Here is a 53,995-nt window from a genome sequence, read left to right on the forward strand (position 1 = left end):
GGTCGCCCTGGCCTTCGGGCTCGCCGCCGCGTCCTTCTTCCCGATCCTCTTCCTCGGGATCTTCTGGAAGAAGGCCACCGCCACGGCGGCCGCGACCGGCATGGCCGTCGGTCTGAGCGTGACCCTCCTCTACCAGTTGTGGACCTTGCCGACCTTCTTCGGCAACGAGCCGATCTGGGGCATCCCGGCGACCGGGGTCGGCACCATCGGCATGGTCCTCAACCTCATCACCATCGTCGTGGTCTCGCAGTTCACCAAGGAGCCGAGCGAGCTCATGCAGCAGGTGGTCGAGGACGTGCGCTACCCCGGCCGCTCTGAGCTGGTCGCGGCCCACGCCGAGGGCCACCTGGAGGAGTACGCCGAGGAGCACGACGGGCCGACCGACGACCAGCGCGACAGCACCAGTTGACGACCGGCCGCACGATATGTCGTCACTGGCCGCGCGATATGCGGTGAGCGACCGCGCGGTATGCCGTGACCGACCGCGCGGTATGCCGTGACCGGCCGCGCGGTATGCCGTAACCGACCGCGCGATATGCCGTAACCGACCGCGCGATATGCCGTGACCGGCCGCGCGGTATGCCGTGACCGACCGCGCGGTATGCCGTGACCGGCCGCGCGGTATGCCGTGACCGACCGCGCGGTATGCCGTGACCGCCGCATATCGCGCGGCCAGACCGGGCATATCGCGCGGCCAGTCCGGGCATATCGCGCGGCCAGTCCGGGCATATCGCGCGGCCAGTCCGGGCATTTCGCGCGGCCAGTCAGGAGGAGGGGGCGAGGTGGGGGAACCGGGTGGGGTGACGCGGCGTCATACCCGCGGCAGAATCACCACAGCCGCGCTCGGACGCTCCGCCCGGGTGCGGCCCGGACCGACCAGGAGCCCGCCATGACACCGACGTCCGGCCCCCGCCGCAGCGCGACCGCCCGACGGCTCGCCGCACTGCTCGCCGCCCCGCTCGTGCTGGCGGCGTGCACGCCGGCCGACATCGTCGCTCCACCCAGAGCCGGGGCGGCCGAGCTCGCGGAGTTCGGGTCCTGCGAGGAGCTGCTGGGCTACTTCCAGGAGCACGCCCTGGAGCAGGTCGGGCCCTGGGGCTTCGGCGGCGGAGGGTGGTTCACCGAGGAACCCATGAGCATGGAGGACAGCGCCGAGGCAGGCTCCGACGGCGCCATGGCCGCGTCCGGCGGCGACGGGGGCGGTGCGGGCACCGACTTCTCCGGCACCAACAACCAGGAGGAGGGCGTCGAGGAGCCCGACCTGGTGCAGACCGACGGGAAGATCCTCGTGACCGTGCGTGAAGGCTCCCTCGTCGTGGTGGACGTCGCCAGCCGCAGCAGGCTTGGCTCGCTGCGCCTGCCCGGGCAGAGCTCGGACTCCGAGCTGCTGCTCGACCGCGAGCGCGGCCAGGCGCTCGTCCTCTCGCGCGACTGGAGCCAGGGGCCCACCCCGGCGACCACCGAGGACGGCCTGAGCACCTACCCCGCCTTCGGCACGAGTCGCACCGTGCTCACGCTCGTCGACCTCAGCGACCCGGCCAACCCCACCACGACGGGCAGCATGCGTCTCGAGGGCGACTACCGTTCGGCGCGGATGCACGACGGCACCGCCCGTGTCGTGCTCGTCACTCCCCCGCAGGGCCTGGCCTTCGCCTCGCCGCGCAGCGGCTCGATGACCGCCGAGCAGGAGGCCGAGGACGCCAACCGCGCCATCATCGAAGGGTCCACCATCGACGACTGGCTCCCGCACCGGCAGACGATGGGCGGCGACACCAGCGGCACCGAGCTGGCTGTGCCCTGCGACGAGATCTCGCGGCCGCCGGAGTTCTCCGGTCTCTCGACGATGTCGGTGCTCACCTTCGACCTGGGTGGTGCCGGACTCGAGCCCACCTCCTCGACCGGGGTCGTGGCCAGCGGCTCCACGGTGTATGCCTCGACCCACCGCCTGGTCGTCGCGACGAGCCCCTGGGAGGCCTGGAGCTTCGCCGGCGGTGACGTGGTCTGGGACGACGACCGGGAGCTCACCACCGCCCTGCACACCTTCGACCTCACCGACGAGGACTCGACCGACTACCTCGCCTCGGGCTCGGTCGCGGGGCGGATGCTCAACCAGTTCAGCCTCGACGAGGCCGACGGCACCATCCGGGTCGCCACCACCCTCGACAGCTCCGGGAGCTCACCGTCCAGCAGCTCTCTCGTCGTCCTCACCGAGGAGGGCGATCGACTCGTCGAGCAGGGCCGCGTCGACGGCCTCGGCGAGACCGAGCAGATCTACTCGGTGCGCTACCTCGACGCCGACACGGCCGCCGTGGTGACCTTCCGCCAGACCGACCCGCTCTATCTCGTGGACACCTCCGACCCGGCCTCCCCCGAGGTCACCGGCGAGCTCAAGATCCCGGGCTACTCGGCCTACCTCCATCCCATTGGCGAGGACCTCCTGCTCGGCGTCGGCCAGGACGCGACCGACGAGGGGATGACGACCGGACTGCAGGTCTCGCTCTTCGACATCTCCGACCCGGCCGCGCCGGCCCAGGTCGCCAAGCAGACCTGGAAGGACCACTACTCCGAGGTCGAGCACGAGCACCGGGCCTTCACCTACTGGCCGCAGACCGGCCAGCTCTTCCTGCCCGCCAACGCGTGGGACGAGGAGACGAGCAAGGAGTGGGTGGGTGTCGTCTCCGCCTCGGTCGAGGGCCAGAGCCTGAGCCAGGGTCCGGCCGCGCAGCTCGGCGGGTCGGGCGGGCAGACCTGGGACTATGCGCGCCGCACCGTCGTCATCGGCGACAGCCTGTGGATCCTCGGCGAGCAGTCGGTGCGGGTCACCGACCTCGCGACGCTGGAGGAGCAGTCGGTCATCGACCTCTGAGCGCAGGTATGCCGTAGCTCACCGCCCCCGCCTCCTCACCCGGTGCGACACACCCGTTCTGCCGCCGATCTCGGCTTCCGTCCCGGGCCCTTGCGTGAGCCCGGACTGCCGCCTCGGGGCACCTTTGTCGAAGAACGGCGCGAGACTGCGTGCCTGTCCGCAGATGCTGCGGAAAAGGGCAAATCCATGCCGGTCGGGACGCATTGACTTCGCTTCTCAAGCGCTGCTACAACTGTCGTCATGACGACGAGATCGCGCCGAATGCGTCGCTGCTGAGCCCACCCCTCGCAGCCGACGCGCCGACGCACGCATCATCGTCCAGCCTCGTCCTTCCCGCTGCTGAGGCGGGCTCAGCAGAGTGACCACCCACCCTGCACCCCGCTCGAGCGAGAAGAGACTCAGATGGCTACCTACACCGACTTCGCGACCCGGCAGATCCATGCCGGCCAGACCCCTGATTCCCAGACCGGCGCCCGGGCGCTGCCGATCTACCAGACCACGTCCTACGTCTTCCAGGACGCCGACCAGGCGGCCGACCGCTTCGCGCTGGCCGAGCTCGGCCCGATCTACACCCGCATCACCAACCCCACCCAGGAGACGGTGGAGAACCGCATCGCCGACCTCGAGGGCGGTGTCGGCGCGCTGCTCGTCGCCTCCGGCTCCTCGGCGATCACGCTCGCGATCCTCAACCTCGCCGGCGCGGGCGACCACATCGTCTCCTCCCCCAGCCTCTACGGCGGCACCCAGAACCTCTTCGCCCACACGCTGCCCAAGCTGGGCATCGAGGTCACCTTCGTGGACGACCCCGCCGACCCGGAGCAGTGGACGGCAGCCGCGCGGCCGAACACCAAGGCGTTCTTCGGAGAGACCATCGCCAACCCGAGCAGCGACGTGCTCGACATCAAGGCCGTGGCCGACGCCGCGCACCAGGTCGGCGTGCCGCTCATCGTCGACAACACGGTCGCGACGCCCTACCTCTCCCGCCCCATCGAGCACGGTGCCGACATCGTGGTGCACTCCGCGACGAAGTACCTCGGCGGCCACGGCACCTCCATCGCCGGCGTCATCGTCGACGCCGGTCAGTTCGACTACGGCACCGACCGCTTCCCCGGCTTCACGACGCCGGACCCGAGCTACCACGGTCTCGTCTACGCCGAGGCGCTCGGCGAGGGCGGGATCCTCGGTGCCAACGTGTCCTTCATCATCAAGGCCCGCGTGCAGCTGCTGCGCGACCTCGGCCCCGCGGTCTCGCCGTTCAACGCCTTCCTCATCGCCCAGGGGCTGGAGACGCTGTCGCTGCGCATCGAACGGCACGTCGCCAACGCGCAGCGGGTCGCCGAGTGGCTGGCCGAGCACGACCAGGTCGCCTCGGTCGCCTACGCCGGGCTGCCCGGTCACCCGTCCTACGACCGGGCGCAGACCTATCTGCCCGGTGGGGCCGGGGCTGTGCTGGCCTTCGAGATCGAGGGTGGCGCCGACGCCGGTCGGGCCTTCGTCTCGGCGCTGGAGCTGCACAGCCATGTCGCCAACATCGGCGACGTCCGGTCGCTGGTCATCCACCCCGCCTCGACGACCCACAGCCAGCTGTCCGAGGAGGCGCAGCGCGCCGCGGGAGTGAGCCCCGGCCTGGTGCGCCTCGCGGTCGGCATCGAGGGCATCGACGACATCCTGGCCGATCTCGAGAGCGGCTTCCGCGCCGCGGCGCAGGTCACCTCCGACTCCGAGGCGGCCTGACGTGGTCGCCCAGCCGGTCGACGCGGAGCCCGTCACCGAGCCAGTCCTCGGGGCCGTGCCGACGCACGTCCGTGCCCGCCGCCGCACCCAGCCGGTCGGCGACCTCGCGCTGGAGTCGGGCGAGGTGCTGGAGGACGTGCGCGTCACCTACCAGTCCTGGGGGCGGCTCAACGCCGACCGCAGCAACGCCGTCCTGGTCCTGCACGCGCTTACCGGTGACAGCCACGTCGTCGGTGACCGCGGTCCGGGGCAGCCCACGTGCGGGTGGTGGCCGGGCCTCATCGGCCCCGGCTGCCCGCTCGACACCGACGAGTGGTTCGTCATCGCCCCCAACGTCCTCGGCGGCTGCGGCGGCACCACCGGGCCGTCGTCGGCGGCGCCGGACGGCCGCCCCTACGGCAGCTCCTTCCCTCGCCTCACCGTGCGCGACCAGGTCGGCGCCGAGGCGCTGCTCGCGGACGCGCTGGGCATCCACAGCTTCGCCCTCGTGGTCGGCGGCTCCGTCGGAGGTATGCGGTCGCTCGAGTGGGCGACGACCTTCCCCGGGCGGGTGAAGCGCTGCGTCGTGGTCGCCGCGAGCGCGGCCGCGAGTGCCGACCAGATCGCCTGGTCGGTGCCGCAGCAGCACGCGATCCGGCTCGACCCCGCCTTCCACGGCGGCGACTACTACCCCGGCCCCGGGCCGCGGGCGGGCCTGGAGATCGCGCGCCAGATCGCGCACGCGACCTACCGCTCCGCGACCGAGCTGGCGCTGCGCTTCGGCGGCGACGCCCAGGCCGGGGAGGACCCGCTGCGCGGCGGCCGGTATGCCGTGCAGTCCTATCTGGAGCACCATGGCAAGAAGCTGGTGCGCCGCTTCGACGCCAACTCCTACCTGGTGCTCACCGAGGCGATGAACAGCCACGACATCGGCCGCGGCCGGGGTGGGGTCGAGGCGGCGCTGCGCCGGATCACCGCCGAGCTGACGGTGGCCGTGGTGAGCAGCGACCGACTCTTCACGCCCGCCGACGGGAAGCGGGTCGCCGCCTCGCCCGCCTGCCGGGAGCTGGCCGTCGTCGAGAGCCCCTACGGCCACGACGCCTTCCTCATCGAGTTCGAGCAGGTCTTCGCGATCATCGGGCGCGCGCTGGCCGGAGGACGGTCGGCGGACTCGACGGGTGCGGAGGTGGCCGCTCAGGCGCAGGAGGGGGCGCCTGAGGTCGTCGGCACGCCCAGCCCGGTTTTCACGGAGACGCCACGCCTCGTCGGCACCGGCCTCTGGTAGCGAGCAGCGCCACCGAGGCTCCGGGCTCCCGCTCCCGGACCTGGGCAAGGTTGTGCACCGCAGACGCCCTTCTCGACCGTGGATCCGGTGCGTATCCGTGCCCAGGTTCGGGGAGGGCGCGGAGAAGGGTGCATCCGGTGCAGATCCGTGTCCAGGTCCGGCCGCGATGGCGCGCCTCAGAGCCCGGTCGGCTCCGCGAGCCAGTCGATCTCGGCGCACACGGCGCCGGGCACCAGCCCGGCGAGCGCCACGGTGGCGGCCGCCGTGGGGTTGACCACCCGGTAGTCGACGATGGTCACGACCTGACCGTCAGTCTCCTCCACCACGAAGCCGTCCCCCTCCAGTCGCGGCGGCAGCCCGAAGGCGTCGACCCAGCCCACGCTCTCGGTCGTCGGCCAGACCTCGGCCAGCTCCACCCGCACCGCCGCGTCCACCTGCGCCTCGGTGAGGCTCACGTCGTCCTCGTGCACGAGGGTGAGGGTGGCCGCGCGGCCGGTGAACGACATACCCCAGGCCCGCGGTGAGCGCAGGGCGTCGATGTCGGCCACCCCCGCGACCACCTCCTGCTGCTCGACGGTCGCGTCGACCCCGAGCGCGGCCGACCAGGGCAGGCACCCGAGCACGGCGAGCCCGCTCTCGGCGTCGTCGGCCAGCACGGCCACGAGCGCGCCCTGCTCCTCGACGACCGCACCCTCGGTCCCCGCGCCGCGCAGCAGCAGCTGCTGCTCGGTGAGGACCTGCGCCCCGGCCACCCCCTGCACCTCGTCGGCGACCGCCTGCTCCAGCCCCGCGAGGTCGAGGTCGTCGCGCAACCGCAGCGCCAGGCCGCCCGGCTCGTCGTCGGCGGCGTCCTCGCGCACCCAGCGCACCTCCCACAAGGCGTCGTCCTGCGTGACCCCGTGTCGCAGGCGCAGCCGACTGTTCTCCTCCCGCAGCGCCCCGTCGGTCAGCAGCACGGTGCTTGACCCGACCGAGCGCCAGAACTCGATCGTGTCGGTCTGCAGGCTCTCGCTGGTGAGCTCCTCCGCGCCCAGGCGCCGCTTGATCGCGGCCCAGTCCGTCACGGTGAGGTATGCCGTGTCCGCCGGTGCCAGGGCCAGGGCGGCCGCGACCGGGCCCGGGTCGGGCGTGGGGACGGGTGCCGCGGAGGTGGCGGCGGCGCCCTCGTCGGGGGCGGCGGTGCTCGTGGCGGAGGTGTCTTCCGGCGCGGGAGCGGCGGTCGCCGCCACCGCGGGCGTGGTGGACACCGCGGTCTCGTCGGCCCCGCCGGCGCAGGCCCCGAGGACCGGGGCGGAAAGGAGGCCGGTGACGGCGAGGGCAGCGGTGCGCTTCACCGCCCCAGTGTCCCCCACGTCAAGCGGGTGTGGTCAAGGGCTGCCACGCTGCGGCGGGGAACCCCCGGTGGCCCTCGCACGTCTACCGCATAGGATCGACCACTACAGGGAAAGGAGCCCGGATGGACTGGCTACGCGAATCCCAGTGGCTGTGGTGGATCGGGGCGGCCCTGGCGTTCGGCATCATCGAGATGACGACCCTGGACCTGCTCTTCCTCATGCTCGCGCTCGGCGCCGTGGTGACCGCCGTGGTCGCCGGTGTCGGCATCCCCCTCGTCTGGCAGGTGCTGCTCTTCGCCGTCGCCTCCGGCCTCTTCGTCTTCGCGCTGCGACCGGTCGCGCTCAAGCACCTGCGCCTCGAGGGCAAGGGTGGCCCGATGGGCATGGAGGGCAACATCGGTCAGACCGCGACCGTGCTGGAGCCGGTGAGCGACCGGGACGGCCTGGTCAAGCTGCGCGGCGAGAGCTGGACGGCCCGGGCCGAGCTCGAGGGGCAGACCTTCGTCGAGGGCGACCTGGTCACCGTCGTCCGCATCGACGGCGCCACCGCCGTCGTCGGGGCCGCCACCCCGGAGGACAAACCCTTCGACCTCGAACCCCCCACCATGTGATCTCGCCGCGCGCGCAGGGCGCGCGGCACGGCATACCTCAATCCGCACATCCTTAAGGAGAAAAGTCCTATGGACATCTCAGGACTCGTCGTCTGGGCCGTCGTGCTGCTGGTGGCGCTGTTCGTCGTCGTGGCGATCGCGCGAGCCATCCGCATCGTGCCGCAGGCCACCAGCGTCATCGTCGAACGACTGGGCAAGTACGACCGCACGCTCGACGCGGGGTTGCACTTCCTGGTGCCCTTCATCGACCGGCCGCGCTCGGTGGTCGACCTGCGTGAGCAGGTCGTGAGCTTCCCGCCGCAGCCGGTGATCACCAGCGACAACCTGGTCGTCTCGATCGACACGGTCATCTACTTCCAGCCCACCGACCCCAAGGCGGCGACCTACGAGATCGCCAACTACATCCAGGGCATCGAGCAGCTCACCGTCACCACGCTGCGCAACGTCATCGGCTCGCTCGACCTCGAGCAGACGCTGACCAGCCGCGACATGATCAACGGCCAGCTGCGCGGCGTGCTGGACGAGGCGACCGGGCGCTGGGGCATCCGGGTCAACCGGGTGGAGCTCAAGGCCATCGACCCGCCCGCCAGCGTGCAGGACTCGATGGAGAAGCAGATGCGCGCCGAGCGCGACCGTCGCGCGGCCATCCTCAACGCCGAGGGCGTCAAGGGCAGCCAGATCCTCACCGCCGAGGGCGAGAAGCAGGCGCAGATCCTGCGCGCCGAGGGCGCGGCCCAGTCCGCGATCCTGGAGTCCCAGGGTGAGGCCCGCGCGATCCTGCAGGTCTTCGACGCCATCCACAAGGGCAACCCGGACAGCAAGCTGCTGGCCTACCAGTACCTCCAGATGCTGCCCGAGATCGCCAAGGGCGACTCCAACCAGATGTGGGTCGTGCCCACCGAGCTCACCGCCGCGCTCGCCGGGATCGGCAACGCGCTCGGCGGTGGCAAGGGACCGGACTCCGCCGGCCTGGACGCCCCCTCCAGCGGGATCAGTTCCGAGGTCGGCGACATCGACCTCGGGGTGGACGCACCGATGCTGGAGGACCCGCGCGAGGCACTGCGCCGGGCCCGTGAGGAGGCCGAGGGCGCGACCCGCGACGCGGAGATCTCCACCCGCAAGCGCTCCAAGCAGGACGCCGACGCCGCCATCGCCGAGGCGGCGGAGAAGGCCCGTCAGGCCGCCAAGCCGCACGCGGGCGAGGAGCAGGACGACGCCTCTCAGGCCGAGCTCGGCACCCTGGAGCAGCCGGAGCAGGTCGCTCCCGACCTCGGCCAGCAGGCCGGTGCCGACCAGCCCGACGCGCAGGCCCAGCCGCAGCCGGACCACGAGGCGGAGCCGTGGGATCGGCCCGAGGGTCAGGGCCAGCCGTGGAAGCGGGACGACCAGGGCTGAGCTGAGCCCACCCCCCGCCCAGCGGTAGGCATGACCAGTCCCCACCCGAGTTACACCCCGCACCTGCGCCGCCGACCGGCAGGTCAGCGCCCGTAGGACGATGCCATCCAGGCGACCCACTCGGCCTCGAGCTCCTCGAGCGACATGCCGACGGCCTCCTCGACCGCCTGGTCGACATCGGCGCCGCGCCGCCACTCCATCTGGGTCAGATCGGTGCCGAGGTCCTGGGCGGCCTCGTAACCGAAGCGCTCCTCGACGAAGAAGAAGAGCGAGCCCGACAGGCCATACGCCCGGTCGATCTGATCCGAGTCGAACACCCCGTCGTCCGGCAGCTCCTCGGGCGGGCCTCCCGTGGCGACGACGTCCTGGAACCACGGGTCGACGACGTAGTCGCGGCGCAGGCCGTACCACGTGGCGAAGCCTTCGACGACCCACGAGGGCGCCAAGGTGACCTGTGCCCCGGCCTCGACGAGGGCATGGGCGGCCTCGTGGCGCACCGTGACCCACCCGCCGTCCGGCGTGCCCCACGCCAGCTCCGCCTCGAGGTGGTCCAGGTCGACGTTGACCCGCTCGACCCAGCCCCACTGCGAGATCCCGAGGACGGACGGGTTACCGCCCGGCACACCGGGCAGGGCCTGGACGACGCCGGCCGGGCCGGCTCCGTCGGCGCCGCCGCGATCTGCTCGATCTGGCCGGTCTCGACGAGGGCGACGACCAGACGCTCCCCGTCGTCGGCCTCGGCCAGGTCGGGCAGGGCGTTCTGCGCGCCCAGGCTCACGCCCTCCAGCAGCGGCCCGACGTCACGATCCGCCGGGGCGAGCACCACGGCGCCCTCCACCTCGTGCACCTGGATGTCGGCCAGGTCCCACAGCTGCGGATAGCCATCCGTGTCGTTCTGACCGCGCCACCCGACGACCACCGGGTCCTCACCAGGCTCCCGCGCGATGGTCACGCGGTAGGACTCCACCCCCGCCAGGAGGTCGGCGTCCGAGATCTGGTGGACGAACCCCATCCGGACGGCGGTGCCCTCGGAGGTGTCCCGCGCCAGGACGACCTCGGCGACCATAGAGCGGTGCTCCATCGGGACGGCGCGCACGCTGCGGAACCAGCGCCGCACCTCCTCCTCGGTCGCCTCGTCGGCGTCGAAGAGCGCCGCCCACTCCTCCTCGTCGTCCTGCTCCAGGGCCTCGGTGAGGCGCTGCGCCATCGCGACGACGTCGTCGTCGGAGACCGAGGTCGGGTCGGGCTCCTCGGTCGGGGTCGCCGACTCCTGGGCGAGCGCGAGGGCGGTCGTGACCTGGGCGTCGTCGGCGGAGGACGAGGTCGCCGCGGCGTCCTCCCCCGGTGCCGCCGAGGTGGCCGCCGTGACCGGGCTGGGGTCGGCAGTGCTGCCCTGGCACCCGGCGACCAGCGCGAGCGCTGGCACGAGGAGGGCGGCGCGCAGGTGTCGTGCGGACCTCGTCGTCGGCATAGGCGCACATCATGCCCTGCCCCCGCCGCGCCCGCCAGCACCAGGCCGCCGACTACCCTCGCCCGCATGTGGATCCAGGACGTGCGCCCGTGGGGCGGAGCTCCAGCCGACGTGCAGGTCGAGGGTGAGGTGATCACGCAGGTATGCCTCCGTGACAGCAGCGCGGCGGCGTCCCCGTCCTCGGGGCGGGAGCCTGCCGAGGAGGTGGTCGACGGACGCGGGCGGCTGCTGCTGCCGGGCTTCGCCGACGTCCACGTGCACCTGGACTCGACGCGCCTGGGGCTGCCCTTCCGACCGCATACCGGCGGACCTGACGTGTGGACGATGATGCTCAACGACCGCGAGCACTGGCGCGACGCGGAGGTCGGCATCACCGAGCGCGTGGCGCACACGCTGGAGCTGATGATCGCGCGGGGCGTCACCCGCGTGCGCTCCTTCGCCCAGGTCGACGTCGACTGCGGGCTGGAGCGGCTGGAGGCGGTGCTGGCGGCGTGCGAGACGCACCGGGAGCGGGCGGAGGTGCAGGTCATCGCCTTCCCCCAGGCGGGGCTGCTGCGCGAGGAGGGCTCCGTCGAGGTCCTGGAGCAGGCGCTGCAGGCGGGCGCCGACGTGGTCGGCGGCATCGACCCGTGCACCCTGGACCGCGACCCCGTGCGTCACCTCGACGTCGTCTTCGGGCTCGCGGAGCGGTATGCCGTGCCCGTCGACATCCACCTGCACGAGCCGGGCGAGCTGGGTCGCTTCTCGGCCGACCTCGTCCTGGAACGGACGCGGGCGCTGGGGATGCAGGGACAGGTGCTGATCTCCCACGGCTACGGCCTCTGGGACGGGACCGAGTCGCAGACCCGCGACCTGATCGAGCGCTTCGCCGAGGCCGACGTCGCGACCGCGACCGTGGCTCCGGGCGGTCGGCAGACGCTGCCGCTCGCGGCGTTGGCGCAGGCCGGGGTGCGCGTCGGGCTGGGCGAGGACGGGCAGCGCGACTACTGGTCTCCCTACGGCAACGGCGACATGCTGGACCGCACCTGGCAGCTGGCCTTCACCCACGGCTTCCGGGCCGACGAGCTCATCGAGCACGCGCTCGCGGTCGCGACCCGGGGCGGGGCGAGCATCATGGACCGCTCCCTCCCGCGCCTGACCGGTGTCTCCGACCGCCTCGGGCTCGAGGTCGGGGACCGCGCCGACCTGCTGCTCGTCGCCGGTGAGACACCGACCTCGGCCGTGATGGACCGTCCGGACGACCGCACCGTCCTCCACCGCGGCCGCGTGGTCGCCGACGCGCTCGCGCTGGTCTGACCGAGGTGCAAGCACCCACTCGCGACGCCCGGTCAGGGTGAGGGCGCCCGGTCGGTATGACGTCAGTCGAGGTCGAGCTGCGCCAGCACCATCCGGGCGAGCCGGGTCGGGGGGTGGGCCACGTCGAGCACGGCGCCGCGCTCCTCCGCGCCGAGCGGCTCCAGGGTGTCGAGCTGGGACTCCAGCAGCGACGGGGGCATGAAGTGGTCGCGCTCCTCCATCCGCTCCAGCAGCATCCCCTTGTCGCCCGTGAGGTGGACGAAGAACGTGCCCGGGCCACCGCGCCGCAGGATATCGCGGTAGACCCGCCGCAGCGCCGAGCAGGTGAGGACCGTCGGCTCGCCCCGCTCGTCGCGCTCGCGGGTCCAGTCGGCCAGGATCTGCAGCCAAGGCCAGCGGTCCTCGTCGACGAGCGGGCGCCCGCTCGCCATCTTGTCGACGTTGGCCTGGGGGTGGTAGTCGTCGCCCTCGGCGAACTCCCAGCCGAGCCGGTCCCGCAGCGAGTGCGCGACGGTGCTCTTGCCGGTGCCCGACACCCCCATGACCACGAGGTGGACCGGCGCGCCGGCCACCGGCTCGCCCAGCGGCGTCACGGGACCACCACCCAGATGAGGCAGGCCAGGAGGAAGATGGCCAGCCCCAGCGTCGTCTCCATGACGGTCCAGGTCCGCAGCGTCGTCTTGACGTCCATGCCGAAGAACCGGCTCACCAGCCAGAAGCCGGAGTCGTTGACGTGGGACAGGACCGTCGCCCCCGCCGCGATCGCGAGGACCAGACAGGCGATCTTGAGGTCGGACAGGTCGGCGGCGGTGACGCCGGCCGCCATGAGGCCGGCGGTCGTAGTGAGGGCCACCGTGGCCGACCCCTGCGCCACCCGGAGCAGCGTGGAGATGAGGAAGGCGGAGACGATGAGCGGCAGCCCGATGTCGGCGAGGCCCTCCGACAGCGCCGCGCCGATCCCCGAGTATCGCAGCACCCCGCCGAACATCCCGCCGGCGCCGGTGATGAGGATGATCGCGCAGATCGGGCCGAGCGCGTCGTTGAGCAGGCTCTCGACCGTCGCCAGCGAGCGCCCCTTCGTGCCCAGGGTGTAGGTCGCGACCAGCAGCGTGATGAGCAGCGCGACGGGCGTCTGACCGATGAAGACGAGCGCGTCCAGCAGCAGGTTGTCGCCGAGGCTGCCCGCCGCGCGCAGCGCCTCGATGCTGGTGTTGAAGGCGATGAGCACGAAGGGGAGCATGAGCAGGGCCAGCACCGTCCCGAAGGCGGGCGGGGTGACCTCCTCCTCGCCCGCGGCGATCCGCTCGGCGCGGGCGTCGTCGTCGCCGTCGTCCAGGTCCGAGGGCTCGCCCGACACGGTGCCCCGCAGGAGGCTGTCGTTGATCGGCACGTAGACCTTGCCGGCATAGCTCATCGTCACGAGGTGGACGCCGACGTACCACGCCACGAAGGCGACCGGGATGCCGATGAGCATGCTCAGCCCGATCGAGCCGCCCAGCTCGGTCGCGGCGGTCACCGGCCCCGGGTGCGGCGGCACGATCGCGTGCATGGCCGCGAACGCGCCCGCCGCCGGGAAGGCATACAGCAGCACCGACCCGCCGAAGCGGCGCGCCACCGAGAAGATGATCGGCAGGAAGACCATGAGGCCGGCGTCGAAGAAGATGGGTATGCCGAAGAGCAGCGCCGCGACGCCCAACGCCAGCGGGGCGCGCTTCTCCCCGAACCGGTTGATCATCGTGTCGGCGAGGACCTGCGCCCCGCCCGTCACCTCGAGGATGCGACCGATCATCGCCCCGAGTCCCACGAGCAGGGCCACCGAGCCCAGCGTCGACCCGAAGAAGCTCGTGGCCACCCCCGCGAGCTCGCGGAAGGGGATGCCCGCCGCCAGGCCGGTGAGCAGGCTGACCGTGATGAGCGCCACGAAGGCGTGCATCCGCAACCGGATGATGAGGAAGAGCAGCACCGCGACGGCCACCGCCGCGATGGTGAGGAGCACTCCGGCTCCGTAGACCGGATCCATCGGTTCCATGTGCAGACCCCCGAGGTCGACGTTGACGCTGCGTCCGGCCCCCACCCTAGACCTACGCTGCCGCCATGGTCCTCTCCCCCGTGATGCGGCGCGGCGTGCGGGTCGCCGCCGTGGCCGCGCTCCTGACCTGCGGTGCCACCGCCTGCACCGGCGACGTCGAGGCATACCTGGGGTATGTCGCGCCCGAGCTCGCCGAGCAGCAACGCGCCTGGTTCGAGGCGCTGCACGCGGTGCCGACGGAGGTGCGGCGGCTGCGGATCGACGGCGTGGTCTCCCGCAACGACCCGCAGGGCACCGTCGTGCACGTCGGGCTGCGGCACCAGATCACCGGCGCCGACCCCGAGCCGGTGCTGGGGCAGTACCGCTAGGTGCTCGGCTCGGGAGAGCAGGACCGGACGGTGCTCGCCGCGGTGAGCGGGCGCGCCGGCGACTACTACGGCTATCCGCAGGTGTGGGGCAGCGGTGAGCCGGTCGCCGTGCTGGAGGCGAACTCGGCGCTCGTGCTCACCACCGAGGGCGACCGGGAGACCGCCGAGCAGTTGCTCGCCCTGCTCGACCTCGCGGCCGAGCGATCCTTGCGGGAGCTGCCGCGCCTGGGCGAGGACCGGGCGCGGCTCGCCGGGCAGGGAACTGGCCCAGGAGGGCAAGCCGTCGGTCCAGGAGGGTCGCTGAGCGATCAGCCCAGCTCGGCCAGCACCCGGGTGACCAGGGCCGCCTGCGCGTCCACGACGTCGGCGGGGAGCGCGGCACCGGCCTGGTCGGCGAGCACGGACAGCTCGGTGCAGCCCAGCAGCACCGCGTCGGCGTCCGCCTCCTGCTGCAGCCGCGCCACGAGGGCGAGGAAGTCGGCCGTCGACACCTCCACCCCCGCCTTGACGCCGTCGTAGATCACCGACATCACCTCGGCCTGCCCGGCGTCGTCGGGGAGCAGCACCTCGGCCCCCAGGGACCCCAGCGCGTCCTGGTAGAGGCCGCTGCCGCGGGTGCCGTCGGTCGCCAGGAGCAGCACGCGGGGAGTCGCGCCGTCCGGGGGTTGGTCACCCGTGGCGTGGCCGTCGCCGCCCGGGGTGCGGTCACCGTCAACGTCCCTGGTGCCGCCCACAGCATCCGTCGTGCCGCCCCGCGCGGCCGCCACCGCCGCGTCCGCCCCGACCTGGATGAGCGAGAGCAGCCGCACCGGCAGGTCGCCGGGCAGGAAGGCGTGCGCGGTGTTGCAGACGATGACCGCGAGGTCGGCGCCGAGCCGCCCCAGCAGCTCCAGGTCACCCCTCAGGTATGCCGTGGGGTCCGGCGCGTCCGCGTCACGCAGCCGGGCGGTGCGGTCCGGGGTGGTGGCGTGGCTGAGCACGACGGTGTCGAGGTGGTCCTGGTCGCGGCCCGCCGGGGTGGCCCGCTGGAGGGCGTCGAGGAAGGTCACGGTCGCGGCGGGGCCCATGCCGCCGAGCACGCCGAGCACCGGGCGACGCCAGGTGCCCGGCAGCAGCCGCTCCGGCGCGCTCACGAGGTCACCGGACGGCGGTAGTGGGTCGCGAAGTCGCGCACGTAGTGCACGTCGTTCTTCACCTGGGCGAGCCGGCGCTCCCGACCGGGGTCCGCGGCATACCGCAGCGGCCGCAGCACCCTTCCCTCGCGACGGATCCGACGCAGCCGGGCCCGCACCCGGTCGTCGGTGACGTAGCGGCCCAGCAGGGGCACGGGGACGATGGAGTAGAGCCAGTCGTCGGTCTCCGGGCCCATCTCGACCTCGTCCAGCGGGTCCCGGCCCTCGACGTGCTCCCGGACCATGGGCAGCACGAAGGGGTGCCCGGCCGCGCTGAGGTAGGCGTGCGAGCGCCCGAGCCGCGGGTTGAGCTCGAAGACGTGGCCGACTCCGTCGCGGGGGTCGACCTTGACATCGAAGTTGGCGAAACCGGTCCAGCCCACGTGCTCCAGCAGCCGGGTGATCTGGGCGACCGACTCGGCATGCTCGCCGTGGACGACGGCCAGCGGGTTGCCGATCATCATGGGGTCGTGGTCCTCCAGGAGCACCTGACCCATGCGGCTCCACCGCACCCGCCCGGAGGCGTCGGAGTAGGTCGTGAGCACCCGCATCTGGTCGTCGCCGCCGGGGATGCGCTCCTGCACGACGAGACCGCCGGCATACCCTGCCTCGGCCATCTCCTGCCGGAGCGTGGCGAGCTCGGCGAGCGAGTCGACGTAGGCGACCTTCTGCTTGCCCTCGAAGATCAGGCTGCCGAAGGCGACGGAGTCGGCGGCCTTGGCGACGAGCGGCCAGCGCAGGCCCTCGAGCAGCGCGCCAGCCTCCTCCGTGCCGGCCGCGTCGGGCACGACCCGGGTCTGCGGATGCGCGACGCCGAGCTCGGCGCACATCTGGGCGAAGTGCTCCTTGTCGGAGAGCCGTTCCATGAGGTCGACCGGCGGATAGGGCACCGCGAAGCGCTCGTCGAGCCGGTCGGCGAGCGCGGAGATGGTGGTGCACCAGGAGTCGATGATCCCGAGCACGAGCACGCGGTGGCCGGGGTGCTCGTCGGCGATCTCGCGCAGCGTCGCGAGCAGGGTCTCGTCGTCGTCCATGCCCGGGCAGGCGTGGTGGTCGAGGATGGCCGAGTCGCGCACGGCGTAGGGGACCGTGCGGCTCACCACCGTCGCGCGGACCCAGAGGTCCGCGTGGAAGGCCCGCGCCAGGGTGTAGGCCGCGAGCTCGCCACCCAGGATCACAGGGACGAAGGGGACCGACGTCGACGCCGGTAGGGACGAGGGCGCAGCCATGGCGTGGAAGGTATCAGCCGGGCCTGACGTCGTCCTGCACGTCACGCCAGCCCTCGCTCTCCGAGCCACCGACGGGCTCGGCGCTGCCCCCGGTGAGCTCGGCGAGCAGGTCTGGCAGCCCGGCGGCCTCGACGACGGGCACCTGCAGCCGGAGAGTCACCTGCTGGGCGTAGCGCACATCGGCGATGCCGATCCCCCTGGCCCGCAGATCGTGCTCGATCCGTCCCGCCACGTCGTGGCCGACCCGCACGTCGACCTCGCGCACGCGGATCCGCGTCAGCAGCTGTGCCTCGTCCAGGGCGGCGCGCACGGCGCCGGAGTAGGCGCGGGCCAGGCCGCCGGTGCCGAGCAGGGTGCCGCCGAACCAGCGCGAGACGACGGCGACCACGTCGGTCAGGCCCGCGTGCGTGAGCACCTCGAGCATCGGCATACCAGCAGTGCCTGCGGGCTCGCCGTCGTCGTTACTGCGCACGGTCGCCCCGTCAGGCCCGAGCACGAAGGCGGAGCAGTGGTGACCCGCGTCCCAGTCGTCCCGACGGGCCTCGTCGACGACGCCGCGCGCAGCCTCCTCGTCCGCCACGCGGCGCAGCCGGCACACGAAGACGGAGCGCTTCTCCTCGGTCCGCACCTGCACGGGCGCGGCGAGTGTGCGGCAGGTCGTCGGCTCCACCCGGGCAGGGTATGCCGTTCAGCCAGGCTCCCTACACTTCGCACCATGCAGCCTCGCGCCCGTCTCCCGCTCGCTCTCACGCTCGCGGTCGCTCTCGTGACCGCCCCGCTCGCTGCGGTCGCGCACGACGAGCTCACGGGCAGCGACCCGGCCGACGGCGCCGAGGGCGAGGCCCCCGAGGAGCTGACGCTGACCTTCTCCGGCGCCATCTCGGACGTCGGCGTGGCGGTCGAGGTGACCGGGCCAGGCGGGTCCGTGACCGACGGCGAGCCGGAGGTCGACGACACCGAGGTCGTCCAAGAGCTCGCGGACGAGCTGCCGGACGGCGACTACGCGGTCGCCTGGCGGGTGACCAGCGAGGACGGCCACCCCATCGCCGGCGAGTTCGAGTTCACCGTGAGCGGCGGGTCAGAAGGCAGCGCGGACGCCGAGGCGGAGGGCAGCGAGGCGGACGTCGATGATGCCGCCGAGGCGGAGGAACCGACCGACGAGGGGACGGCGGACGAGGCGGGCGAGGAGGCCTCCGACGACGCCGAGGAGCCTGCTGCCGAGGACGCGACGAGCGAGCAGGAGCCCGTCTCGACCCCCGCTACCGGCCTGCCCGGTTGGGCCTGGGCCTTCATCATCCTGAGCGCCGTCGGGCTGCTCGGCGCGCTCATCTACACCGTCCGCCGCAGCCGCACCTGACACAGCACCGATGCGGGAGCTGAGGCCGCTCTCATGTACCGTATCCCTCACGGATTACACACATTCCCGGGCCGGCTCCGCGACCTGCGCGATCAGCCAGCGATGCCGCCCCGGCAGAGTCGACACAAGGGGGTCACGCCATGGGGCGCGGCCGGGCCAAGGCAAAGCAGATCAAGGTGGCACGGAAGCTGAAGTACTCAGCTCCCGACACCGATCTTTCAGCACTCGAGCGGGAGCTCCACTCGACGCGCGGAGAGTTCGACTACTCCCCGCCGACCGACGAGGACGACGAGCCCGACGAGGACGAGGACCCCTACTCCTCCTACGCGGCGGACGACGACGAGGGTGACGACGACTACGGCTCCTGGGCCTCCGGCCAGCGCTGAGCCTCGTCGCCCCTGCCCCCCACCGGGACGACCGGCAGCCTCGTCTGCCCGCTCCAGCAGCCTCGTCTGGTCACTCCGGCAGCCTCGGCTGCACGAGGCTCTGACCAGCCCGTGAATCGCAGAGGAGACAGATGAGCACGCGCAGCCGCCACGAGGCGCGCTGGACCCACGAGACCTCGACCGTCACGGGCCGCAAGAACAAGAACCGCGCCTGGGTGCTGCTCGTGCTCGCGGCAGTGGTGATCGGGCTGGCGACCCTCGGCTACGTGCGCTTCATGGGCTTCGCCCCGGTGAGCTACGAGCTGCGGGAGTGCGCCGAGCCGCTGACCGAGGAGGCCAGCTGGGCCCAGGTGCAGGCGGCGGCCTGCGACCCGGCCGCAGACGTCGGCGCGACGGTCACCCTCATGCGTGGCAGCGAGGCGGTCGCGCCCGACACCGTGGAGGACGCCACCCTCACCTGGGAGAGCTGGCCGGTCAACTCACCCGAGCACGCGATCGAGGTAGACCTGGACGAACCGGCCCAGACGGTCGTCATCGCCGAGCCCGACACCGAGCGCCTCCGGACCGCCCTGAGCCCGGACGCCAGCGACACCCGCTGGGGCGGCTTCATCGGCGGGCGCGGCCCCACCGCCTACTGGGTCCTCATCACTCCCCGCTGACTGGCCGCACGGTATGCCGTGACCGACCGCACGGTATGCCGTGACCGGCCGCGCGGTATGCCGTGACCGGCCGCGCGGTATGCCGTGACCGACCGCGCGGTATGCCGTGACCGACCGCGCGGTATGCCGTGACCGACCGCGCGGTATGCCGTGACCGACCGCACGGTATGCCGTAACTCCGGGTCAGAGCAGGTAGTCACCCACGAGGCGAACGGCTCCGCCGTCGACCCCCTTGGCCCCGTGGACGGCATCGCCGGGCACCTCCGCCGCCGACTCCACCACGCCGACCGGCCACGCCTGGATTCCCTTGTCCCGCAACACCTCCACGGCACGCTCGGCCTCCGCCTGCGCCACGACCGCCACGAACCCCACCCCCACGTTGAGGGTCTGCTCCAGGTCGGCCAGCGGCACCTGCCCCAGCTCCTGCACCAGGCGGAAGATCGGCGGAAGCTCCCAGCTGCGCTCGATCGTGACCAGCGTGCCCGCCGGCAGCACCCGCGCCAGGTTGGCGGCGAGCCCTCCGCCGGTGACGTGCGACAGCGCGTGCACCCCTCCATCGAGCGCGCGGATCAGCGCCAGCAGCTGCAGGGAGTAGATGCGGGTCGGCTCGAGGCACTCCTCACCGAGGGTCCGCCCCAGCTCGGGCACGTCCCGGTCCCAGGCCCAGCCCGCAGCGGCGACGACCCGGCGCACGAGCGAGTAGCCATTGCTGTGCAGCCCGGAGCTCGCCAGCGCGAGCACCACGTCACCCGGCTCGACCCGCTGCGGACCCAGCACGTCGTCGTGCTCGACGACGCCCGTCGCGGCCCCCGCGACGTCATACTCCTCCGGGTCGAGCAGCCCAGGATGCTCCGCCGTCTCACCCCCGACGAGCGCGACACCGGCCATCTCGCAGCCCTTTGCAATGCCGGATACGATCGCCGCAATCCGCTCGGGATCGACTCTGCCACAGGCGATGTAGTCGGTCATGAACAGCGGCTCGGCCCCGCTCACGACGATGTCGTCCACCACCATGCCGACGAGGTCCTGCCCGATCGTGTCGTGGACGTCCATCGCCTGCGCGATCGCCACCTTGGTGCCGACCCCGTCGGTCGAGGTGGCCAGGACCGGCCGACGCATCCCCCGCAGCGCCGCGGCGTCGAACATCCCCGCGAATCCTCCCAGACCGCCCAGCACCTCGGGGCGCTGCGCCCGGCCGACCGACGCCTTCATCAGCTCGACGGCGCGGTCGCCCGCGTGCACGTCGACCCCGGCGCTGGCGTAGGTGATCGGCTGGTCGCTCATCGGGCGTCCCCTCGGGCGTGGCTGCGGGTGGGCAGCACAAGGGTATGCCGCGCCGCCAGGAATCCCGACAGCGACCGGTCCGGCGGCGCTGGGCGTCCGAGGGGCCGGGCATCGCCGGTCGAGGTCAGCCGTGCGCGTGCCGGGAGCCCGCCCGCTCCGCCGTCTCGCCGTCCACGAAGCACTCGTGCGGATCGGCGCCGTAGCCCTCCTCGTCGGGGAGGACGTACGTCATCGTGTCGTGCCAGGCCTTGACCGGGTGGCCCGGCGGGGTCCCGCCACCCTCGACCGGCGCTGCCGAGCCCCAGCCGTGACCGCCGTCGGGGGTCTCTTCGCCGCCATCGTCACCGGCGCCGAGACCCTCGCCGTCGGCCTCGTCACCGCCGTGGCCACCCTCGCCACCGTCGCCCGACTCCGAGGTGCTGCCCGACGCGCCCGCAGCGACCCTGCTCGCCGTCGGCCGTCCCCTCCGTCTCGGCAGCGATCGGATCGCGCTCGCCCGCCGAGGTCTCGCCCGCCACCTGATCGTCCTCGTGCTCGCCCATGACGTCTCTCCGATCTCGGGTCGACGACCCGTCCGGGCTCCGGACGCTAGACCTGCCCCAGCCCGGCCGCAGGCTGAACCGCCCCGTCGGCACCTCCAGCACCCCCACCCAACCGATCAGGGCATGCTGCCGTTGGGACAGGGTGAGAGGAGGTGCTCCGTGGCACGAGCGACCCGCCCAGTCGACGAGGACTTCGCCGCCTTCGTCGGGGCGCACCAGCACACGCTGCAACGCGCGGCATACCTGCTGTGCGGTGACCGTGAGCTGGCCCGCGACCTGACCCAGGAGGCGCTGACCCGCACGGCCCAGCGCTGGCCCAAGGTCAGGGACGGACTCCCGCTCGCGTATGCGCGCCGCATCCTCTACACCGTGAACGTCGACCGCTGGCGGCGCACCGGGCCGGAGGTGCTCACCGACACCCCACCCGAGCGCCCGGCCTCCGGGGACGACGCGTGGGCGACCTCGATCGCGATCCGGGATGCGTTGCAGCAGCTACCACCTCGGGCGCGCGCCGTGGTCGTGCTGCGCTACTTCGAGGATCTCGACGTCGCCACGACCGCCCGCACGCTCGGCATCAGCGATGGCACGGTGAAGAGCCAGACCAGCGACGGCATCCGCCGCCTGCGTGAACTCCTGACCGAGGTGAGGACCGATGTATGACGACGAGCTCGCAGACCTGCTCGGGCGGGCGACCGCCGGGGCACCGCAAGACGACCTGACCGCTACGGCCTGGCACGACGGCCGGCGCCGCGCACGGCGCCAGAGCTGGACCGTCGGCTCGCTGGGCGCGGTGGCTGGCGTGACCGCGATCGTCGGCGCATGGTCGCTCGGAGGCGGCAGCACCGACGCCGCCCCCGGCCCGGCCGACAGCGGCGGCGTCGACGACATGGCGGTGACGAGCATCCCGCCCGGGCAGGAGATGGTGCCCTACCGCGTCGTTTTCGAGGTGACCGGGGGCGTGGCGCGGCCGGACGGTCCGGTGGAGGAGTGGTCGGACGTGGCAGGCGTGACGATTCAGGCGACCGAGGTCACGGTGGAGACTGACGACGGGCTCGTCAGTGCGGCACACCGGGTCACGCCGTTGGTGCTCGGCGGGCCGGTGAGCTTCCGGGCTGACGGGAGCGCGACGAGCGGAGGAGACTGCAGCACCATGGAGTACGCGGGCGGGGCGATCTCCGCCGACGGGCTACTCACGCTCGACAATGTCGGCTTCGTGGACGCCCCGGAAGAGGAGTGTCAGAGCCGTGGGGGCACAGGGCCGGCCGACCTCATCACCGGCATGCACGGCACGATGACCGGCTCCGAGCTACGCAGGGTGGGCACGGAAGCGACTCTGACGTGGGACGACGGTGCCCTGGTCGCCACGGGCGAGGTCATGCACGAGATCGTGCTTCCGCCGTCCTACACCGACGAGGGCCCTGGGCAGCGCACGGTCATGCTGGCTGAAGTGCCGCAGAGCGAGCTGCGGTCGATGGACAACTTCCCAAGCTCGGACGGAGTGGAGCCGGAACCGGGGACAGGAGACGCCGTCACCGGCGAGTGGCACGTCCTCGACCTGCGGGGCTTGGAACCGGCGGAGGAGCCTGGCCCGACACTCAGCTTCGACGGCGAACAGTGGTCGATTCTCGCCTGCGGGCTGGAGATCTCCGCGGGGGGAACGCTGGACCAGGGCAATGTCGCCATCACAGGTCCCTGGTCCAACCGCTCGGTGGATCCGGACGCAGGCTGCCCCTCTGCCCAGTGGCAGGACCTAGAGACCTGGCAGCAGTTCCTGGACGCCGAGCCGCAGGTGCTCATGCTCGAGGAGGGTCGCTACCGCGGGCTCATGCTCCTAGGCGAGCTCCCCTGAGCCGAACCTGTGCACGCCAGATGAGCCGGTGCGTAGGACATAACCTACGCACCGGCTCATCAAGCGTGCACAGGCTGAGAGGGGCGGGCCATGTCCAGGAGTGGTATGCCGTCGCTCAGGGGCGCCGAACCGCGTCGCCACCGCCGACGCCGGCGGTCACGCTGACGTTGTCCATGTCCCGGGCGCCGACCTCGGCCGTCGCCGCTTCCAGCTCCAGCGTGCCCACGTCGGTGGGGTCGACGCCCTCGGCGCCGACGGGGAACTGCAGCTCCAGGACGTCCTTGCCGAGCTGGTCCTCCTGGGGCAGCTCGATCGGGTAGTCGCCGGTGAAGCACGCGGTGCACAGCGACTCCCGCGGCTGCTCGGTGGCGGCCATCATCCCCTCGGTCGAGATATAACCCAACGAGTCGGCACCGATCGAGGCGCAGATGTCGTCGGTCTCCAGCCCGGTCGCGATGAGCTCGGCCCGCGTCGCGAAGTCGATGCCGTAGAAGCACGGCCAGCGCACCGGCGGCGAGGAGATCCGCACGTGCACCTCTGCGGCCCCGGCCTCACGCAGCATCCGCACCAGCGCCCGCTGGGTGTTGCCGCGCACGATCGAGTCGTCGACCACGACCAGCCGCTTGCCCTTGATGACGTCCTTGAGCGGGTTGAGCTTGAGCCGGATGCCGAGCTGACGGATCGTCTGGCTCGGCGCGATGAAGGTGCGCCCCACGTAGGCGTTCTTCACCAGACCCTGGCCGTAGGGGATGCCGGACGCTTCGGCATACCCGATCGCGGCGGGGGTGCCCGACTCCGGCGTCGGCATGACCATGTCGGCCTCGACCGGGTTCTCCCGGGCGAGCTGGCGCCCCATCTCCACGCGGGAGTCGTAGACCTCGCGCCCGGCGATCGTCGTGTCGGGGCGCGCGAGGTAGACCCACTCGAAGACGCATCGCTTGGGCTCGGCCTGCGCGAAGTGCCGCGACCGCAGCCCGTCCTCGTCGATGGCGATGAGCTCGCCGGGCTCGACCTCGCGGACCATCGAGGCGCCGACGATGTCCAACGCCGCCGTCTCGGAGGCGACCACCCATCCCCGCTCGAGGCGACCGAGGACGAGCGGGCGGACCCCCTGCGGGTCGCGAGCGGCATACAAGGTCGACTCGTCGCAGAAGACGAAGTTGAACGCGCCGCGCAGCGTGGGGAGCACCCGCATCGCCGCCTCCTCGAGCGGGAGATCGGGGTCCGCGGTGAGCAGCCCGGTGACGATCGCGGTGTCGGTGGTGTTGCCGCGGCCGACCTCGCCGGGCGCGCGATGCAGGTCGCCGCCGTAGATCTCGCGCAGCCGGTCGCGCAGCTCGGCGGTGTTGATGAGGTTGCCGTTGTGCCCGAGCGCGACGGTGCCGTCGGAGGTGCCCCCGAGGGTCGGCTGGGCGTTCATCCAGGTGTTGCGCCCGGTGGTGGAGTAGCGGCAGTGCCCGACCGCGAGGTGCCCGGTGAGCGAGGCGAGCGCGGACTCGTCGAAGACCTGGCTGACCAGGCCGACGTCCTTGTAGACCACGAGCCGATGACCGTCACTCGTGGCGATGCCGGCGGCCTCCTGGCCGCGGTGCTGCAGCGCGTAGAGCCCGTAGTAGGTGAGCTTGGCCACCTCCTCGCCCGGTGCCCAGACCCCGAAGACGCCGCATTCGTCCTGGGGCAGGCGCTCGTCCGGGAGGAGGTCGTGGGAGAGACGTCCGTCAGCGCGAGCCACGGCTCGATCATCCCACAGCGTGAGGTATGCCGTGCCGCCCCTCGCGTGGTCGCGCCCGGCTCAGGAGCCGAGCCGGGGGCGGTCGGCGATGAGGTAGGCGATCGCGCCCAGGCCGCCACCCGTGCCACCACCGACGAGGATGAAGATGAGGTATTCCTCCAGCCCGTTGACGTAGGGCACGTCCCGACCCAGCGCGGCGACCAGGATCGCCAGGACCGCGCCGAGGATCGCGCCGGTGGCGAGGAAGCGGACGAGGCTGGGGTGACGTCGCACGACAATCAGGCCCTCCCGGGGCTCAGGAGCGCTGGCTCCGGCGGTCGAGGATTAGGTAGAGGATCGCGGTGAGGAAGGCTCCCAGCAGGGCGCCGGTGGCACCGAGGAGGATGACCTCCTGACCCTGGGAGCTGTTGGGGGCGTCCGGTCCGAGCAGCCCCACGAGCCCGCCGACGACGAACCCGACGAGGCCACCGGCGATGAGGAACCTGCTGAGCTGCGGCCGCCGCCGCACAGGCAGCGTGCGCGGTGAGCCGGAGGGCGACGGGTCGGCGGAGGTCACCCCACCAGTATCACCCGAGGATGGCCATGACTTGTGCCGCCTTCCTTGTCTCGTGGTCGGCTGCGTCGCGCCACGAGAGCAGGAGGGCGCCACGAGTCAGGCGGCCGACGACGCCGACGACGGCGAGGGCGACGACGTGTGAGCGGCGTCACCGCAGCGGCAGGTATGCCGTGAGGTCGGCCCGCTGCCCCGAGGCCCGCACCGCGCCGCTCGCCACCGCCTCGGCCCACGTGGTTCTGCCGGTCACCAGTGCCAGCCAGGTCTGCGGGTCCGTCTCGATGACGTTGGTCGGGGTCCCCCGCGTGTGGCGCGGACCTTCGATGACCTGCGCTGCGGCATACGGAGGGATCCGCACCTCGACCGACCGACCGGGCGCGGCCGCAGCGAGCTCCTCGACGGTGTAGCGGACCGCGGTGGCCAGCGCGCCGCGCGGCAGCGCCTCGCCCTGCTGCGCGGCCTCCCACGCGGCGAGCGCCTGCTCCCCCGCCGCCGGATCGACCCGTCGACGGGCCGGCATCAGAGCGGGTCGCGCTCGATCGGGCAGGACATGCAGCGCGGGCCGCCGCGCCCCCGCCCGAGCTCGGAGCCGTCGATCTCCAGCACCTCGACGCCCTGCTCGCGCAGGTAGGTGTTGGTGACGGTGTTGCGCTTGTAGCCCACGACGACGCCGGGCTCGAGCGCGAGCACGTTGCAGCCGTCGTCCCACTGCTCGCGGGCGGCGGCACGCGGGTCCTGCTCGGCGGCGAGCACGCGGAGCATCTCCAGGCCCAGCCCCCGGGCGATGACCTGCTCCATCTCCTCCGGCTCGTGCCGCTCGATGGATAGCTGCAGCTCGCCGTCCACCTCCTCGCCGGCCGTGATCGTCCACGACGTGAGGTCGGGGAGCCCGAGATAACGGGTGAACGTCTCCGGGTCGACCATCGTCATCACCGTGTCGAGGTGCATGACGGCCCGGGCCTTGGGCATGTCGAGCGCGATGACCTGCTGCGCCTCGCCCGAGGCGAGTAGTCCGCGCGCCATCCGCTCGACGCCCATCGCGGTCGTGCGCTCCGAGAGCCCGACGAGGACCATGCCGTTGCCCGGCACGAGGATGTCGCCGCCCTCGGCCGTCGCGGGTCCGTCGTCGACGCCGTGACTCCACCACTGCATACCCGCCTCGGCGAACATCGGGTGATAGCGGTAGATCGCGTCGTAGTGGACCGTCTCGCGCCGACGGGCCTTCTTGTGCATGGAGTTGACCGCGACGCCCGAGTAGGCCCAGGCGGAGGTGTCGCGGGTGAAGAGGTGGTTGGGCAGCGGCGCCAGCACAGAGTCGTGCAGCCCGAGCTGGCCCAGGACGACCGAGTTGGGGCTCCCGATCCGCTCGAGCACCTCGGCCTTGGTGATGCCGCCGATGAGGTGGGTGCTCAGCTCGGTGTCGTCCATGCCGTCGAACATCGCCCGGAGCTCCTCGGCCGCCTGCGGCCCGACGTGCCGCTCGTCGAGGCTGTGGTCGAGGACGTGCGCGCGGGCCTCCGGGACCGCGAGCGACTCGCGCAGCAGGGTGTCGAAGTGGTGCACCGTCACGCCGCGCTCCCGCATGACCTGCACGAAGTAGTCGTGCTCCTCCTGCGCCTTCTCGAGCCAGAGGATCTCGTCGAAGAGGTAGCGGTCCTTGTTGTCCGGCGTGAGCCGGCTCATCTCGAGCCCGGGACGGTGCACGACAACCTGGCGCAGGCGGCCGACCTCGGAGCCGACGTGGAACGGCATAGCGCGGTCCTTTCGCTGGTGGTGTCGGCCATCCTGCCACGCGCGCGGCCTCCCCCGCTGACGGTATGAAGAACCCCTCGCGCACCTGGAAGAGCCCGGTTGCCCTTGCTGCATTCCTGCCCTGGGGGAGTTCACCGAGGTACCACCGCACGAGGGGTCCGCCGCCAGTCTAGGCGTTCGGCGCAGGCGCTCCAAGCCGTGCCCCCAGCCCGTTCCCCCACGCGCGACCGGCAGCGTCGTCTGCTCACTCCGGCAGCGTCGTCTGCTCACTCCGGCAGCCTCGCCTGCTCACTCCGGCAGCCTCCCCGGGGACAGGAGAAGGCCCCGGCTGCTGTCGCGAACGACGAGCGCCGGGGCCTCTGGCGGAGGATGGGGGATTTGAACCCCCGAGGGTTTTATCCCAACACGATTTCCAATCGTGCGCACTAGGCCGCTATGCGAATCCTCCGCCGACGAGGATAACCGAGAGCGCAGGGCCAGCCCAAACCCGCACTCGCAAGCCGGAAGGTGCTCGGGTATGCCGTCAGCGCCGGCGGGTGCCGAAGATCGAGCGGGTGATCTCGCGGCCGATGACGGTGCCGGCCGAGCGCAGCATCGACGTGAAGGCGCTCGAGCCCACCACCTGCTCGACGACGCTCTTCTCCTCCTTCGCCCGGCGCGAGCGGGATCCGCTGCTCCCCTTCCGCGCCGCCGCGGCCTCCTTCTCCGCAGCCTCCTCCGCCTCCTCGCGTGCTGCCTGCTCCTGCGCCGCCTTCGTCGCCGCCTCCATCCGGGCGTTCAGCACCTCGTGCGCCGACTCGCGGTCGAGCGGGTCGCCATACTTCCCCGCGAGCGTGGACCCGGCGGTCAACGTCTGGATCACCGAGTCCTCGCTCGGCCCGATCTGCCCCTGCGGCGCCCGCAGCATCGTCCGCGCGACGGGGGTCGGCGCGCCCTCCTCGGAGAGCACGGTGACGATCGCCTCGCCGGTGCGCAGCGTGGTGAGCACCTCGGCCAGGTCGTAGTCGCTGGTCGGGAAGGTCGAGACCGCCGCCTTCAGCGCCTTGGCGTCGTTCGGCGTGTGCGCCCGCAGCGCGTGCTGCACCCGGTTGCCCAGCTGCGCCAGGATCGAATCGGGCACGTCCTTGGGCGTCTGCGTCACGAAGAAGACGCCGACCCCCTTGGACCGGATGAGCCGCACCGCCTGCTCGACGGCATCGAGGAAGGCGTCGGAGGCGTCGTCGAAGAGCAGGTGCGCCTCGTCGAAGAAGAAGACGAGCTTGGGCTTCTCCGGGTTGCCCACCTCGGGCAGGTCCTGGAAGAGCTCGGCGAGCAGCCACATGAGGAAGGTCGAGAAGAGCACCGGCTTGTCCTGCACGCCCGGCAGCTCCAGCAGCGAGATGACGCCTTCGCCGTCGGCGGTGCTCCGCAGCAGGTCGGCGGTCTCGAACTCCGGCTCCCCGAAGAAGACGTCGCCACCGGCCGCCGACAGCGCCACCAGCTCGCGCAGGATGACGCCCGCGGTCGACTTCGCGAGGCCGCCCAGGGACTTCAGGTCCTCCTTGCCTTCGTCGGAGATGAGGTGCTGGATGACCGCGGTGAGGTCCTTGAGGTCCAGCAGCGCCAGCCCCTGCTGGTCGGCCCAGTAGAAGACGAGCCCCAGGCTCGACTCCTGGGTCTTGTTGAGCTGCAGCACCTTGGCCAGGAGGGTGGGGCCGAAGGCGGTGATCGTGGCGCGGATCGGCGCCCCCGCGCCGTGCCCGCCGAGGTTGAACAGCTCGACCGGGTATGCCGCGCCGCCCCACTCCTGCGCGAGGTCACCCATGCGCTCCTCGATCTTGCCGCCGCCTTCCGCCGCGGTCGCGAGCCCGGTGAGGTCGCCCTTGACGTCGGCGAGGAAGACGGGCACGCCGGCGTCGGACAGCTGCTCCGCGAGCACCTGCAGGGTGACCGTCTTGCCCGTGCCGGTGGCCCCGGCCACCAGACCGTGCCGGTTCATCGACCCCAACGGCAGCCGCACCACGGCGTCACCGACGACCGCGTCGCCGTCGACCCCCACACCACCTCCCAGGACGATGCTCGGCGCGGTGAAGGCATACCCGTCGCGGATCCGGTCGATCTGGCTGCTCTGCTCGCTCACGGTCAAGACTTTAGACTGCGGTCATGATCTTCAAGGGCGTGGGCGACGAGCAACCCTATCCCTCCCACGACCTGGACTCGCCGGCGGACTGGGCCCACCTCCCGCCCCGGATGCTGCGCCTCGACGAGCTCATGACGACTCGCTCTCAGCTGGACCTGCGGGCCCTGTTGTCGTCGGACTCGACGTTCTACGGCGACATCTTCTGCCACGTCGTGAAGTGGCGCGAGGAGCTCTACCTGGAGGACGGCCTGCACCGGGCGCTCCGGGCCGCGCTGCAGGGGCGGCCGGTGGTCCACGGGCGTGTCCTCGACCTGGACGCGCCGCAGAGTCGCTAGCCTGCTGCGTCGGAGAGGAGTCCACCCGTGGGATACGTGCGCACGGCCGGTATGTCGACGGCCGCCCGCCGAGCACGCCGTCGCGCCGCGCTGGTGATCACCGGGCTGCTGGGCGCGCTGGCGCTGGTGCTCGTGCTATCGATGGCCTACGTCCAGGGGTGGTTCGGCGGCGACGCCGACGAGGACCAGGCGAGTGCCACCACCGCAGCACCCGTCCCCAGCCTGGCGGCCGAGGACGTCGTGGTCAACGTCTTCAACACGACGAGCCGCGCCGGCCTCGCCGGTCGCGCGGCCGACGGCCTCGGCGACCGCGGCTTCACCGTCGACGGCGTCGGCAACTCCGACCTGGCCCTAGAGGGCGCAGGACAGATCGTCCACGGCCCGGCCGGGGCGGAGGCGGCGGCCCTGCTGGCCGAGGCCCTGCCGCAGGAGGTCGAGCTGGTGGCGGACGAGCGGGAGGACGAGTCGGTCGACCTCGTGCTCGGGGACGCCTGGGAAGACCTGCCCTCCCCCGACAGCACGCCCGAGGGCGAGGGCGACGGATGACTCTGGACCACGAGGTCCGCGTCGAGCGGCGCGTCCAGGCGCCACCGAGCGCGGTGTGGGAGGTCGTCACCGACCTCGAGCACGCCCAGGAGCGGCTCTCTCAGGTGACCGACCTGCACGTCATCACGCCGGGTCCCTACGCCGTGGGCACGGGCTGGCGGGAGACGCGGCGGATGATGGGCGCCTCCGACACGCAGGAGATCTGGGTCGTCGACAACGACCCGGAGCGCGAGACGGTGATGGAGGCGCGGTCGGGCAACACGACATACCGGACCGTCATCACGCTCGAACCCCTCGACGGCGGTGCGGCGACCCGCCTGGCCGTGCGCTTCGGAGCGACCACGCCGGACCCCAACGCGCTGCAGCGGATGGCGCTGCGGGTCGTGGGGCCGCTCGGGCTCAAGCTGACGGAGAAGGCGCTGCGCACCGAGTTGGACGACATCGCCACGGCGGCCGAGCAGGTCGCCCGCGGCTGACCCCTCGCCGAGCCCTCCGGAGACGGAGCACCGCCGCGCGGAGCCCCTGTGGACAGCGGAGGGGAGACCTCGCGTCCCCGGCCTATCCTGGGTGACATGTACCGCTTCGAGCCGCCGCAGACCCCGGGCGCACCCCAGGACGGGTCCGAGACGACGAACCCCTACGCGACGGCGTCGCCCCAGACGGGGTCCGAACCCGGTAACCCCTACGCCGTGTCACCCCAGGACACGTCGACACCCCACGGCCACGGCTCGGCGGGCCCGCCGAGCGGCCTGCCCTGGAGCCAGGCGACTTACCCGCAGCACCCGCGCGGCACGCTCGCCCTGGTGCTGGGCATCCTCGGTGTCGCGGGTTTCACCCTCGCGGCACCCTTCGCCTGGGCCATCTCGACCCAGGCCCTGCGCGAGGTGGACCGCTCACCCACCCCGGTGAGCAACCGTGGTCACCTCGTGGCCGGTCAGGTCCTCGGCATCATCGGCACCGCCTTACTGGCGCTGGGCCTGCTCGCCTCGGTCATCTGGGTGATCGCGGTCGTCGGCATGGTCTCCGCCGGCTGACCGGCAGCCTCGCCTGCTCACTCCGGCAGCCTCGCCAGCTCGATCTGCAGGCCGGGAGCCGGGCTCGGTGGGTTATCCCCCCCGGTGACTCGTGGGGCAGCAGCGCTGTCGAGGAGCGCCTGCGTCTCTAGCGTCGTGGGCATGAACCTTTCCCTCGCCGCCCGCAGCCTGGGCCTCACCGTCCTGCCGCTGCTCATCCTGCTGGGCTGGACCAGCATGGCCGGCGCCACCACCCCGGTGACCCGCACCGACACCCTCCTCGACGGGTATGCCGACCGCTTCCCCTCCCACGGCCTGGCCGCCGCGGTCCTCGAGGACGGTGAGGTCACCTACCTGTCCACCGGGGCCGACGTCGACGGCGAGCCGGTGACCGAGCAGACGCCGTTCCGCATCGCGTCGATGTCGAAGGCGTTCACGGCCGCCACCGTCATGGTCCTGGCCGAGCGCGGCGAGCTCGACCTCGACGCCCCGCTGACCGACGCCCTGCCCTCCTTCGCCATGGCCGACGAGCGCGCCGACGCGATCACCCTCCGCATGCTGCTCGCGCACACGAGCGGACTCGGCGGTGGCTCGACCCACGACCTGGGGCGGGCCGGCGAGGACGGCGGCGACCTGCTCGCCGACCTGCGCGACGAGATGCTCGGCACGGATCCGGGCAGCGAGCACCACTACGTCAACACCAACTACGCGCTCGCCGCGCTCGCGGTCGAGCAGGTCAGCGGCCAGCCTTTCGATCAGGTGCAGCAGCGCGAGCTGCTCAACCCGCTCGGCATGAGCGACACCACGGCGACCATCGACTGCGCCGCCTCGGTCCCCGGGCTGGGCAGCGGGCATACCTCCGTCTTCGGCCTGGTCGTGCCCTTCCCCGAGCCCTCAGACCTGTGCCTCGGCTCGGGCGGCGTCGTGACGACCGCCTCCGACCTCGCGACCTGGGTCGACTTCCAGGCCGGCGACGGCACCGCGGAGGACGGCACCCGCGTGCTCTCCGCGGAGGCGCTGCGCGAGATGCACACCGCGCAGCCGGGGACGGGCAGCGGGGCCGGCGGCTACGGGCTCGGCTGGTCCTTGTCGGAGCAGGACGGCGGGAGCCTCCTCGAGCACGGCGGGGCGCTCGCGACCTGGACCTCGCACCTGTCGCTCGTGCTCGACGACGCGGGGCGCCCGACGGGCGAGGCCGCGCTGGTCCTCTCCGACACGATCGGTGCCCCGTCGATGCTGGCGCGCGGGCTGGCGCAGGAGGCAGCCGGGGTGGAGGCCTCGATCCCCACCGCTACCGCGGTCACCGCGGACCGGGTGGCGCTGGCGCTCATCGCCCTCGTCGCGGTGCCGGGCGTCGTGGGCCTGGCTCGGGCGGGCAGCTGGCCGGCCCGCCGCACGAGCACCCGCGGTCGGATGCTGGGTCTGGGCTGGCCGCTCGGTCTCACCGGGCTCGGCCTGGCGCTGCCGCAGCTGCTGGCCTCCCTCGCGTTCGGCCAGAGGATGAGCTTCGGCGCCGCCTGGCACCAGGGCGCGGCGATGCTGCCGTCGGTGATGCTGGTGGCGGTCACGATGATCGGCGTCGGCACTACGCTCTGCGCCGCCCGCATCATGGCGCTGCTGCGGGGTGGCTACGGCACCCGCCCGGTCGCGCCGCCCGCTCCGGTCGCCGAGGTGCGCCACCCGGCCGGCGTCTGACCCTGGTCCGTCCCGGCGACAGGCCGCTATGCAGCGGCCCCAGCGTTCACGTGAACGCTGGGGCCGCTTCTGGTCGGGTGTGTCGCCGGCACGCACGATGCCCCCGGATCGGAAGGATCCGGGGGCATCGTCGTCCGGTGAGGACTCAGGGCGGTGGCGGTGGGATTTGAACCCACGGTGGACTTGCGCCCACACACGCTTTCGAGGCGTGCTCTTTAGGCCGCTCGGACACGCCACCGCCGCAGAGGATACCTGACGAGGCGGTGCCGGCCCAAAACCCTTTCCCCAGGCGGACGGTCAACGGCGTGTCTCGAAGAAGTCGCTCAGCAACGCAGCGCACTCCTCCTCGCGCACGGCCCCGACGACCTCGGCCCGATGGAGCGCGCGCCGGTCCCGGGGCAGGTCCCACACCGAGCCGCACGCGCCGGCCTTGTCGTCCCAGGCCCCGAAGACGATCCGGTCCACCCGCGCCAGCATCGCCGCGCCGGCGCACATCGCGCAGGGCTCCAGGGTGACGACGAGCGTGCACCCCTCCAGCCGCCACCCGCCCCCGGCCCGGCCAGCCTCCCGCAGTGCCACGACCTCGGCGTGACCGGTGGGGTCCTGCTCCAGCTCGCGCACGTTGCGCCCACGGCCGACGACCTCGCCCGCCCCGTCGACCACGAGCGCACCGATCGGCACGTCGCCGGACGCGCCCACCGCGCGCGCCTCCTCGATCGCCTCGCCCAGCCAGGCGTCATACCGCGCCAGGCCCCACGCCGCTCCCGCACCTCCAACGGCAGCGGCGGGCGAGGTGTCGGGACGAGGGCTCACGTCCTAGAGTCTGGCCTATGCGCGTCCTTCTCGCCGACCACCCGCTCATCGCCCACAAGCTGACCTACCTGCGGGACAGGCGGACCGACACCCCCACGTTTCGTCGCCTCGCCGACGAGCTGGTCACGCTGCTGGCCTACGAGGCCACCCGGGACGTGCGCGTCTCCCCCTTCGACATCGAGACGCCGGTGGCCCCGACGACGGGAATCCATCTGGCGTCCCCCAAGCCACTCGTCGTGCCGATCCTGCGCGCCGGGCTCGGCATGCTGGACGGGATGATGCGGATGCTCCCGACGGCCGAGGTGGGCTTCCTCGGCATGGTGCGCAACGAGGAGACGCTCGAGGCGCACACCTACGCCAACCGGCTGCCCGACGACCTCGACAAGCGGCAGTGCTACGTGCTCGACCCCATGCTCGCCACCGGCGGCACCCTCATCGCCGCGATCCGCTACCTCGTCGAGCGCGGCGCCGACGACATCACCGCGATTACGCTGCTCTCGGCACCCGAGGGCATCGAGAAGGTCCAGGCCGGCCTCGCCGACGTCGAGCCCCCGATCACCCTGGTCACCGGCGCGGTCGACGAGCGCCTCAACGACCAGGGCTACATCGTGCCGGGGCTCGGCGACGCTGGTGACCGGCTCTACGGCGTGGTCTGAGCCTGGGTATGCCGTCGTTCGCCCACGGTGCCGCCGCGCGGGTCTCCGCGCGGTCGGCGGTCGAGCCGTTCCACGTCATGGAGGTGCTCAAGGCTGCGGCGGCCCGGCAGCGCAGCCACGGCGACGTCCTCATGCTCTGCGCCGGGCAGCCCTCGACGCCGGCTCCCGCGGTGGCGCGGACCGCCGCGATCGAGGCACTGGACACCGACGTGCTCGGCTACACCGAGTCCACCGGGATCCTGCCGCTGCGCCGGGCGATCGCCGCCTACCACCACGAGCTTTCCGGGATCGAGGTCTCGCCGGAGGACGTCGTGGTCTTCCCGGGCAGCTCCGGGGCGTTCACCACGCTCTTCCTCGCCGCCTTCGACCCCGGCGACCAGGTGGCGATGACGCGGCCCGGCTACCCGGCATACCGCAACAGCCTGGCTGCTCTGGGGTGCCGCGTGCTGGAGCTCGACTGCGGGCCTGAGACGCGTTTCCAGCCGACGGTGGAGATGCTGGAGGCACTGCCCGAGCCGCCCGCGGGGCTCATCGTGGCCTCCCCCGCCAATCCCACGGGCACGGTGATCGACCCCGACGTGCTGGCTGAGGTGGCGCACTGGTGCCAGGAGCACGGGACACTGCTGGTGAGCGACGAGATCTACCACGGCCTCAGTTACGGCCGCCCGACCGCCAGCGCCTGGTCGACGTCACGGGAGAGCGTGGTCGTGGGGTCGGTGAGCAAGTACTTCTCGATGACCGGCTGGCGGGTCGGCTGGGTGCTGGCGCCGGCCGCGCTGCGCCGCCCGCTCGAGGTGCTCACCGGCAACCTCAACATCTGCCCTCCCGCCGTGAGTCAGCACGCGGCGATCGCGGCGCTCGGGCCCGAGGCGCAGGCCGAGCTCGCCTCGCACCGGGAGCGGTATGCCGCGACCCGCGAGCTGCTGCTGCGGCGCCTACCTGAGATCGGGCTGCGCGACTACGCCCCGCCGGACGGCGCCTTCTATGCCTGGTGCGACATCGGGCACCTCACCGATGACTCGGTCGCCTGGTGCCGAGCGCTGCTGGACGACTGCGGCGTGGCGCTGACTCCCGGGGTGGACTTCGACACGGCCGAGGGGCACCGCAAGGTGCGGCTGAGCTTCGCGGGGTCGACCGCCGAGGTGGACGGGGCGCTGGACCGGATGGCGGGCTCGCCCCTGCTGGCGCCACCCCCCTGAAGCACCGAGCGCCGCGAATGGTTGCTCCTACGCCGGAGAGGTATGCCGCCGCGCCAGCTCCCGCTCCCCCGCTGACGGTGCCTGGTCGGCGAGGTCGGCGAGCGCGCGGCGGAGCATCCTGCTGACCACCACGGGATGGATCCGCCGGACCACCTCGAGATAAAGCCGGCCGGCGGCGTTGTGGGGGCGCGCCAGCGTGCTCAGCGTGACCGAGCGCTCCTCCACCAGGATCGAGGCGTGGAAGTCGAGGTGCCGCTCCGGGGTGCTCACCAGCACCTCGCGCTCGTCGGCGGCAGCGATGTCGAAGGAGGACGCGTCTCCTTGCTCGATCCCCAGGACGGGAACCAGAGCGTTCCGCAGCACCAGCGCCACCCCGACCCACGCAGGCACGGTGCGAAAGATCGCGTGGTGCCAGGCGCGCGGGTTGTCGGTCACGTGCTCGGGCAGGGGGGCCTGCCAGGCATCGGCCAACGGCCACTCCCGTCCGGCCCCACCCCCAGCGAGCAGCGCGGCACCGGCGGGCACCGGCACCTCGCGCACCGAGCGCTCGAAGGCCCTCCGCAGCAGGCGCACGTGGGGCGCCCACCGGGCCCGACGGCATACCTCACCGGTGCCGATCAGCTCGGCGTTGTCGAGCAGGTCCTCCACGACCGCGCCGTGCATCCAGCGGACCGCCACCGGCCAGAGCAGCCGCATGACCCCGCGCGGCCGAGCCTGGATCTCGTGGGTCACGACACACCCGCTGGCTCCGGCAGGCTCGATCCGCAGCTCGTGCCAGCCGTCGAGTCCGACCTCGGGCTCGAACCGGAACCGGACCCGCTCACCCGGCTCGTGCTCCACCACGTGGTAGCGCACCTCGCCGTGCCGCCCTGCGATCCCACCGCGAGCGGGCGTTCCAGCCGCATCGGAACCAGGCGGGTGCGGGCCAGAGCGGGTCGTCGGGCGCGCCGAGCCGGTCGAGGAGCGGGCCGATTCGAGACGCTGGCGAGGCGATCCGCCGTTGGTGCACGTTGTGCATGAGGACCTCTCCGTACGGCACCGTATGGCGCGCTCCATACGCTAGCGTATGGAGCGTGTCGCCGACCACCTCCACCTCACCCCGCCTCGACCAGGACGCCTGGGCGCGCGCCGCGCTCGTGGCGCTCGGTCGCGGAGGCACTGCGGCGGTAGCGGTCGAGACCCTGGCGCGCGAGCTGGGCGTGACCAAGGGCAGCTTCTACTGGCACTTCGGCAGTCGTGACGAGCTCATCAACGCCGCCCTCGGGGTGTGGGAGCGGGAGCACACGGTCGATGTCATCGCCGAGGTCGACGCCGGCTCCGGCGAACGCGACCCGGCGGCGCGGCTGCGCCGGCTCTTCGCAGCGATCGTCGGGCACGCCGCCGTCGACCAGGTGGAGCTGCCGCTGCTCGCGCTGTCCGACGACGAGCGCGTGGCACCGGCCCTGCGGCGGGTCACCGAGCGCCGTATCGACTACGTCGCGGGCGTCTACAGCGAGCTCGGCTTCGACGCGGAGGCGGCGCGAGACCGTGCGGTCCTCGCCTATGCCGCCTACCTGGGTCACCTGCAGCTCATCCGGACCGGCCTGCTGCCGGCCCACGACGAGCAGCGGCTGAAGCGGCACCTCGACGCCGTGCTGGACACCCTGCTGGCACCCGCCGAGTAGACCCCGGCAACCATGCGCGACGCCCGGTGGGGAGAGAGCAACCATGCGCGACGCCCGGTGGGATGAGGGCAACCATGCGCGACGCTCGGTGGAAATGAAGGCAGCCATTCGCGACGCTCGGTGGGGATGAGGGCAACCCTTCGCGACGCCCGGTGGGGGCTGGGAGTGGCGACACGCTCGCGAGCGGGGCTGGATCGGCATACCCCGTCACATCTGCCACACTGTCACCAGACCTGCGCCCACCGTCCAGCGAGAGGCACCTGACATGCCGTCCACGGTCAAGAAGGTCCTGCACTGGCTCGTGTGGGGCTTCCTCATCTACGCCGTCATCACCAACCCCGATCGCGCCGCCGACATCGTGCGCGCGGTGTGGGACATCATCAGCCAGGGCTTCCTCAACATCGGCCGGTTCTTCAACCAGCTGATGGGGACCTGACGCGGCGACCGGTCAGGGCAGCAGTGCCGGGCCATTCTCAGAGCCCTGAGCCGCAGGTCAGCCGCCGGGTGGCCAAGCGCTACCTGCTGCGCGACGAGCGCATCGTCGTCTCCACACGGTGGCACTGGGCCAAGCTCATGGGCCCCGCGGCCGCCGTCCTCGTCGCGCTCTTCCTGACCCTCTGGATCGCCGCCTCCACGACGGATATGGCGGCGACCGGCCTGGCGTTGTGCGTCTTTGGGGTGGTCTGCGCGTGGGCGGCGTGGAAGGTGTTGGAGTGGCGGTGCGAGTGGTTCATCGCGACCGACCGCCGCCTGCTCAAGACCTACGGCCTCATCACCCAGAGGGTCGCGATGATGCCGCTGGTCAAGGTCACCGACATGAGCTACGACCGCACGATCATGGGTCGCATCCTCGGCTACGGCCAGTTCGTCATGGAGTCTGCGGGTCAGGACCAGGCGCTCAGCCACATCGACTACATCCCGGAGCCCGACGACAAGTATCAAGCCATGTGCGAGACGATCTTCGGCCGCGACCTGCGGGACCCTGGCGAGGACGAGGATCTCTGGGAGGACGACGAGAGCGACCGCGACGGCCACGACGGCCGGCATGACGCGCACCGGGGCGGGCGCGGTCGTGACAGCCGGCGTGAGCGTGGGCGCGAGAGCCAGCGTCGCTCCCAGGACAACGACTGGTCGGACGACTGGCGGGACGACGAGCAGCGCCGCTCCGGCCACCCCGGACACGCGCGCTACGTAGAGGTCGACCCGCACGAGCTGCCCGCCGACTGGGACTGGGTCGACGAGGACGACCCCCGGGGCAGGCGCACCGCCACGCGGCGCAAGGTGGCGGTCGACCCGGACCCGACTCCGCTGCGCTGACGCGACTCGGCTCCCCTCGCGCGACCCACGGTTGGACCGGCTCTGTCCGCTCGCTCGATCGTGACCCGGACGCGCGCAACCCCCGACGACGCGGCCAGGTCCCGAGCCTCGGGCGCCGGCTACCTGTCGGCCGCCGCTGCGGCCTCCCCCTGCTCGCCCGAGACGTCGAGCACCCACCGGTCACCCTCGGGACGGAAGCCGATCCGCTCGTAGTAGGGGTGCCGCATACCCTCCGGCGACAGGACACGGTCGAAACCGCGGCTCGAGAACAACCCCGACCGACCGAAGACGAACTCCCCCGGCGAGAAGTCGCGGTGGCTCGGCGTCACCCAGTCGAGCACGACCTCAGCCGTCCCTCCACCGGCGTCCCGCGCCAGCACCACGCCGACCGTCTCGTCGCCCTGGAGCACGAGGAAGGCCGAGTCGTCCGGGTCTTGCGCGAAGCCCGGGTTGTGCTCCGCGATGTCCTGCCCGTGCACCCCGAGCACGTGCTCCAGGTAGGTGTCGTCCGGCTCGACCTCGAGCACGGTGTAGGCCGCGGCGTCGTGCCGGGTGCGCAGCATCCGCCAGAGATAAACCACGTTGATGAGGGCGAGCACGACGTTGAGGCCCACCATCGGCCAGACACCGACCACGGCGTTGTAGCCGATGAGCACCAGGCAGCCCACCAGGTTGATCCAGCGCAGCCGCAGAACGCGCGTCTGCAGCAGCGACACGACCAGGATGGCCGAGCCCACCCACCCGAGCACCTCGATCCAGTTCATGCCCTCAGGGTAGAGGCGCGCGACGACATACCTAGAATCGGCTCCCATGGCAGTCCGACCCATCACCGTCATCGGCCACAAGGCCCTGCACGCCAAGACCAAGCGGGTGCGCGAGGTCACCGACGAGATCCGCACGTTGGTCGCTGACATGTTCGACACCATGGAGGCCGCCGAGGGCGTGGGACTCGCGGCCAACCAGGTCGGGTCGCGGCTGCGGATCTTCGTGTATGACTGTCCGGTCCCGGGCGCCGACAACGCCCGGGGAGTCGTCGTCAACCCGGTGCTGGAGCGGCTCGGATCGCCCGCACCGCTGGACGAGGAGGAGGACGGCGAGGGCTGCCTGTCCGTCCCGGGGGAGTGGTTCCCGCTGGCGCGGCACCCGCAGGCCCGGGTGACCGGCACCGACCTGGACGGGCAGGAGGTCGTCGTCGAGGGCGAGGGGCTGCTGGCCCGCTGCCTGCAGCACGAGACCGATCACCTCGACGGCTACCTCTACGTCGACAAGCTGACCGGACCGGTCAAGGCCCAGGCCCGCGAAGCGGTCAAGGATCGCGGCTGGGCCCTCGACGGGGTGCTCAAGTGGGACCCGGCGAGCACGAAGGCCGACGACGTCTGAGCCGCAGACTCGTGGCGCCTTGCTGTTCTTGTGGCCGGGTGCAACCGGGCACGAGAACACGATCGCGCGACGAGTCGGGGACGGACGTCCGCCGAGTCAGGGCGTCGCCCCGCCGACACGATGCAGCACCGGACCGTCCCAGGTGGCGCCGGTCCGTTTGATGTGGGCTCGCAGCCCCTCGGCGACGACCCCGTCAGCCACCTGGGCTGCGCGCGCCGCCTGCTCCACGACCCGCGCGATGCGCTCTGGGTGGCCCAGATCCGCCTAGACGAGGCGAGCGACGCCATACCCCAGTCGGCGGATGCGGTCCTCGCGTCCCTTCTCCCGGACGAGGGCAGCTCGACCCTCGACGCCGTCGTACTTAACCGCCCCGTCGACCTCCACGACCACACCGAGATCGGGGAGGAGGAAGTCGATGCGGGCCACGAAGCTGCCGTCGCTCTCCACGATCGTGAACTGCGGAACGACCCGGTGGCCGAGCGCGACGAGCTCCGGCCTGGCCCGCGACTCGGCCGCGGACTCTGCGGAGGCGCTGGCGTGCGACACGACGAATCTGGCCGCTGCGAGCCCGGGGGTATGCCGCATCCGCCCCACCCATTCCTGCATCGCTGACGTGGTGGCGAGCTCACGTCTGAGGGCGGCGTCCGCCACCGCGATCCCCGATCGGATCCCGGCGTTCACGGCGGTGCCGACCACCGCCAGCGCCGGTTCGGCCACGGGCACCTCCCGCACCCTGCCGAAGGCATCCGCAGCGGCGCTCACGGGTCGAGCGGTCCGGGTCGTCGTCGGCACGGGCATAGACGCCACGCACCACCGGGCGGAGGACGTCGCGACGGACGAGAGACCGCAGGTGGCCCGGCCCCAGGCCGAGTCCGGCGGCCTCGTGGGCCGTGACCACGCCGTGGTGCACCTCGAGAGACCCGTGCCGGGGCCCGGGCGGGACCAGGACCAGACCGCGTCAGACTTCTGTGGACAGGCACGGCATACCGCAACGGGGTGTGGACAGCGCCCTCACGGGTGGAACGGCGACCACAACGGCGACGAGGCAGACGACCCGAAGACGTCGGAGCCGACCCAGCGCGGCGCCAGCCCGCTGCGGGGCTTACGTCATGTCCTCCAGCTCGCGCCCGTTGGTCTCGGGGACGAACTTCAGCACGAAGAAGAAGCTCAGCAGCGCGAAGAGGGTGTAGAAGCCGTAGGCGAAGCCCAGGCCTAGCTCGGCCATGCGCGGGAAGCTCGTGGAGATGGCGAAGTTGGCCAGCCACTGGGCAGCCGCCGCGACACCCAGCGCCGTGGCCCGGATCCTGTTGTTGAACATCTCGCCCAGCAGCACCCAGACGCCCGGGCCCCACGACATGCCGAAGAAGACCACGAAGCCGTTGGCCGCGATGAGCGCCACCAGGCCGGTGCTGTCCCCGAGCTGCGGGGACCCGTTCACGATCGGCGCGTTGGCGAAGATCCAGGCCATCGTGCCGAGCGTGAGGAACATCCCGGCCGAGCCGATCATGAGCAGCACCCGCCGCCCGATCTTGTCGATGAGCGCGATCGCGACGATGGTCACGACGATGTTGGTCACCGAGGTGATGACGGTCTGGGTGAGCGCGTCTTCCTCGGTGAAGCCGACCGCCTGCCACAGCGTGGAGGAGTAGTAGAAGATGACGTTGATCCCGACGAACTGCTGGAACACCGACAGCCCGATGCCGATCCAGACGATCGGCAGCAGCCCGCCACCGGACTTCACCAGGTCGGACAGCGAGGCCTTGGCGTCGCGGCGCACGGTGCGCTGGATCTCCTTGATCCGCTCCGGTACGCCCCGCAGCATCACGCGCCCCAGCACCTCGCGGGCCTCGTCCAGCTTGCCGAGGGTCACCAGGTAGCGCGGCGACTCGGGGATGGTCGTGGCGAGGACGCCGTAGGCCAGGGCCGGGATGATCTCGGCCCAGAACATCCAGCGCCACGCGGTGCTGCCCCAGAGCGCCTCGGCAGACCCGCCGGCGACCCCCGCGAGGAAGTAGTCGGAGAGCAGCGCGATGAAGATGCCGACGACGATGGCGAGCTGCTGCAGCGAGCCGAGCCGACCACGGATCGAGGCCGGCGCGATCTCGGCGATGTAGGCCGGCGCGATGACCGAGGCCATCCCCACGCCGATGCCGCCGATCACGCGCCACAGGATCATGTCCACCGGCCCGAAGGCGAAGCCGGAGCCGATCGCCGAGAGGGTGAACAGCGCCGAGGCGAGCATCATCACGCGGATGCGCCCCATCCGCTCCGCCAGGCGACCGGCAACGTAGGCGCCGACCATGCAGCCGAGCAGTGCCGAGCTGACGACGAAACCGGTCAGCCCGGCCCCCATCCCGAAGTCGTTGCGCATCGCGTTGACCGCGCCGTTGATGACTGCGGTGTCGAAGCCGAAGAGGAAGCCGCCCAGCGCCGCGACCGACGCCAGCAGGATCGCCTTCCCGAGGTAGTAGTCCCGGTCCCCGACCTGGACCTGAGTCTGCTCTGACATATTCTCCACCTTTCCTCCCCGTCCGCGTTGACGCGGGGTCAGCACAGTGTGCCTCTCCGGGGTGCCTCCGGCCAAGAGGCGCGCGCTACCGTGTGCTCAGCGACTCGACCACCACGACACAAGGACGTGACGTATGCGGCTGGCCAGCAGACTCGACGACCTCGGCACCGAGACGGCCTTCGCGGTCGCCGCGGCGGCCGCCGACTGGAAGGCGCAGGGTCACGAGGTCTTCCCCTTCCACCTCGGCGACCTCGACTTCCCCCTCGCGGACCACATCGTGGAGGCGATGAACGCGGCGATCGCGGACGGTAAGACCGGCTACTGCCCAGGTCCCGGCATACCTGAGCTGCGCGCAGCGCTCGCCGACGACATCGGCTCCCGACGAGGTATGACGTTCGCTCCCGAGGACGTCACCGTCATGACCGGCGGGAAACCGGTCATCACGAAGTTCCTCCAGGCGGTGATGAACCCCGGCGACGAGGTGCTCTACCCCAACCCTGGCTTCCCCATCTACGAAAGCCAGATCGAGTATCTCGGCGGCACGGCGCGGCCCTACCGCTACCTGCCGACCGACGACGGCTTCCGCATCGACCTCGACCAGGTCCGCGATCTCATCACCGACCGCACGGTCGCGATCATCTACAACGACCTGCAGAACCCGATCTCGGCCGAGTCGACCGACGCCGAGCGGGAGGCGGTCGCCCAGCTCGCCCAGGAGCACGACCTGTGGGTGCTCTCGGACGAGGCCTACTTCGAGATGCGCTACGAGGGCGAGTCGACGTCGATCGCGGCGCTGCCGGGCATGGCGGAGCGGACGGTCATCCTCTACACCTTCTCCAAGAAGTTCGCGATGACCGGCTCCCGCCTGGGCTGCGCGGTGGCGCCGCCCGAGCTCGGCAGGGTCTTCTCGACCATGAACACCAACGACGAGTCGTGCACCACCCACTACGTTCAATGGGCGGGCATCGCCGCGCTCCAGGGCACCCAGCAGCCGGTGGCCGACATGCTCGACACCCTCCGCGGACGCCGCGACGCGGCCTGCGAGATCGTCGCGGCGACGCCGGGGATGTCGGTCGAGACACCGCGCTCGACGTTCTACCTCTTCCCCGACGTCACCGAGGCGATCGACATCGTCGGCGCGCGCGACCTCGCCGACTTCGCCCAGCAGGCACTGCACGCCACCGGAGTCAGCTTCTGCACGCGCAACCACTTCGGCCGGCCGCAGCCGGGCGAGGACCGCCGCTACATCCGCTTCGCCTACTCCGGGCTGTCGGAGGAGAAGATCCGCCGCGGCCTCGGTGGCCTGCGCGACTGGGTGGGGAGCCACGCATGAGCCGCGTCGTCGTGACCGGGAAGATCCCCAAGCCAGGGCTCGACATCCTGCGGCGCGCGGGCCACGAGGTCGACGCGTGGGAGGTCGAGGACACGCAGCCGCGGGAGTCGCTGCTGGCGCAGGTGCAGGGGGCGGACGGGTTGGTGACACTGCTCACCGAGAAGGTCGACGCCGAGCTGCTGGACGCGGCAGGAGACCAGCTCCGGGTCGTCGCCAACGTCGCCGTCGGCTACAACAACGTCGATGTCGAGGTATGCCGTGAGCGCGGCGTCGTGGCGACGAACACCCCGGGGGTGCTCACCGAGGCGACCGCCGACATCGCGATGGGGCTCATCCTCATGGCCACGCGGCGGCTGGGCGAGGGCGAGCGGATCATCCGGTCGGGGACCCCGTGGCAGTGGGGGATGTTCTATCTGCTCGGGTCGGGGCTGCAGCGCAAGACCCTCGGCGTGGTGGGTCTCGGCGGCATCGGTGCGGCGACGGCCCGGCGGGCGCGAGCCTTCGGGATGAATGTCCTCTACTCCAGCCGGTCGGCGGCGCCGCGCGAGCTGGAGCTCGAGCTGGGCGCGCACCGGGTGGACCTCGACACGCTGCTGGCCGAGAGCGACGTGCTCTCGCTGCACTGCCCCTACTCCCCCGCGACGCACCACCTCCTCGGCGCCGAGGAGTTCGCCGCGATGAAGCCCACGGCGTATGTCATCAACACCGCCCGAGGGCCGGTCATCGACGAGGCGGCGCTCGCCGACGCGCTGCGTTCCGGCGAGATCGCCGGAGCGGGTCTGGACGTCTTCGAGGACGAGCCGACGGTGCACCCGGGCCTGCTGGAGTGCGAGAACGCCGTGCTGGTGCCGCACCTCGGCTCGGCGACGATCGAGACCCGCACCGCGATGGCGACCTTGGCCGCGGACAACGCCGTCGCCGTCCTGGCCGGCGAGGAGCCTCCGACGCCGATCCGGTGAGGGATGGCATACCGGAGGAGGTGTGCGAGGCGAAGGTGACATAACCCAGACCCCGCCCGCCTGAACCTGAGCAAAGTTGTCGGCCAGAGACAACGTCATAGCCGGCGCCCAGGGCTCACTTCTTTGCTCGGGTTGCCCCGGAAGGCGGGCCCACGGCGGGGGCGAGGGCGGCGACCCGAGCGGCGAGGTCGTCGTGGGCCTCGTCGAAGGCGCGGGCGGTGCCCACCTGGACCGGGTCCGGCACGGACCAGTGGACGGCGTCCGCGCCGCCGAACTCCTCGTGCGCCCGGTCGCAGACGGTGACCACGAGATCGCCAGGCGCGAGCAGGCCCTCGACCTGCCGAGGCGCGATCTCCGGCAGCTCCAGCCCGTGCCGGCGTGCCGCAGCGACGGCGCCCGGCGCGATGTGCTCCCCCGGATGCGTGCCCGCAGACACCGTCTCGACCGTGCTGGCCGAGCGCCACAACGCGGCGGCGAGGTGCGAGCGCGCGGTGTTGGCCGTGCACACGAAGACCACCCGGGAGGAGCCGGACCTGATCTCGTCCTCCAGGGGAGTGGGGATCGCGCTCAGGGAGGTCGCGTCCGGGTCGACCAGAGAGACGTAGGTCCGCCGACCGTCGCCCTCCGAGCGGCGGCGGCGCACCAGACCAGCCTCCTCGAGCACCTTGAGGTGGTGGGCCAGCAGGTTGGAGGGCAGCGCGAGCACCGTGCCCAGCGCGGAGGCCGAGCGGTCGGAGACGGCGAGGGCGTCGACGATCCGCAGCCGGGTCGCGTCCGCCAGCGCCGCGTGCCGCCGCACCCGACGCTCCAGCTCGGCAGTTTGCTCAGCGTTCATTGCCTCAATCTTGACTGAGCAATCATCGCCCGTCAAGATGCAGACGTGACCACACCTCCTCTTCCCCGACGCCTTCTCGCCGAGGGCATCGGAACAGCCCTGCTCGTCACCACCGTCGTCGGCTCCGGGATCATGGCCCAGCAGCTCTCCCCCGACGACGTCGGCCTCCAGCTGCTGCAGAACTCCACCGCGACCGTCCTGGGGCTCTCGGTCCTCATCCTCGTCCTGGGCCCCGTCTCCGGGGCCCACTTCAACCCCGTGGTGACGCTCGCCGCGTGGTTCCTGGGGCGCCGGGACGGATCCGGTCCGACCGCGACCGAGCATATGGCGTACGCGCTCACTCAGGTCGTCGGCGGCATCGCGGGCTGCGTGCTCGCCAACCTGATGTTCGCCGTCCCGACGGCGCTGTCGAGCACCGAGCGGGCGACCGGTCCGCACCTGCTCGCCGAGGTCGTCGCAACCGCCGGGCTGGTGGGCCTCATCTTCGCGCTGCTCCGGGCGGGCCAGGAGGCCGTCGTCGCCCCCGCGGTCGGCGCCTACATCGGCGCTGCCTACTGGTTCACCAGCTCCACCTCCTTCGCGAATCCGGCGGTCACCATCGGCCGCATCTTCTCCGACACCTTCGCCGGGATCGCTCCGGGCTCCGCGCCTGGCTTCGTCCTGGCCCAGGTCATCGGCGCCGCGGTCGGCGTGGCGGCCGTCCTCGCCCTCTTCCCCGTGCCGCGAGAGTCCACGCCCATCGCCGTTCCCGACGAGCCCACATCCACCACGGAGGCAGCATCATGACCCCGACCCGCCTGACCGACGCCGACCCCTACGTCGGCATCGTCGACGACCTCGCCTCCAGCTACGACGGCATCTTCTCGCGCGAGAGCATCGGGGCGGCCGTCCAGGAGGCCCGCGACCTGCTCGAGCCTCGCTCCACCATGCACACCTTCCTCCCCGTGCTGGTCGCCCGGCAGGCACGCGAGCAGCTCATGGCGGCCGCGCAGTCCGAGGGCAAGGTCGCCAAGAAGGTGCCCGAGATTCTCTTCGTGTGCGTCCACAACGCCGGCCGGTCCCAGATGGCCGCCGCCCTGGCCGAGCACCTGTCGGCCCGGCGCGTGCATGTGCGGTCCGCCGGCTCGGCACCGAACGGCGAGATCAACCCCCTCGTCGTCGACGTCCTCGCCGAGCGTGGGATCAGCCTGGGCACGGCATACCCCAAACCCCTCACCACCTCGGTCATGCACGCCGCCGACGTCATCATCACCATGGGGTGCGGCGACGCGTGCCCGGTCTTCCCGGGCAAGCGCTACGAGGACTGGTCGGTCGCCGATCCCGCAGGTCAGTCGCTCGAGGTCGTCCGTGAGATCCGCGACGACATCCAGGGGCGGGTCACGACCCTGCTGCGCCAGATCGTGGACTGAGCGCCACGCAGGGCCTGACTCCCGTCGTCCGACCACCTGTCCCACCCCTTCCCACCCGATCTGCACCCCGAGGAGATCAGCATGACCGAGACCACCGACAGTCGTCCCTCCGTCCTCTACGTCTGCGTCCACAACGCCGGTCGCTCTCAGATGGCCGCGGCCTACACGCGCCACCTGTCCGGCGGGGTGGTCGAGGTGCGCTCGGCGGGCTCGGCCCCGGCCGACGAGGTCAACCCGGCGGTGAGGGAAGCCCTGCTCGAGGAAGGGATCGACATCTCCGCCGAGACCCCCAAGGTGCTCACCGACGACGCCGTCCAGGCCTCCGACGTCGTGGTCACCATGGGATGCGGCGACGCCTGCCCGATCTTCCCGCGCAAGCGCTATGAGGACTGGGCCCTCGCCGACCCGGCGGGCCAGGGCGTGGCGGCTGTCCGCCCGATCCGCGACGAGATCAAGGGCCGGGTCACCACGATGCTGCGTGAGCTCGGCGTGGAGCCGGTGCCCGCCTCCTGAGCCGCATCCCGCGCGGCCAGTCCAGGCATATCGCGCGGCCAGTCCAGGCATATCGCGCGGCCAGTCCAGGCATATCGCGCGGGCAGTCACGGCATATCGCGCGGCCAGTCACGACATACCGCGCGGCCGGTCAGGAGCCCGGTGCATGTCGAAGGCCCCCACCGCATCCGGTGGGGGCCTTCGTCCAGCTGTCTCAACGCGGGAGCGCGCCCGAAGGGATTCGAACCCCTAACCTTCTGATCCGTAGTCAGATGCTCTATCCGTTGAGCTACGGGCGCTGGCGAGGTTCAACTCTAACGGATGCTCCAGACGCCACGAAATCCATTGTGGTTGCCGCAGCGTCACTGTGATCAACGACGCAGCGGGACGACCGTTTTCCGCCGTTAGGGTGGCTCCCAGCCGGGCAACGGGGTCCGGCGACCGACCACTGGCAACGGCGCCAGGAAGGATTTTCGATGGCCGACGTCACGACCGCCACTACCACGCGTGGGACCACCCACGCCGAGCTCGACTCCTGGGTCCGGGGGGTGGCGGCGCACACCCGGCCGGACGACGTGGTCTGGGTCGACGGCTCGGAGGAGGAGCGCGCCCGCCTCGAGCAGATCCTCCTGGAGGCGGGCACGATCAGCCCGCTCGCGCAGGAGCAGTACCCCCACTCCTACCTCGCCCTCTCCGACCCCGACGACGTGGCGCGGGTCGAGGACCGCACCTTCATCTGCTCCGAGCGCGAGGAGGACGCCGGGCACACCAACCACTGGATGGCTCCGGAGCAGATGAAGGCCGAGCTGTGGCCGAAGTTCGAGGGAGCCATGGCCGGCCGCACGATGTATGTCATCCCCTTCGTCATGGGGCACCTGGACGCCCCCGACCCCAAGTACGGCGTCGAGATCACGGACAGCCCCTACGTCGTGGCCTCGATGCGCATCATGGCGCGGGTGGGCGCCGCGGTGCTGAAGCAGATGGAGGCGACGGACGCGGCATACGTGCACGGGCTGCACTCCCTCGGCGCCCCGCTCGGCGACGGGGAGGAAGACGTGCCGTGGCCGTGCAACGTGGAGAAGTACATCGTGCACTTCCCCGAGGAGCGGGCGATCTGGTCCTTCGGCTCGGGCTACGGCGGCAACGCGCTGCTGGGCAAGAAGTGCTACGCGCTGCGCATCGCCTCGGCCATCGCCCGGGACGAGGGGTGGATGGCCGAGCACATGCTCATCATCAAGCTCACCAGCCCCGAGGGGCGCGTCCACTACATCGCCGGCGCCTTCCCCTCCGCGTGCGGCAAGACCAACCTCGCCATGCTCACACCCACCCTGGAGGGGTGGACCGCCGAGATCATCGGCGACGACATCGCCTGGATGCACGTCGGTGATGACGGACGGTTGTATGCCGTGAATCCCGAGTTCGGCCTGTTCGGGGTCGCGCCCGGCACCAACGCCCGGACCAACCCCATCGCCATGGAGACCATCGAGCGCGGACACTGGGTCTTCACGAACGTCGCGCGGACGGCGCAGGGCGGTGTCTGGTGGGAGGACATGACCGAGGAGCCGCCCGCCGGGCTGACCGACTGGCACGGCGACCCGTGGACGCCCGGCGGCGCGCCGGCCGCGCACCCCAACAGCCGCTTCTGCACCCCGATCGAGCAGTGCCCGACCCTGGCGGAGGAGTATCACCGCCCCGAGGGCGTGCCGATCTCGGCGATCCTCTTCGGCGGGCGCCGCAAGACCACGGTCCCGCTGGTCACCGAGGCCCGCGACTGGCAGCACGGGACCTTCATGGGCGCGACCCTCTCCTCGGAGACCACTGCGGCCGCCAAGGGCGAGGTGGGTGTGGTGCGGCGTGACCCGATGGCCATGCTGCCCTTCATCGGCTACAATGCCGGTGACTACGTCGACCACTGGCTCGAGGTGGGCAAGGGCGCGGACGCGACCAAGCTGCCCAAGATCTTCCTGGTCAACTGGTTCCGTCGCGGCGAGGACGGCTCCTTCCTCTGGCCCGGCTTCGGCGAGAACTCCCGCGTGCTGAAGTGGATGATCGAGCGGATCGAGGGCGAGGCCGACGCCGTCGACTCCCCCATCGGCTACCAGCCCCGGCCCGAGGACATCGATCTCGACGGGCTCGACCTCACCGTCGACGACGTCGCCGCTGCGCTGGAGTTCGACGCCGACGAGTGGCAGGCTGAGGTGCCCCTGATCAAGGAGTGGTTCGCCGCCTTCACCCCCGGCTCGCTGCCGGCGGCCCTGGAGGACGAGCTGGCGATCCTGGAGCAGCGACTGGAGGAGGTTGCGCAGCGATGAGCATCACCCCCGGGCAGGAGCCCCGGCCCCGTGACGACGAGCCCATGCTGGCCGAGGAGCCGCTGCCGCCCGGCAACGGCGACATCGAGGCCAAGGTGGAGGAGCTGGACCAGAAGTTGCGGGCCGCCGGCACCGACGAGGCCGCCGAGGCGCAGGACAGCAAGGAGCAGCCGGACAGCCCCGGCGAGACCGGCGACGACGACCAGCCCGACGCCACCTGACCGGAGCCTTCGACGGACGCCGGCGCGACGGTGAGCGGGCGGCACACCGGATCAGACACGCGAAAGGCCCCCGAGCCGTGCGGCTCGGGGGCCATCGTCGTCCGGATCGGACGTGCGCGGAGGTGGAGGGATTTGAACCCTCGATCGAGCTATAAACCCGAAACCCGCTTAGCAGGCGGGCGCCATAGACCAGACTAGGCGACACCTCCCTGGGCGACGATCAGCGTACCTGCCACGCTGGCGCGCACCAAACACGCCCTCTCAGGTCGTCATCAGCGCGGCCTGGTAAGACACTATGTTTGTCCACTGACCGAAAGGCACCCCGTTCCCATGACCGCGCCCCGTGACCGATCCGAGCGCACCTCCCGCGCACCCGGATCGCGCACCGAGTGGGTCGAGCAGCAGCCCGGACGGCGCACCAGCCTGAGCCGCGCGCTCGGGCTGACCACCCTGAGCGCGCTGCTGCCCGGCTCCGGCCTGCTCCGCACGCGACGGCGCGCCCTGGGTCTGCTGGTCCTGGGCCTGGCGCTGCTGACGGTGGTCCTCATCGGCGGATACGCGCTGGCCAACGGGCTGACGAGCACCGCGCTGCAGACGGCGGCCGACACAGGGCGACTGCGCGCGATCATGGTGCTCCTCGTGCTCGGCACCATCATCTGGGCCGGCGCCGTCGCCCTCACCGCACTGGTCACCGCCCCTCGCCGCCCCTCGACGGGGCAGAAGGCTGCGCTCACCGCCTTCACGGCGCTGCTGTGCCTGGCCGTCTCGGCCCCCGCCGCCCTCGGGGTGCGCTACATCACCGCCCACGTGGACGCCGTGGACAAGGTCTTCGGCACCGGCGACAGCGTCGGGGGCCAGAGCGGCGCCACGCCGACCTCGGTCATCGGCGACGACCCCGACGATCCCTGGGCCGACCTGCCGAGGGTCAACCTGCTGCTGCTCGGGTCCGACGCCGCCGACACCCGCGAGGGCACCCGCACCGACAGCATGATCATCGCCAGCATCGACACGACGACCGGCGACAGCGTGCTCTTCTCGATCCCCCGCAACCTGCAGCAGATCCCCATCCCCCGGGACAACCCGCTGCACAACGTCTACGGCGACACCTACGACTGCGGCGACCAGTGCCTCATGAACAGCATCTGGACCGAGGCCGAGCTCACGGCCGAGGAGCACCCCGGGTGGTACAACGACGACCCCACGCCGGGTCAGACGGCGACCCGGGAGGTCCTCTCGGGCATCCTCGGCATCCCGATCCACCACACGGTGATCGTCAACATGCAGGGCTTCGAGGACCTCGTGGACGCCATGGGCGGCGTGCTCATCACCGTGCAGGAGGAGATCCCGATCGGTGGCCGCACCTACACCGACTGGGAGGGCAAGCTGCAGCTGGACCCGACCTCCGACTACGAGATCCTGCAGCCGGGCACCCAGCGCCTGACCGGCGAGCAGGCCCTGGCCTACTCCCGCTCCCGCGTCTTCAGCGACGACTTCTCGCGGATGCGCCGGCAGCGCTGCGTGGTAGCCGCCGTCGTCGACCAGGTCAACCCGATGACCATGCTGCAGCGCTATCCGCAGATCATCGGCGCCGTCGGTGACAACGTGCTCACCGACCTGCCGCAGCAGGATCTCGACGAGTGGGCCGAGCTGGTGCTGCAGGTCCAGGACGGCACGATGAGCAGCCTGCCCTTCACCGCGTCCAACACCGACACGGCGAACCCCAACTACTCCGAGATCCGCTACCGCGTCTACGAGGCGCTCTACGCCGAGCCGATCACCGCCCCCGCGGAGGAGGCCACCGCGACGGCGACGCCCACCCCGACGGAGGGCGCGCCCACGACGTCCGCGGACGAGACCACGGACGAGGATGAGGACGCCGCGACCAGCGAGGAGCCGGCCGACGATCTGGAGAGCGTGGGCGCGGTCTGCGGCTGAGCGGCATACCTCGGGGGTGCGCAGGTATGCCGTCGCGCACGTCGACGGGGAGGCCGCGGCGCACGCGGAGGGGTAGGCCGCGGCGCATGTAGAGGGGGCTTGCTGCAGCGGACGCAGAAGACCCCCGTCACCAGTGGTGACGGGGGTCTTCGCGTGTGGTCTGTCGAGAGCTAGCTCAGAGCGGACGCACGGCGTCAGCCTGCGGCCCCTTGGGGCTCTGCGTCACCTCGAACTCGACCCGCTGGGCCTCGTCGAGCGACTTGTAGCCGTTGCTCTGAATGGCCGAGTAGTGGACGAACACGTCGGGGCCACCGCCATCCTGAGCGATGAAGCCGAAGCCCTTCTCCGCGTTGAACCACTTCACGGTTCCCTGTGCCATGAACATTCTTCTTTCTGCTGTGCTTGTGCAGGTGCAACTTCCCGCGGACACGGGAAGTGGTCTCTGGTGAACCCCCCAGCTCACTCGCAAGGAAATACAACGTCAACCAGTCCAACGGTAGCAGCCTTGCGGCCTCGATGCCGACCCGCCGCGACATGCGATGATGGGAGCATCATGCGCCGCTGCCGTGAGGCGGCGACGCGCCCTGGAGGGTTCGCATAGTGGCCTAGTGCAGGCGCCTTGAAAGCGCCCGAGGGAGACCTCCGTGGGTTCGAATCCCACACCCTCCGCCACCCTTTGCCGATGCGCCGTCGTCGCTGTCACCGCGAACACGGGCACCCGCCGACCACGTCGACGCGCGGGTGCTGCCGAGACCGCATTCGTCCCGATGACGCGCCGACGTGAAACGGCTGGAGCGTTCACGTGAACGCTGCAGCCGGTGCTGGCGGGCGCGCCGTCGGGACGGATCGCGCGGGCCGAGCGCCGGGTGTCACACGTGCTCGACGGCGGCCGGCGCGTCGGCTCGGGGCGCCTCAGCCGCGCCACGCCTGTAAGGTTTGGGATTGATTCATGACCCACCACGAAGGAGTCATCCACATGCGCAACAAGCTGCTGCTGCTCGTCGGTGCCGCCGCCGGCTACATCCTCGGCGCCCGCGCCGGGCGTGAGCGCTACGACCAGATCGCCGACCAGGCCAACAAGGCCTGGAGCAACCCGAAGGTCCAGGAGACCGTCGAGCAGGTCAAGGCCAAGGCGCCCGAGGTGGCGCAGAAGGTCGGCGACCAGGCGAAGTCCCGCGCTGGCGAGGTGAAGTCCAAGGTCACCGGCCAGGAGTCGGTCGGCGCCGACGGCACCTACGACAACGCCACCGGCAGCCTCGACGTCGAGACCGGCGAGGCGACGGTCGACACGACCGGGTTCGGCCCGGGCGGGGAAAAGCTTCCCTGACGACACGGCATACCGAAGCACGGACGGCGGCCCACCCCCTCGGGGATGGGCCTCCGTTCGTGGGTCTGCCGTGGCGTCAGATCCAGAGCGCCGGCTCGTCGTAGAGCGCCTCCTGCGGGTCTCGGCCCGGGTCGGGCTGGCGCACCTTGGCCGGGATGCCGGTGGCGACCGCCATCGCGGGGACGTCCTTGGTGACGACCGCGTTGGCACCCACCTGCGCCCCGTGGCTGACCGTGATGTCGCCCAGGATCTTGGCCCCTGCCCCCACGGTGACGCCGTCACCGAGGGTGGGGTGGCGCTTGATCGTCGGGTCCAGCGAGCGACCGCCGAGGGTCACGCCGTGATAGAGCATCACGTCGTCGCCGACCTCGGCCGTGCCACCGATGACCACACCCATGCCGTGGTCGACGAAGAAGCGCTTGCCGATGGTGGCGCCGGGGTGGATCTCGATGCCGGTCGCCGCTCGCGCCACCTGGGAGAGGAGCCGGGCCGGGAGCGTGGCGCCGGAGTCCCACAGCGCATGGCTCACCCGGTGCGCCCAGAGGGCGTGGAGGCCAGGTGAGGCCAGCGCCATCTCCAGCCGACTGCTCGTGACCGGGTCACGCTCGAGCGCGGCGTCCAGGTCGCCGCGCACCTCGGCGGCGGCGCGCCCGAGCAGCCCGGCGGCCTGCCGGGAGACGCGCGCGAGGTCGAGGGCCATCAGTCGCGCAGGTCCTCGAAGAGCACGGTGGACAGGTAGCGCTCGCCGAAGCTCGGGATGATGACGACGATCGTCTTGCCGGCGTTCTCCGGCCGCTTGGCGACCTCGAGCGCGCCCCACACGTTGGCGCCGGAGGAGATGCCCGCGAGGACGCCCTCCTCGGTGGCGAGCGCGCGAGCGACCCGCAGCGCGTCGTCCAGCTGCACGTCGACGACCTCGTCGTAGAGCTCGGTGTCGAGGATCTCCGGGACGAAGTTGGCGCCCAGGCCCTGGATCTTGTGCGGTCCCGGGTCACCTCCGTTGAGGATCGGGCTGTCGGCGGGCTCCACGACGACCAAACCGA

Annotated in this window: 58 protein-coding genes, 5 tRNA genes, 1 other RNA gene and 2 pseudogenes (2 of these 66 cut by a window edge); 34 read left to right on the top strand and 32 right to left on the bottom strand. The window is 71.7% G+C overall.

From position 1 onward, the window contains the following. From AC5PYY_RS01695 to metX, 4 genes are all read left to right on the top strand, one after another. Window positions 1-409 carry the end of a sodium:solute symporter family protein gene (locus AC5PYY_RS01695; protein ID WP_493898096.1) on the top strand. The gene continues 1,334 nt to the left of window position 1, outside the view, so the window shows 409 of its 1,743 coding nt (coding positions 1,335-1,743); its start codon lies beyond the left edge, outside the window; it ends in the stop codon at window positions 407-409. A 480-nt stretch (window positions 410-889) separates the two neighbouring features. Further along, complete coding sequence (locus AC5PYY_RS01700) at window positions 890-2,866, top strand: beta-propeller domain-containing protein (protein WP_493898097.1); 1,977 nt, start codon at window positions 890-892, stop codon at window positions 2,864-2,866. Window positions 2,867-3,268: 402 nt separating this feature from the next. Next, entirely contained in the window at window positions 3,269-4,600 is a 1,332-nt protein-coding gene (locus tag AC5PYY_RS01705) for a bifunctional o-acetylhomoserine/o-acetylserine sulfhydrylase (protein WP_493898098.1), read from the top strand. 1 nt (window position 4,601) lies between these two features. Next, window positions 4,602-5,864, top strand: coding sequence for a homoserine O-acetyltransferase MetX (metX, locus tag AC5PYY_RS01710; protein WP_493898099.1), 1,263 nt, complete (start codon window positions 4,602-4,604; stop codon window positions 5,862-5,864). Window positions 5,865-6,040: 176 nt separating this feature from the next. On the opposite strand, the gene AC5PYY_RS01715 is transcribed toward metX, so the two are convergent. Further along, window positions 6,041-7,198, bottom strand: coding sequence for a hypothetical protein (locus AC5PYY_RS01715; RefSeq protein WP_493898100.1), 1,158 nt, complete (start codon window positions 7,196-7,198; stop codon window positions 6,041-6,043). Between the two features lie 122 nt (window positions 7,199-7,320). Here AC5PYY_RS01715 and AC5PYY_RS01720 point away from each other — a divergent pair, with 122 nt between their 5' ends. Together AC5PYY_RS01720 and AC5PYY_RS01725 are read left to right on the top strand one after the other, a co-directional pair. Next, entirely contained in the window at window positions 7,321-7,809 is a 489-nt protein-coding gene (locus tag AC5PYY_RS01720) for an NfeD family protein (protein WP_493898101.1), read from the top strand. A 69-nt stretch (window positions 7,810-7,878) separates the two neighbouring features. Next, the gene (locus tag AC5PYY_RS01725) at window positions 7,879-9,204 is read left to right on the top strand and encodes an SPFH domain-containing protein (protein WP_493898102.1); all 1,326 of its coding nucleotides are present in this window, start codon (window positions 7,879-7,881) and stop codon (window positions 9,202-9,204) included. 83 nt (window positions 9,205-9,287) lie between these two features. Here the strand turns inward: AC5PYY_RS01725 and AC5PYY_RS01730 are convergent, their stop codons facing one another. Then, a complete protein-coding gene (locus AC5PYY_RS01730) occupies window positions 9,288-9,827 on the bottom strand; it encodes a hypothetical protein (RefSeq protein ID WP_493898103.1) in 540 nt (179 codons plus the stop codon). Window positions 9,828-10,741: 914 nt separating this feature from the next. Here AC5PYY_RS01730 and AC5PYY_RS01735 point away from each other — a divergent pair. Beyond that, complete coding sequence (locus AC5PYY_RS01735) at window positions 10,742-11,971, top strand: amidohydrolase family protein (RefSeq protein WP_493898104.1); 1,230 nt, start codon at window positions 10,742-10,744, stop codon at window positions 11,969-11,971. 62 nt (window positions 11,972-12,033) lie between these two features. Here AC5PYY_RS01735 and AC5PYY_RS01740 read toward each other — a convergent pair whose 3' ends face one another. Continuing rightward, window positions 12,034-12,564: a gluconokinase gene (locus AC5PYY_RS01740; protein ID WP_493898105.1), complete on the bottom strand. Its 531-nt coding sequence runs from the start codon at window positions 12,562-12,564 to the stop codon at window positions 12,034-12,036. Beyond that, window positions 12,561-14,000 (bottom strand): GntP family permease, encoded by a 1,440-nt coding sequence (locus AC5PYY_RS01745; RefSeq protein ID WP_493898106.1) that lies wholly within the window; start codon window positions 13,998-14,000, stop codon window positions 12,561-12,563. Before AC5PYY_RS01745 ends, AC5PYY_RS01740 begins: the two co-directional genes overlap by 4 nt. A 65-nt stretch (window positions 14,001-14,065) precedes the next feature. Here AC5PYY_RS01745 and AC5PYY_RS01750 point away from each other — a divergent pair, with 65 nt between their 5' ends. After that, the gene (locus AC5PYY_RS01750) at window positions 14,066-14,368 is read left to right on the top strand and encodes a hypothetical protein (RefSeq protein WP_493898107.1); all 303 of its coding nucleotides are present in this window, start codon (window positions 14,066-14,068) and stop codon (window positions 14,366-14,368) included. 308 nt (window positions 14,369-14,676) lie between these two features. On the opposite strand, the gene AC5PYY_RS01755 is transcribed toward AC5PYY_RS01750, so the two are convergent. From AC5PYY_RS01755 to AC5PYY_RS01765, 3 genes are read right to left on the bottom strand one after another with little or no spacing between them, the layout of a single operon-like run. Next, entirely contained in the window at window positions 14,677-15,501 is an 825-nt protein-coding gene (locus tag AC5PYY_RS01755) for an aspartate/glutamate racemase family protein (protein ID WP_493898108.1), read from the bottom strand. After that, on the bottom strand, window positions 15,498-16,769 hold the full coding sequence (locus AC5PYY_RS01760) for a carboxylate--amine ligase (protein ID WP_493898109.1): 1,272 nt from the start codon (window positions 16,767-16,769) through the stop codon (window positions 15,498-15,500). The genes AC5PYY_RS01755 and AC5PYY_RS01760 overlap by 4 nt, the downstream gene beginning before the upstream one ends. Before the next feature lie 13 nt (window positions 16,770-16,782). After that, window positions 16,783-17,439 carry an IMPACT family protein gene (locus AC5PYY_RS01765; RefSeq protein WP_493898110.1) on the bottom strand — a complete coding sequence of 219 codons (657 nt, stop codon included), beginning with the start codon at window positions 17,437-17,439 and terminating at the stop codon, window positions 16,783-16,785. 45 nt (window positions 17,440-17,484) lie between these two features. Between AC5PYY_RS01765 and AC5PYY_RS01770 the strand changes: the two genes are divergently transcribed. The 3 genes from AC5PYY_RS01770 to AC5PYY_RS01780 all read left to right on the top strand — a co-directional run bounded on the left by AC5PYY_RS01770 (window position 17,485) and on the right by AC5PYY_RS01780 (window position 19,171). Next, complete coding sequence (locus AC5PYY_RS01770) at window positions 17,485-18,126, top strand: copper resistance CopC family protein (protein ID WP_493898111.1); 642 nt, start codon at window positions 17,485-17,487, stop codon at window positions 18,124-18,126. Between the two features lie 140 nt (window positions 18,127-18,266). Beyond that, the gene (locus tag AC5PYY_RS01775; protein ID WP_493898112.1) at window positions 18,267-18,512 is read left to right on the top strand and encodes a DUF3073 domain-containing protein; all 246 of its coding nucleotides are present in this window, start codon (window positions 18,267-18,269) and stop codon (window positions 18,510-18,512) included. A gap of 131 nt (window positions 18,513-18,643) precedes the next feature. Then, the gene (locus tag AC5PYY_RS01780; RefSeq protein ID WP_493898113.1) at window positions 18,644-19,171 is read left to right on the top strand and encodes a hypothetical protein; all 528 of its coding nucleotides are present in this window, start codon (window positions 18,644-18,646) and stop codon (window positions 19,169-19,171) included. Here AC5PYY_RS01780 and AC5PYY_RS01785 read toward each other — a convergent pair. From AC5PYY_RS01785 to AC5PYY_RS01800, 4 genes and pseudogenes are all read right to left on the bottom strand, one after another. Next, window positions 19,144-19,371 carry a hypothetical protein gene (locus AC5PYY_RS01785; protein WP_493898114.1) on the bottom strand — a complete coding sequence of 76 codons (228 nt, stop codon included), beginning with the start codon at window positions 19,369-19,371 and terminating at the stop codon, window positions 19,144-19,146. The two genes, AC5PYY_RS01780 and AC5PYY_RS01785, sit on opposite strands and share 28 nt — an antisense overlap. Continuing rightward, on the bottom strand, window positions 19,355-20,455 hold the full coding sequence (gene purM / locus AC5PYY_RS01790) for a phosphoribosylformylglycinamidine cyclo-ligase (protein ID WP_493898115.1): 1,101 nt from the start codon (window positions 20,453-20,455) through the stop codon (window positions 19,355-19,357). The genes AC5PYY_RS01785 and purM overlap by 17 nt, the downstream gene beginning before the upstream one ends. Window positions 20,456-20,579: 124 nt before the next feature. Then, window positions 20,580-20,759, bottom strand: a pseudogene (locus AC5PYY_RS01795) (sunset domain-containing protein); the annotation flags it as partial. A 70-nt stretch (window positions 20,760-20,829) separates the two neighbouring features. Continuing rightward, window positions 20,830-20,997: a hypothetical protein gene (locus AC5PYY_RS01800; RefSeq protein WP_493898116.1), complete on the bottom strand. Its 168-nt coding sequence runs from the start codon at window positions 20,995-20,997 to the stop codon at window positions 20,830-20,832. A 159-nt stretch (window positions 20,998-21,156) separates the two neighbouring features. Between AC5PYY_RS01800 and AC5PYY_RS01805 the strand changes: the two genes are divergently transcribed. Beyond that, complete coding sequence (locus AC5PYY_RS01805) at window positions 21,157-21,657, top strand: SigE family RNA polymerase sigma factor (protein ID WP_493898117.1); 501 nt, start codon at window positions 21,157-21,159, stop codon at window positions 21,655-21,657. Further along, window positions 21,650-22,846: a hypothetical protein gene (locus AC5PYY_RS01810; protein ID WP_493898118.1), complete on the top strand. Its 1,197-nt coding sequence runs from the start codon at window positions 21,650-21,652 to the stop codon at window positions 22,844-22,846. Before AC5PYY_RS01805 ends, AC5PYY_RS01810 begins: the two co-directional genes overlap by 8 nt. A gap of 115 nt (window positions 22,847-22,961) precedes the next feature. Here AC5PYY_RS01810 and purF read toward each other — a convergent pair whose 3' ends face one another. The 8 genes from purF to AC5PYY_RS01850 all read right to left on the bottom strand — a co-directional run bounded on the left by purF (window position 22,962) and on the right by AC5PYY_RS01850 (window position 29,002). Further along, window positions 22,962-24,578 carry an amidophosphoribosyltransferase gene (gene purF, locus AC5PYY_RS01815; RefSeq protein ID WP_493898119.1) on the bottom strand — a complete coding sequence of 539 codons (1,617 nt, stop codon included), beginning with the start codon at window positions 24,576-24,578 and terminating at the stop codon, window positions 22,962-22,964. Window positions 24,579-24,638: 60 nt separating this feature from the next. Continuing rightward, complete coding sequence (locus tag AC5PYY_RS01820; protein WP_493898120.1) at window positions 24,639-24,851, bottom strand: hypothetical protein; 213 nt, start codon at window positions 24,849-24,851, stop codon at window positions 24,639-24,641. Between the two features lie 22 nt (window positions 24,852-24,873). Then, window positions 24,874-25,134, bottom strand: coding sequence for a hypothetical protein (locus AC5PYY_RS01825; protein ID WP_493898121.1), 261 nt, complete (start codon window positions 25,132-25,134; stop codon window positions 24,874-24,876). A 148-nt stretch (window positions 25,135-25,282) separates the two neighbouring features. After that, window positions 25,283-25,651, bottom strand: a complete 369-nt coding sequence (locus tag AC5PYY_RS01830; RefSeq protein WP_493898122.1) for a sterol carrier family protein — start codon at window positions 25,649-25,651, stop codon at window positions 25,283-25,285. Further along, window positions 25,651-26,883: an arginine deiminase gene (locus AC5PYY_RS01835; RefSeq protein WP_493898123.1), complete on the bottom strand. Its 1,233-nt coding sequence runs from the start codon at window positions 26,881-26,883 to the stop codon at window positions 25,651-25,653. Before AC5PYY_RS01835 ends, AC5PYY_RS01830 begins: the two co-directional genes overlap by 1 nt. A 64-nt stretch (window positions 26,884-26,947) precedes the next feature. Beyond that, window positions 26,948-27,046: signal recognition particle sRNA small type (ffs, locus tag AC5PYY_RS01840), an RNA gene on the bottom strand. Between the two features lie 197 nt (window positions 27,047-27,243). Beyond that, window positions 27,244-27,331, bottom strand: a tRNA-Ser gene (locus tag AC5PYY_RS01845). A gap of 75 nt (window positions 27,332-27,406) precedes the next feature. Next, the gene (locus AC5PYY_RS01850; protein ID WP_493898124.1) at window positions 27,407-29,002 is read right to left on the bottom strand and encodes a helicase HerA-like domain-containing protein; all 1,596 of its coding nucleotides are present in this window, start codon (window positions 29,000-29,002) and stop codon (window positions 27,407-27,409) included. A 23-nt stretch (window positions 29,003-29,025) separates the two neighbouring features. Between AC5PYY_RS01850 and AC5PYY_RS01855 the strand changes: the two genes are divergently transcribed. The 5 genes from AC5PYY_RS01855 to AC5PYY_RS01875 all read left to right on the top strand — a co-directional run bounded on the left by AC5PYY_RS01855 (window position 29,026) and on the right by AC5PYY_RS01875 (window position 32,591). Beyond that, window positions 29,026-29,337 (top strand): type II toxin-antitoxin system VapB family antitoxin, encoded by a 312-nt coding sequence (locus tag AC5PYY_RS01855; RefSeq protein ID WP_493898125.1) that lies wholly within the window; start codon window positions 29,026-29,028, stop codon window positions 29,335-29,337. 27 nt (window positions 29,338-29,364) lie between these two features. Then, a complete protein-coding gene (locus tag AC5PYY_RS01860) occupies window positions 29,365-29,883 on the top strand; it encodes a LytR C-terminal domain-containing protein (protein ID WP_493898126.1) in 519 nt (172 codons plus the stop codon). Beyond that, a complete protein-coding gene (locus AC5PYY_RS01865; protein ID WP_493898127.1) occupies window positions 29,880-30,359 on the top strand; it encodes an SRPBCC family protein in 480 nt (159 codons plus the stop codon). Before AC5PYY_RS01860 ends, AC5PYY_RS01865 begins: the two co-directional genes overlap by 4 nt. Window positions 30,360-30,455: 96 nt before the next feature. Then, complete coding sequence (locus AC5PYY_RS01870; RefSeq protein WP_493898128.1) at window positions 30,456-30,917, top strand: DUF4190 domain-containing protein; 462 nt, start codon at window positions 30,456-30,458, stop codon at window positions 30,915-30,917. Window positions 30,918-31,058: 141 nt separating this feature from the next. After that, window positions 31,059-32,591, top strand: a complete 1,533-nt coding sequence (locus tag AC5PYY_RS01875; RefSeq protein ID WP_493898129.1) for a serine hydrolase domain-containing protein — start codon at window positions 31,059-31,061, stop codon at window positions 32,589-32,591. A 151-nt stretch (window positions 32,592-32,742) separates the two neighbouring features. On the opposite strand, the gene AC5PYY_RS01880 is transcribed toward AC5PYY_RS01875, so the two are convergent. Beyond that, window positions 32,743-32,829, bottom strand: a tRNA-Ser gene (locus AC5PYY_RS01880). A gap of 59 nt (window positions 32,830-32,888) precedes the next feature. Continuing rightward, window positions 32,889-33,404: a nucleoside deaminase gene (locus AC5PYY_RS01885; RefSeq protein ID WP_493898130.1), complete on the bottom strand. Its 516-nt coding sequence runs from the start codon at window positions 33,402-33,404 to the stop codon at window positions 32,889-32,891. A 17-nt stretch (window positions 33,405-33,421) separates the two neighbouring features. Here AC5PYY_RS01885 and upp point away from each other — a divergent pair, with 17 nt between their 5' ends. Then, window positions 33,422-34,060, top strand: coding sequence for a uracil phosphoribosyltransferase (gene upp / locus AC5PYY_RS01890; protein WP_493898131.1), 639 nt, complete (start codon window positions 33,422-33,424; stop codon window positions 34,058-34,060). An 8-nt stretch (window positions 34,061-34,068) separates the two neighbouring features. Beyond that, window positions 34,069-35,259 carry a pyridoxal phosphate-dependent aminotransferase gene (locus AC5PYY_RS01895; RefSeq protein WP_493898132.1) on the top strand — a complete coding sequence of 397 codons (1,191 nt, stop codon included), beginning with the start codon at window positions 34,069-34,071 and terminating at the stop codon, window positions 35,257-35,259. Between the two features lie 27 nt (window positions 35,260-35,286). On the opposite strand, the gene AC5PYY_RS01900 is transcribed toward AC5PYY_RS01895, so the two are convergent. Continuing rightward, window positions 35,287-36,102, bottom strand: a complete 816-nt coding sequence (locus AC5PYY_RS01900; protein ID WP_493898133.1) for a DUF2867 domain-containing protein — start codon at window positions 36,100-36,102, stop codon at window positions 35,287-35,289. A gap of 230 nt (window positions 36,103-36,332) precedes the next feature. Here AC5PYY_RS01900 and AC5PYY_RS01905 point away from each other — a divergent pair, with 230 nt between their 5' ends. The 3 genes from AC5PYY_RS01905 (at window position 36,333) to AC5PYY_RS01915 (ending at window position 38,240) form a co-directional block, all read left to right on the top strand. Further along, complete coding sequence (locus AC5PYY_RS01905) at window positions 36,333-36,923, top strand: TetR/AcrR family transcriptional regulator (protein ID WP_493898134.1); 591 nt, start codon at window positions 36,333-36,335, stop codon at window positions 36,921-36,923. A gap of 265 nt (window positions 36,924-37,188) precedes the next feature. Further along, window positions 37,189-37,359: a hypothetical protein gene (locus tag AC5PYY_RS01910; RefSeq protein ID WP_022926000.1), complete on the top strand. Its 171-nt coding sequence runs from the start codon at window positions 37,189-37,191 to the stop codon at window positions 37,357-37,359. 68 nt (window positions 37,360-37,427) lie between these two features. After that, window positions 37,428-38,240: a PH domain-containing protein gene (locus AC5PYY_RS01915; RefSeq protein WP_493898135.1), complete on the top strand. Its 813-nt coding sequence runs from the start codon at window positions 37,428-37,430 to the stop codon at window positions 38,238-38,240. A gap of 119 nt (window positions 38,241-38,359) precedes the next feature. Here AC5PYY_RS01915 and AC5PYY_RS01920 read toward each other — a convergent pair whose 3' ends face one another. Beyond that, on the bottom strand, window positions 38,360-39,004 hold the full coding sequence (locus AC5PYY_RS01920; protein ID WP_493898136.1) for a hypothetical protein: 645 nt from the start codon (window positions 39,002-39,004) through the stop codon (window positions 38,360-38,362). Window positions 39,005-39,050: 46 nt separating this feature from the next. Here AC5PYY_RS01920 and def point away from each other — a divergent pair, with 46 nt between their 5' ends. After that, window positions 39,051-39,620, top strand: a complete 570-nt coding sequence (def, locus tag AC5PYY_RS01925; protein ID WP_493898137.1) for a peptide deformylase — start codon at window positions 39,051-39,053, stop codon at window positions 39,618-39,620. Window positions 39,621-39,884: 264 nt separating this feature from the next. On the opposite strand, the gene AC5PYY_RS01930 is transcribed toward def, so the two are convergent. The 3 genes and pseudogenes from AC5PYY_RS01930 to AC5PYY_RS01940 all read right to left on the bottom strand — a co-directional run bounded on the left by AC5PYY_RS01930 (window position 39,885) and on the right by AC5PYY_RS01940 (window position 42,129). After that, a complete protein-coding gene (locus AC5PYY_RS01930; protein ID WP_493899407.1) occupies window positions 39,885-40,382 on the bottom strand; it encodes a putative endonuclease domain-containing protein in 498 nt (165 codons plus the stop codon). Window positions 40,383-40,422: 40 nt separating this feature from the next. Beyond that, window positions 40,423-40,530 (bottom strand): annotated as a pseudogene (locus AC5PYY_RS01935) (hypothetical protein); the annotation flags it as partial. A 192-nt stretch (window positions 40,531-40,722) separates the two neighbouring features. Then, window positions 40,723-42,129, bottom strand: coding sequence for a sugar porter family MFS transporter (locus AC5PYY_RS01940; protein ID WP_493898138.1), 1,407 nt, complete (start codon window positions 42,127-42,129; stop codon window positions 40,723-40,725). Between the two features lie 133 nt (window positions 42,130-42,262). Between AC5PYY_RS01940 and AC5PYY_RS01945 the strand changes: the two genes are divergently transcribed. Both AC5PYY_RS01945 and AC5PYY_RS01950 read left to right on the top strand, forming a co-directional pair. Next, window positions 42,263-43,462 (top strand): pyridoxal phosphate-dependent aminotransferase, encoded by a 1,200-nt coding sequence (locus tag AC5PYY_RS01945; RefSeq protein ID WP_493898139.1) that lies wholly within the window; start codon window positions 42,263-42,265, stop codon window positions 43,460-43,462. Beyond that, window positions 43,459-44,421: a 2-hydroxyacid dehydrogenase gene (locus tag AC5PYY_RS01950; protein ID WP_493898140.1), complete on the top strand. Its 963-nt coding sequence runs from the start codon at window positions 43,459-43,461 to the stop codon at window positions 44,419-44,421. The genes AC5PYY_RS01945 and AC5PYY_RS01950 overlap by 4 nt, the downstream gene beginning before the upstream one ends. 115 nt (window positions 44,422-44,536) lie before the next feature. On the opposite strand, the gene AC5PYY_RS01955 is transcribed toward AC5PYY_RS01950, so the two are convergent. Further along, the gene (locus AC5PYY_RS01955; protein WP_493898141.1) at window positions 44,537-45,256 is read right to left on the bottom strand and encodes an arsenate reductase/protein-tyrosine-phosphatase family protein; all 720 of its coding nucleotides are present in this window, start codon (window positions 45,254-45,256) and stop codon (window positions 44,537-44,539) included. Window positions 45,257-45,301: 45 nt separating this feature from the next. Here AC5PYY_RS01955 and AC5PYY_RS01960 point away from each other — a divergent pair, with 45 nt between their 5' ends. From AC5PYY_RS01960 to AC5PYY_RS01970, 3 genes are all read left to right on the top strand, one after another. Further along, window positions 45,302-46,042, top strand: coding sequence for an aquaporin (locus AC5PYY_RS01960; RefSeq protein WP_493898142.1), 741 nt, complete (start codon window positions 45,302-45,304; stop codon window positions 46,040-46,042). After that, entirely contained in the window at window positions 46,039-46,665 is a 627-nt protein-coding gene (locus tag AC5PYY_RS01965; protein WP_493898143.1) for an arsenate reductase ArsC, read from the top strand. Before AC5PYY_RS01960 ends, AC5PYY_RS01965 begins: the two co-directional genes overlap by 4 nt. Window positions 46,666-46,746: 81 nt before the next feature. Then, window positions 46,747-47,178, top strand: a complete 432-nt coding sequence (locus AC5PYY_RS01970) for an arsenate reductase ArsC (RefSeq protein ID WP_493898144.1) — start codon at window positions 46,747-46,749, stop codon at window positions 47,176-47,178. Window positions 47,179-47,383: 205 nt separating this feature from the next. On the opposite strand, the gene AC5PYY_RS01975 is transcribed toward AC5PYY_RS01970, so the two are convergent. Further along, window positions 47,384-47,456, bottom strand: a tRNA-Arg gene (locus AC5PYY_RS01975). Between the two features lie 177 nt (window positions 47,457-47,633). Here AC5PYY_RS01975 and AC5PYY_RS01980 point away from each other — a divergent pair. Together AC5PYY_RS01980 and AC5PYY_RS01985 are read left to right on the top strand one after the other, a co-directional pair. After that, a complete protein-coding gene (locus tag AC5PYY_RS01980; protein WP_493898145.1) occupies window positions 47,634-49,469 on the top strand; it encodes a phosphoenolpyruvate carboxykinase (GTP) in 1,836 nt (611 codons plus the stop codon). Next, complete coding sequence (locus AC5PYY_RS01985; RefSeq protein WP_493898146.1) at window positions 49,466-49,690, top strand: hypothetical protein; 225 nt, start codon at window positions 49,466-49,468, stop codon at window positions 49,688-49,690. The genes AC5PYY_RS01980 and AC5PYY_RS01985 overlap by 4 nt, the downstream gene beginning before the upstream one ends. A 117-nt stretch (window positions 49,691-49,807) precedes the next feature. On the opposite strand, the gene AC5PYY_RS01990 is transcribed toward AC5PYY_RS01985, so the two are convergent. Beyond that, window positions 49,808-49,899 (bottom strand) — tRNA-Ser (locus AC5PYY_RS01990). 121 nt (window positions 49,900-50,020) lie between these two features. Here AC5PYY_RS01990 and AC5PYY_RS01995 point away from each other — a divergent pair. Further along, on the top strand, window positions 50,021-51,625 hold the full coding sequence (locus AC5PYY_RS01995; protein WP_493898147.1) for an LCP family protein: 1,605 nt from the start codon (window positions 50,021-50,023) through the stop codon (window positions 51,623-51,625). A 175-nt stretch (window positions 51,626-51,800) separates the two neighbouring features. Here the strand turns inward: AC5PYY_RS01995 and AC5PYY_RS02000 are convergent, their stop codons facing one another. Further along, complete coding sequence (locus AC5PYY_RS02000) at window positions 51,801-52,004, bottom strand: cold-shock protein (RefSeq protein WP_493898148.1); 204 nt, start codon at window positions 52,002-52,004, stop codon at window positions 51,801-51,803. A 207-nt stretch (window positions 52,005-52,211) separates the two neighbouring features. On the opposite strand from AC5PYY_RS02000, the gene AC5PYY_RS02005 reads away from it, so the two are divergent. Next, window positions 52,212-52,297 (top strand) — tRNA-Ser (locus AC5PYY_RS02005). Between the two features lie 277 nt (window positions 52,298-52,574). Next, a complete protein-coding gene (locus AC5PYY_RS02010; RefSeq protein ID WP_493898149.1) occupies window positions 52,575-52,952 on the top strand; it encodes a YtxH domain-containing protein in 378 nt (125 codons plus the stop codon). 76 nt (window positions 52,953-53,028) lie between these two features. Here AC5PYY_RS02010 and epsC read toward each other — a convergent pair whose 3' ends face one another. Next, on the bottom strand, window positions 53,029-53,652 hold the full coding sequence (gene epsC, locus AC5PYY_RS02015; RefSeq protein ID WP_493898150.1) for a serine O-acetyltransferase EpsC: 624 nt from the start codon (window positions 53,650-53,652) through the stop codon (window positions 53,029-53,031). Further along, window positions 53,652-53,995, bottom strand: partial view of a cysteine synthase A gene (cysK, locus tag AC5PYY_RS02020; protein ID WP_493899308.1) — the end only. It continues 592 nt past the right edge of the window; only the last 344 of its 936 coding nucleotides appear in the window; its start codon lies off the right edge, out of view — the gene reads right to left on this strand; it ends in the stop codon at window positions 53,652-53,654. The genes epsC and cysK overlap by 1 nt, the downstream gene beginning before the upstream one ends.

This window comes from Serinicoccus sp. JS2-9 (genome assembly GCF_059025165.1).

Coding starts and splice junctions, on each gene's coding strand:
- purM (WP_493898115.1), bottom strand. CDS start 20,455: ATGAGCGACCAGCCGATCACCTACGCCAGCGCCGGGGTCGACGTGCAC.
- AC5PYY_RS01775 (WP_493898112.1), top strand. CDS start 18,267: ATGGGGCGCGGCCGGGCCAAGGCAAAGCAGATCAAGGTGGCACGGAAG.
- AC5PYY_RS01865 (WP_493898127.1), top strand. CDS start 29,880: ATGACTCTGGACCACGAGGTCCGCGTCGAGCGGCGCGTCCAGGCGCCA.
- AC5PYY_RS01920 (WP_493898136.1), bottom strand. CDS start 39,004: ATGAACTGGATCGAGGTGCTCGGGTGGGTGGGCTCGGCCATCCTGGTC.
- epsC (WP_493898150.1), bottom strand. CDS start 53,652: ATGGCCCTCGACCTCGCGCGCGTCTCCCGGCAGGCCGCCGGGCTGCTC.
- AC5PYY_RS01945 (WP_493898139.1), top strand. CDS start 42,263: ATGCGGCTGGCCAGCAGACTCGACGACCTCGGCACCGAGACGGCCTTC.
- AC5PYY_RS01985 (WP_493898146.1), top strand. CDS start 49,466: ATGAGCATCACCCCCGGGCAGGAGCCCCGGCCCCGTGACGACGAGCCC.
- AC5PYY_RS02000 (WP_493898148.1), bottom strand. CDS start 52,004: ATGGCACAGGGAACCGTGAAGTGGTTCAACGCGGAGAAGGGCTTCGGC.
- AC5PYY_RS01980 (WP_493898145.1), top strand. CDS start 47,634: ATGGCCGACGTCACGACCGCCACTACCACGCGTGGGACCACCCACGCC.
- AC5PYY_RS01700 (WP_493898097.1), top strand. CDS start 890: ATGACACCGACGTCCGGCCCCCGCCGCAGCGCGACCGCCCGACGGCTC.
- AC5PYY_RS01835 (WP_493898123.1), bottom strand. CDS start 26,883: ATGCCGTTCCACGTCGGCTCCGAGGTCGGCCGCCTGCGCCAGGTTGTC.
- AC5PYY_RS01910 (WP_022926000.1), top strand. CDS start 37,189: ATGCCGTCCACGGTCAAGAAGGTCCTGCACTGGCTCGTGTGGGGCTTC.
- AC5PYY_RS01970 (WP_493898144.1), top strand. CDS start 46,747: ATGACCGAGACCACCGACAGTCGTCCCTCCGTCCTCTACGTCTGCGTC.
- AC5PYY_RS02010 (WP_493898149.1), top strand. CDS start 52,575: ATGACCCACCACGAAGGAGTCATCCACATGCGCAACAAGCTGCTGCTG.
- AC5PYY_RS01745 (WP_493898106.1), bottom strand. CDS start 14,000: ATGGAACCGATGGATCCGGTCTACGGAGCCGGAGTGCTCCTCACCATC.
- AC5PYY_RS01770 (WP_493898111.1), top strand. CDS start 17,485: ATGCAGCCTCGCGCCCGTCTCCCGCTCGCTCTCACGCTCGCGGTCGCT.
- AC5PYY_RS01940 (WP_493898138.1), bottom strand. CDS start 42,129: ATGTCAGAGCAGACTCAGGTCCAGGTCGGGGACCGGGACTACTACCTC.
- AC5PYY_RS01735 (WP_493898104.1), top strand. CDS start 10,742: ATGTGGATCCAGGACGTGCGCCCGTGGGGCGGAGCTCCAGCCGACGTG.
- AC5PYY_RS01780 (WP_493898113.1), top strand. CDS start 18,644: ATGAGCACGCGCAGCCGCCACGAGGCGCGCTGGACCCACGAGACCTCG.
- AC5PYY_RS01855 (WP_493898125.1), top strand. CDS start 29,026: ATGATCTTCAAGGGCGTGGGCGACGAGCAACCCTATCCCTCCCACGAC.
- AC5PYY_RS01750 (WP_493898107.1), top strand. CDS start 14,066: ATGGTCCTCTCCCCCGTGATGCGGCGCGGCGTGCGGGTCGCCGCCGTG.
- AC5PYY_RS01725 (WP_493898102.1), top strand. CDS start 7,879: ATGGACATCTCAGGACTCGTCGTCTGGGCCGTCGTGCTGCTGGTGGCG.
- upp (WP_493898131.1), top strand. CDS start 33,422: ATGCGCGTCCTTCTCGCCGACCACCCGCTCATCGCCCACAAGCTGACC.
- def (WP_493898137.1), top strand. CDS start 39,051: ATGGCAGTCCGACCCATCACCGTCATCGGCCACAAGGCCCTGCACGCC.
- AC5PYY_RS01720 (WP_493898101.1), top strand. CDS start 7,321: ATGGACTGGCTACGCGAATCCCAGTGGCTGTGGTGGATCGGGGCGGCC.
- AC5PYY_RS01875 (WP_493898129.1), top strand. CDS start 31,059: ATGAACCTTTCCCTCGCCGCCCGCAGCCTGGGCCTCACCGTCCTGCCG.
- AC5PYY_RS01760 (WP_493898109.1), bottom strand. CDS start 16,769: ATGGCTGCGCCCTCGTCCCTACCGGCGTCGACGTCGGTCCCCTTCGTC.
- AC5PYY_RS01870 (WP_493898128.1), top strand. CDS start 30,456: ATGTACCGCTTCGAGCCGCCGCAGACCCCGGGCGCACCCCAGGACGGG.
- AC5PYY_RS01965 (WP_493898143.1), top strand. CDS start 46,039: ATGACCCCGACCCGCCTGACCGACGCCGACCCCTACGTCGGCATCGTC.
- AC5PYY_RS01800 (WP_493898116.1), bottom strand. CDS start 20,997: ATGGGCGAGCACGAGGACGATCAGGTGGCGGGCGAGACCTCGGCGGGC.
- AC5PYY_RS01830 (WP_493898122.1), bottom strand. CDS start 25,651: ATGCCGGCCCGTCGACGGGTCGATCCGGCGGCGGGGGAGCAGGCGCTC.
- AC5PYY_RS01995 (WP_493898147.1), top strand. CDS start 50,021: ATGACCGCGCCCCGTGACCGATCCGAGCGCACCTCCCGCGCACCCGGA.
- AC5PYY_RS01705 (WP_493898098.1), top strand. CDS start 3,269: ATGGCTACCTACACCGACTTCGCGACCCGGCAGATCCATGCCGGCCAG.
- AC5PYY_RS01950 (WP_493898140.1), top strand. CDS start 43,459: ATGAGCCGCGTCGTCGTGACCGGGAAGATCCCCAAGCCAGGGCTCGAC.
- AC5PYY_RS01955 (WP_493898141.1), bottom strand. CDS start 45,256: ATGAACGCTGAGCAAACTGCCGAGCTGGAGCGTCGGGTGCGGCGGCAC.
- AC5PYY_RS01895 (WP_493898132.1), top strand. CDS start 34,069: ATGCCGTCGTTCGCCCACGGTGCCGCCGCGCGGGTCTCCGCGCGGTCG.
- AC5PYY_RS01810 (WP_493898118.1), top strand. CDS start 21,650: ATGTATGACGACGAGCTCGCAGACCTGCTCGGGCGGGCGACCGCCGGG.